The organism is Mycobacterium sp. SMC-21 (assembly GCF_045310825.1).
GTDB lineage: Bacteria > Actinomycetota > Actinomycetes > Mycobacteriales > Mycobacteriaceae > Mycobacterium.
The window spans coordinates 1-43,864 of the sequence record NZ_JBJIAO010000041.1; the positions used below are offsets into that span (position 1 = coordinate 1).

41 protein-coding genes are annotated in these 43,864 nt (G+C 66.0%); 22 read left to right on the forward strand and 19 right to left on the reverse strand.

Annotated features, from left to right (window positions below; all coding sequences use genetic code 11):
* The first annotated feature begins 470 nt into the window (after positions 1 to 470).
* The 4 genes from nrdH to ACJH6H_RS25415 all read left to right on the forward strand — a co-directional run bounded on the left by nrdH (position 471) and on the right by ACJH6H_RS25415 (position 4,593).
* Complete coding sequence (gene nrdH / locus ACJH6H_RS25400; RefSeq protein WP_020104016.1) at positions 471 to 710, forward strand: glutaredoxin-like protein NrdH; 240 nt, start codon at positions 471 to 473, stop codon at positions 708 to 710.
* 32 nt (positions 711 to 742) lie between these two features.
* Complete coding sequence (gene nrdI, locus ACJH6H_RS25405) at positions 743 to 1,186, forward strand: class Ib ribonucleoside-diphosphate reductase assembly flavoprotein NrdI (protein ID WP_061000407.1); 444 nt, start codon at positions 743 to 745, stop codon at positions 1,184 to 1,186.
* Complete coding sequence (gene nrdE / locus ACJH6H_RS25410) at positions 1,153 to 3,321, forward strand: class 1b ribonucleoside-diphosphate reductase subunit alpha (RefSeq protein ID WP_082762311.1); 2,169 nt, start codon at positions 1,153 to 1,155, stop codon at positions 3,319 to 3,321. The genes nrdI and nrdE overlap by 34 nt, the downstream gene beginning before the upstream one ends.
* 90 nt (positions 3,322 to 3,411) lie before the next feature.
* A complete protein-coding gene (locus ACJH6H_RS25415; protein ID WP_406776068.1) occupies positions 3,412 to 4,593 on the forward strand; it encodes a threonine synthase in 1,182 nt (393 codons plus the stop codon).
* Here the strand turns inward: ACJH6H_RS25415 and ACJH6H_RS25420 are convergent.
* From ACJH6H_RS25420 to ACJH6H_RS25445, 6 genes are all read right to left on the reverse strand, one after another.
* Complete coding sequence (locus ACJH6H_RS25420) at positions 4,532 to 5,206, reverse strand: response regulator (protein WP_064858005.1); 675 nt, start codon at positions 5,204 to 5,206, stop codon at positions 4,532 to 4,534. The two genes, ACJH6H_RS25415 and ACJH6H_RS25420, sit on opposite strands and share 62 nt — an antisense overlap.
* The gene (locus ACJH6H_RS25425; protein WP_234789576.1) at positions 5,196 to 5,546 is read right to left on the reverse strand and encodes a sensor histidine kinase; all 351 of its coding nucleotides are present in this window, start codon (positions 5,544 to 5,546) and stop codon (positions 5,196 to 5,198) included. The genes ACJH6H_RS25420 and ACJH6H_RS25425 overlap by 11 nt, the downstream gene beginning before the upstream one ends.
* Positions 5,440 to 6,840, reverse strand: a complete 1,401-nt coding sequence (locus tag ACJH6H_RS25430) for a hypothetical protein (RefSeq protein ID WP_244602420.1) — start codon at positions 6,838 to 6,840, stop codon at positions 5,440 to 5,442. Before ACJH6H_RS25430 ends, ACJH6H_RS25425 begins: the two co-directional genes overlap by 107 nt.
* Positions 6,841 to 6,890: 50 nt before the next feature.
* Positions 6,891 to 8,243: a CitMHS family transporter gene (locus ACJH6H_RS25435; RefSeq protein ID WP_406776069.1), complete on the reverse strand. Its 1,353-nt coding sequence runs from the start codon at positions 8,241 to 8,243 to the stop codon at positions 6,891 to 6,893.
* Positions 8,244 to 8,369: 126 nt separating this feature from the next.
* Entirely contained in the window at positions 8,370 to 9,434 is a 1,065-nt protein-coding gene (locus ACJH6H_RS25440; RefSeq protein WP_406776070.1) for an alpha/beta hydrolase, read from the reverse strand.
* A complete protein-coding gene (locus ACJH6H_RS25445) occupies positions 9,431 to 11,002 on the reverse strand; it encodes an NAD(P)/FAD-dependent oxidoreductase (protein ID WP_212813737.1) in 1,572 nt (523 codons plus the stop codon). Before ACJH6H_RS25445 ends, ACJH6H_RS25440 begins: the two co-directional genes overlap by 4 nt.
* A gap of 246 nt (positions 11,003 to 11,248) precedes the next feature.
* On the opposite strand from ACJH6H_RS25445, the gene ACJH6H_RS25450 reads away from it, so the two are divergent.
* Entirely contained in the window at positions 11,249 to 12,040 is a 792-nt protein-coding gene (locus tag ACJH6H_RS25450; RefSeq protein WP_212813740.1) for an SGNH/GDSL hydrolase family protein, read from the forward strand.
* 105 nt (positions 12,041 to 12,145) lie between these two features.
* On the opposite strand, the gene ACJH6H_RS25455 is transcribed toward ACJH6H_RS25450, so the two are convergent.
* From ACJH6H_RS25455 to ACJH6H_RS25480, 6 genes are all read right to left on the reverse strand, one after another.
* On the reverse strand, positions 12,146 to 13,534 hold the full coding sequence (locus tag ACJH6H_RS25455) for a flavin monoamine oxidase family protein (RefSeq protein ID WP_212814736.1): 1,389 nt from the start codon (positions 13,532 to 13,534) through the stop codon (positions 12,146 to 12,148).
* Between the two features lie 475 nt (positions 13,535 to 14,009).
* A complete protein-coding gene (locus tag ACJH6H_RS25460) occupies positions 14,010 to 14,390 on the reverse strand; it encodes a hypothetical protein (RefSeq protein ID WP_212813742.1) in 381 nt (126 codons plus the stop codon).
* Positions 14,391 to 14,600: 210 nt separating this feature from the next.
* Positions 14,601 to 15,167, reverse strand: coding sequence for an MspA family porin (locus ACJH6H_RS25465; RefSeq protein ID WP_234880711.1), 567 nt, complete (start codon positions 15,165 to 15,167; stop codon positions 14,601 to 14,603).
* A 101-nt stretch (positions 15,168 to 15,268) separates the two neighbouring features.
* Entirely contained in the window at positions 15,269 to 15,973 is a 705-nt protein-coding gene (locus ACJH6H_RS25470) for a transporter (RefSeq protein ID WP_212813744.1), read from the reverse strand.
* A 217-nt stretch (positions 15,974 to 16,190) separates the two neighbouring features.
* Positions 16,191 to 17,465, reverse strand: a complete 1,275-nt coding sequence (locus ACJH6H_RS25475) for an MFS transporter (protein WP_212814737.1) — start codon at positions 17,463 to 17,465, stop codon at positions 16,191 to 16,193.
* Between the two features lie 408 nt (positions 17,466 to 17,873).
* Positions 17,874 to 18,560: a TetR/AcrR family transcriptional regulator gene (locus ACJH6H_RS25480; RefSeq protein WP_212813746.1), complete on the reverse strand. Its 687-nt coding sequence runs from the start codon at positions 18,558 to 18,560 to the stop codon at positions 17,874 to 17,876.
* Positions 18,561 to 18,816: 256 nt separating this feature from the next.
* Here ACJH6H_RS25480 and ACJH6H_RS25485 point away from each other — a divergent pair, with 256 nt between their 5' ends.
* The 9 genes from ACJH6H_RS25485 to ACJH6H_RS25525 all read left to right on the forward strand — a co-directional run bounded on the left by ACJH6H_RS25485 (position 18,817) and on the right by ACJH6H_RS25525 (position 30,378).
* Positions 18,817 to 19,962 carry a saccharopine dehydrogenase family protein gene (locus tag ACJH6H_RS25485; RefSeq protein ID WP_212813748.1) on the forward strand — a complete coding sequence of 382 codons (1,146 nt, stop codon included), beginning with the start codon at positions 18,817 to 18,819 and terminating at the stop codon, positions 19,960 to 19,962.
* Positions 19,959 to 21,521 carry a class I adenylate-forming enzyme family protein gene (locus tag ACJH6H_RS25490; protein WP_212813750.1) on the forward strand — a complete coding sequence of 521 codons (1,563 nt, stop codon included), beginning with the start codon at positions 19,959 to 19,961 and terminating at the stop codon, positions 21,519 to 21,521. The genes ACJH6H_RS25485 and ACJH6H_RS25490 overlap by 4 nt, the downstream gene beginning before the upstream one ends.
* 2 nt (positions 21,522 to 21,523) lie before the next feature.
* Positions 21,524 to 22,873, forward strand: coding sequence for an NAD-dependent succinate-semialdehyde dehydrogenase (locus ACJH6H_RS25495; RefSeq protein ID WP_212814738.1), 1,350 nt, complete (start codon positions 21,524 to 21,526; stop codon positions 22,871 to 22,873).
* Positions 22,874 to 22,932: 59 nt separating this feature from the next.
* Positions 22,933 to 24,048, forward strand: a complete 1,116-nt coding sequence (locus ACJH6H_RS25500) for a Zn-dependent alcohol dehydrogenase (RefSeq protein ID WP_212813752.1) — start codon at positions 22,933 to 22,935, stop codon at positions 24,046 to 24,048.
* Positions 24,049 to 24,050: 2 nt separating this feature from the next.
* Positions 24,051 to 25,502 (forward strand): APC family permease, encoded by a 1,452-nt coding sequence (locus ACJH6H_RS25505; RefSeq protein ID WP_406776071.1) that lies wholly within the window; start codon positions 24,051 to 24,053, stop codon positions 25,500 to 25,502.
* Between the two features lie 42 nt (positions 25,503 to 25,544).
* Complete coding sequence (locus ACJH6H_RS25510) at positions 25,545 to 26,582, forward strand: dihydrodipicolinate reductase (protein ID WP_212813756.1); 1,038 nt, start codon at positions 25,545 to 25,547, stop codon at positions 26,580 to 26,582.
* Positions 26,579 to 28,126 (forward strand): AMP-binding protein, encoded by a 1,548-nt coding sequence (locus ACJH6H_RS25515; RefSeq protein ID WP_406776072.1) that lies wholly within the window; start codon positions 26,579 to 26,581, stop codon positions 28,124 to 28,126. Before ACJH6H_RS25510 ends, ACJH6H_RS25515 begins: the two co-directional genes overlap by 4 nt.
* 142 nt (positions 28,127 to 28,268) lie before the next feature.
* The gene (locus ACJH6H_RS25520) at positions 28,269 to 29,129 is read left to right on the forward strand and encodes a phytanoyl-CoA dioxygenase family protein (RefSeq protein WP_212813760.1); all 861 of its coding nucleotides are present in this window, start codon (positions 28,269 to 28,271) and stop codon (positions 29,127 to 29,129) included.
* A gap of 16 nt (positions 29,130 to 29,145) precedes the next feature.
* On the forward strand, positions 29,146 to 30,378 hold the full coding sequence (locus ACJH6H_RS25525; RefSeq protein WP_212813762.1) for a CdaR family transcriptional regulator: 1,233 nt from the start codon (positions 29,146 to 29,148) through the stop codon (positions 30,376 to 30,378).
* Positions 30,379 to 30,388: 10 nt separating this feature from the next.
* On the opposite strand, the gene ACJH6H_RS25530 is transcribed toward ACJH6H_RS25525, so the two are convergent.
* From ACJH6H_RS25530 to ACJH6H_RS25540, 3 genes are all read right to left on the reverse strand, one after another.
* Positions 30,389 to 30,808 (reverse strand): cupin domain-containing protein, encoded by a 420-nt coding sequence (locus ACJH6H_RS25530; protein WP_212813764.1) that lies wholly within the window; start codon positions 30,806 to 30,808, stop codon positions 30,389 to 30,391.
* A gap of 48 nt (positions 30,809 to 30,856) precedes the next feature.
* Positions 30,857 to 31,252 carry a VOC family protein gene (locus ACJH6H_RS25535; RefSeq protein ID WP_212813766.1) on the reverse strand — a complete coding sequence of 132 codons (396 nt, stop codon included), beginning with the start codon at positions 31,250 to 31,252 and terminating at the stop codon, positions 30,857 to 30,859.
* A gap of 89 nt (positions 31,253 to 31,341) precedes the next feature.
* A complete protein-coding gene (locus ACJH6H_RS25540; RefSeq protein WP_212813768.1) occupies positions 31,342 to 32,220 on the reverse strand; it encodes an exodeoxyribonuclease III in 879 nt (292 codons plus the stop codon).
* Positions 32,221 to 32,415: 195 nt separating this feature from the next.
* Here ACJH6H_RS25540 and ACJH6H_RS25545 point away from each other — a divergent pair, with 195 nt between their 5' ends.
* A complete protein-coding gene (locus tag ACJH6H_RS25545) occupies positions 32,416 to 32,874 on the forward strand; it encodes a hypothetical protein (RefSeq protein ID WP_212813770.1) in 459 nt (152 codons plus the stop codon).
* Between the two features lie 39 nt (positions 32,875 to 32,913).
* Here ACJH6H_RS25545 and ACJH6H_RS25550 read toward each other — a convergent pair whose 3' ends face one another.
* Positions 32,914 to 33,300 (reverse strand): DUF5997 family protein, encoded by a 387-nt coding sequence (locus ACJH6H_RS25550; RefSeq protein ID WP_138249832.1) that lies wholly within the window; start codon positions 33,298 to 33,300, stop codon positions 32,914 to 32,916.
* A 51-nt stretch (positions 33,301 to 33,351) separates the two neighbouring features.
* Here ACJH6H_RS25550 and ACJH6H_RS25555 point away from each other — a divergent pair, with 51 nt between their 5' ends.
* Complete coding sequence (locus tag ACJH6H_RS25555; RefSeq protein ID WP_212813772.1) at positions 33,352 to 34,197, forward strand: hypothetical protein; 846 nt, start codon at positions 33,352 to 33,354, stop codon at positions 34,195 to 34,197.
* On the opposite strand, the gene ACJH6H_RS25560 is transcribed toward ACJH6H_RS25555, so the two are convergent.
* Complete coding sequence (locus ACJH6H_RS25560; protein WP_318986114.1) at positions 34,170 to 34,892, reverse strand: hypothetical protein; 723 nt, start codon at positions 34,890 to 34,892, stop codon at positions 34,170 to 34,172. The two genes, ACJH6H_RS25555 and ACJH6H_RS25560, sit on opposite strands and share 28 nt — an antisense overlap.
* Before the next feature lie 51 nt (positions 34,893 to 34,943).
* Here ACJH6H_RS25560 and ACJH6H_RS25565 point away from each other — a divergent pair, with 51 nt between their 5' ends.
* The 3 genes from ACJH6H_RS25565 (at position 34,944) to ACJH6H_RS25575 (ending at position 38,292) form a co-directional block, all read left to right on the forward strand.
* Positions 34,944 to 35,690 (forward strand): LysR family substrate-binding domain-containing protein, encoded by a 747-nt coding sequence (locus ACJH6H_RS25565; RefSeq protein WP_318986181.1) that lies wholly within the window; start codon positions 34,944 to 34,946, stop codon positions 35,688 to 35,690.
* Positions 35,691 to 35,739: 49 nt separating this feature from the next.
* The gene (locus tag ACJH6H_RS25570) at positions 35,740 to 36,453 is read left to right on the forward strand and encodes a TetR/AcrR family transcriptional regulator (RefSeq protein ID WP_318986115.1); all 714 of its coding nucleotides are present in this window, start codon (positions 35,740 to 35,742) and stop codon (positions 36,451 to 36,453) included.
* A 183-nt stretch (positions 36,454 to 36,636) separates the two neighbouring features.
* A complete protein-coding gene (locus ACJH6H_RS25575; RefSeq protein WP_318986116.1) occupies positions 36,637 to 38,292 on the forward strand; it encodes a PE-PPE domain-containing protein in 1,656 nt (551 codons plus the stop codon).
* Here ACJH6H_RS25575 and ACJH6H_RS25580 read toward each other — a convergent pair whose 3' ends face one another.
* The gene (locus tag ACJH6H_RS25580) at positions 38,293 to 39,471 is read right to left on the reverse strand and encodes a geranylgeranyl reductase family protein (RefSeq protein ID WP_346416768.1); all 1,179 of its coding nucleotides are present in this window, start codon (positions 39,469 to 39,471) and stop codon (positions 38,293 to 38,295) included.
* A gap of 253 nt (positions 39,472 to 39,724) precedes the next feature.
* Here ACJH6H_RS25580 and ACJH6H_RS25585 point away from each other — a divergent pair, with 253 nt between their 5' ends.
* From ACJH6H_RS25585 to nrdF, 3 genes are all read left to right on the forward strand, one after another.
* Complete coding sequence (locus tag ACJH6H_RS25585) at positions 39,725 to 40,459, forward strand: TetR/AcrR family transcriptional regulator (RefSeq protein ID WP_212814740.1); 735 nt, start codon at positions 39,725 to 39,727, stop codon at positions 40,457 to 40,459.
* 95 nt (positions 40,460 to 40,554) lie between these two features.
* A complete protein-coding gene (locus ACJH6H_RS25590; RefSeq protein ID WP_212813782.1) occupies positions 40,555 to 42,075 on the forward strand; it encodes an NAD(P)/FAD-dependent oxidoreductase in 1,521 nt (506 codons plus the stop codon).
* 134 nt (positions 42,076 to 42,209) lie between these two features.
* On the forward strand, positions 42,210 to 43,172 hold the full coding sequence (gene nrdF / locus ACJH6H_RS25595) for a class 1b ribonucleoside-diphosphate reductase subunit beta (protein WP_036427309.1): 963 nt from the start codon (positions 42,210 to 42,212) through the stop codon (positions 43,170 to 43,172).
* Between the two features lie 90 nt (positions 43,173 to 43,262).
* Here nrdF and ACJH6H_RS25600 read toward each other — a convergent pair whose 3' ends face one another.
* Complete coding sequence (locus tag ACJH6H_RS25600) at positions 43,263 to 43,742, reverse strand: hypothetical protein (RefSeq protein ID WP_133427146.1); 480 nt, start codon at positions 43,740 to 43,742, stop codon at positions 43,263 to 43,265.
* Positions 43,743 to 43,864: the final 122 nt, after the last annotated feature.

The window sequence follows — 43,864 nt, forward strand, 5'->3', positions numbered from 1 at the left end:
GTGGGAGGGTCATCACCAGCGGCGAACGAGCAAGGTCATCCTCGCCCGAACGGGTTGAACACAATCAATGTCGGTGGCTGGTGATAAACCGGTAGTCGGAGCGCGACACGCCCCCGGGTGTGATGTGCGACACGCCGAGAGAGTGTCTCGGATTCGGCCTTACGACCTGGGAATTTCACGAATGTTGTTCAGAACATCTTGTATCTGTTCGGTTTGTCGCCCACTAGGTGTAGTGTTTGACGGACCGACAGGCCCCCACAATTTGAGGGTCGGCCGGGGCCGCAAAGTCGGTCGGACGGGGATTCCCGGACGTGCTGACAGCAGTGGCTCGGGACGACCGGAGATGCGGGAATTTCAGGGGTTGCCGGGCCGCTGATCCGGATGGGGATATCAGCGGAAAGCGCTACCCCGTCAGTTGCCAGCCATGTTCAGTTCAGCTTCCAGGCCTTTCGAAGAGGAGTCGTACCGAGATGACCGTCACCGTGTACACCAAGCCGGCATGTGTGCAGTGCAACGCCACCTACAAGGCGCTGGACAAGGCGGGCATCGCTTACGAGAAGGTCGACATCAGCATCGATGACGAAGCTCGCGAGTACGTGCTGGCGCTCGGTTACCTGCAGGCCCCGGTCGTCGTGACCGACAGCGAGCACTGGTCAGGCTTCCGTCCCGACCGGATCAAGGCGCTCAGCACCGTGGCGGTCACCGCCTAGAAGACAACCAACCGGGGGAGGAGAAGGAAACAGTGAGCAATCTCGTCTACTTCTCCAGCGTGTCGGAGAACACCCACCGCTTCGTCCAGAAGCTGGGTATCCCGGCCACTCGCATCCCCCTGCACGGCCGCATCGAGGTCGACGAGCCCTATGTGTTGGTGCTCCCGACCTATGGCGGCGGACGTGCCACCCCGGACATCAACGACGGTGGCTACGTGCCGAAGCAGGTCATCGCCTTTCTCAACAACGAACACAACCGGTCGTTGATCCGCGGCGTTATTGCCGCGGGCAACAACAACTTTGGTGCTGAATTCGCGTACGCGGGCAATGTGGTCTCTCGTAAGTGTGGTGTTCCGTACCTTTACCGCCTCGAACTCATGGGAACCCCGGACGACGTCATCGCCGTTCGTGAGGGTCTGGAAGATTTCTGGAAGGAACTCTCGTGCCACCAACCGTCACAGCTGCAGAACCGGTAGCCGCCACCACGCACGCGCTGCCCGGTGAGAGCGACTACCACGCTCTCAACGCGATGCTCAACCTGTACGACGCGGACGGCAAGATCCAGTTCGACAAGGATGTGCTCGCGGCGCGGGAGTACTTCCTGCAGCACGTGAACCAGAACACGGTGTTCTTCCACTCGCAGGACGAGAAGCTCGATTACCTGATCGAGAAGGAGTACTACGAGCGCGAGGTGCTCGACCAGTACAGCCGCAACTTCGTCAAGCAGCTGCTCGACCGGGCCTTCGCCAAGAAGTTCCGCTTCCCGACGTTCTTGGGCGCGTTCAAGTACTACACCAGCTACACGCTGAAGACGTTCGACGGCAAGCGCTACCTCGAGCGCTTCGAGGACCGCGTCGTGATGGTCGCCCTCACTCTGGCCGCCGGTGACACCGAGCTGGCCGAGAAGCTGGTCGACGAGATCATCGACGGCCGGTTCCAGCCGGCCACCCCGACGTTCCTCAACTCGGGCAAGAAGCAGCGCGGCGAGCCCGTGTCGTGCTTCCTGCTCCGCATCGAGGACAACATGGAGTCCATCGGCCGCTCCATCAACTCGGCGCTGCAGCTGTCCAAGCGCGGCGGCGGAGTTGCGTTGCTGCTCAGCAACATTCGTGAGCACGGCGCGCCGATCAAGAACATCGAGAACCAGTCCTCGGGCGTCATCCCGATCATGAAGCTGCTGGAGGACTCGTTCTCCTACGCCAACCAGCTCGGTGCCCGCCAGGGCGCGGGTGCGGTCTACCTGCACGCGCACCACCCCGACATCTACCGCTTCCTCGACACCAAGCGTGAGAACGCCGACGAGAAGATCCGGATCAAGACCCTCTCGCTGGGCGTCGTCATCCCGGACATCACGTTCGAGCTGGCGAAGAAGAACGAGGACATGTACCTCTTCTCGCCGTACGACGTCGAGAAGGTCTACGGACTGCCGTTCGCCGACGTCAACGTCACCGAGAAGTACTACGAGATGGTCGACAACGGCGCCATCCGCAAGACGAAGATCAAGGCGCGCGAGTTCTTCCAGACCCTCGCCGAGCTGCAGTTCGAATCGGGCTACCCCTACATCATGTTCGAGGACACGGTGAACCGGGCCAACCCGATCGACGGCAAGATCACGCATTCGAACCTGTGCTCGGAAATCCTGCAGGTGTCGACGCCGTCGCTGTTCAACGAGGACCTGTCCTACGCCAAGGTCGGCAAGGACATCTCGTGCAACCTGGGCTCGCTGAACATCGCCAAGGCCATGGACTCGCCGGACTTCGCGCAGACCATCGAGGTGTCGATCCGGGCCCTGACCGCCGTGTCGGACCAGACCCACATCTGGTCGGTCCCGTCGATCGAGCAGGGCAACAACGATTCTCACGCCATCGGCCTGGGGCAGATGAACCTGCACGGCTACCTGGCCCGCGAGCAGATTCACTACGGCTCCGAAGAAGGCATCGACTTCACCAACATCTACTTCTACACGGTGCTGTTCCACGCGCTGCGCGCCTCGAATCGCATTGCGATCGAACGCGGTACGAAGTTCGGTGGGTTCGAGAAGTCGAAGTATGCCTCGGGTGAGTTCTTCGACAAGTACACCGACCAGGAGTGGGCGCCGAAGACCGACAAGGTGCGCCAGATCTTCGCCGATGCCGGCATTCACATTCCGACGCAGGATGATTGGCGTTCGCTGAAGGAATCGGTGCAGGCGCACGGCATCTACAACCAGAACCTGCAGGCCGTTCCGCCGACGGGCTCCATCTCGTACATCAACCACTCGACCAGCTCGATCCACCCGGTCGCCTCGAAGATCGAGATCCGCAAGGAAGGCAAGATCGGTCGCGTTTACTACCCGGCGCCGTACCTCACCAACGACAACCTGGAGTACTACCAGGACGCGTACGAGATCGGCTACGAGAAGATCATCGACACGTACGCCGCCGCGACTCAGCATGTGGACCAAGGGCTTTCGCTGACGCTGTTCTTCAAGGACACGGCCACCACGCGTGACGTCAACAAGGCGCAGATCTACGCCTGGCGCAAGGGCATCAAGACGCTGTACTACATCCGGCTGCGCCAGATGGCTCTGGAGGGCACCGAGGTGGAGAATTGCGTCAGCTGCATGTTGTAGTGTTCTGACCGCGAGCAGACGTCAAATGTCCCCCAAAGCAACGGTTTTGGGGGACATTTGCGTGTGGTCTCGGGAATGGAAGGGGTCGCGGTGAGCGTGCCCGGACCGAGTCTCGTCGACCGAAGCGGGCGGCGATATCCCGCTGACCAACCCCGCTGGCGCGGTGACGACGGCAGCCCACTGGCCTTCGAACCGCTACCGGGCATCGGCCGCGAGCAGATCGCCACTGCGATCAACTCCCAGTGGCGTTACCGCTCGGCATTGCCAAATGATCCCTTGGCGCACATCGATCCGGTGACCCTCGGCGAGGGGCGGACGCCGTTGATCACCCGGACCTTCGACGGCGTCGACGTCGGCCTGAAGGTCGAGTCGATGAACCCCACCGGCAGTTTCAAGGATCGTGGCGTCGCGGTGATGGTGACTGCCTTGCGCCACCAGGGGATCGACCGAGTTCTCGAGGACTCCAGCGGCAACGGCGGATCCTCGGTCGCGGCGTACTGCGCGGCAGCGGGTATCGAAGCCCACATCCTGGTGCCGGCGGCTACGTCGCCGAACAAGATCGTGCAGAGCCGGCTGCACGGTGCCGACATCGAATTGGTCTCCGGCGCCCGACAGGACGTGGCCGACGAGGCGGTGCGCCGAGCCGACACAACGTTCTACGCCAGCCACAACTGGCATCCGTACTTCCTGCAAGGCATCAAACTGATCGCCTACGAGATTTGGGAAGACCTCGGATTCCGTGCCCCCACAGCGGTTCTTGTGCCCGCCGGTGCCGGCAGTCTGGTCCTCGGCTGCGCCATCGGATTCGGCGAACTGCATCGAGCCGGCGCGATAGAGCTGATGCCGCGAATCCTCGTCAGCCAGCCGCAGAATTGCTGTCCGCTCGTCACGGCCATCGAACAGGGGTGGGACGAGGTCGCCGAACACGAGTGGTCGACGACCGTCGCCGAGGGGACGGCCATCGCCAAACCCGTGCGGGATCGCGAAGTGCTGCAAGCGATCCGGGACACCGGTGGGACAGCCGTCGCGGTCCCGGAGGACGAGTTGGTTCCCGCCGTGGGCGAGCTTGCCAGGACCGGGCTGTTCGTCGAACCCACCAGCGCCCAGGTCGTGCCCGCGTTGCGCCGGCTGCATGCGGCTGGCGAGATCAGTGCCGCGGACACCGTCGTCGCCGTCCTCACCGGATCCGGGCTGAAGGCCAATCACCTTCTCACGCCAGGGCATAACGCTGGCGAGGGCGGCCTGCAGAGCCATACTGCAGGCCCATCGTGAGGGTGCCGGCCCGCACCAGATCCGCGAGGTAGCGCCGCGCGGTAGCCGGGGCGATGCCCACCAGTTGCGCTATCTCGTCTGCCAACAACGGTTCCCCTGCCTCGCGCAGCGCGTCCACGATCAGGCGCTCGGTCAGCGGGGCGCCGTCGTCCTTCTTGGCTGCCGGCCGCTCGGACCGCAGCGCCGAGACCGCCGAGTCCACCTGTTCCTGCGTCAGGTGTGGGCCGTCGAGAATCCGCCGATACGCCGTGTAGGCAGCCAGGCGCCGCGCCAACTCGGTGTTCGGGAACGGCTTGATGAGGTAGTGCAGGGCGCCTGCGGCCAACCCGGCCCGGATGCTCGCCGCATCGTCGGCGGCACCGAGAATGAATGCGTCGCAGCGCAGGTTGCGCACCAGGTCGATGCCGGAGCCGTCCGGCAGGTAGACGTCGACCAGCGCCAGATCCACCGGTGCCTGCGCGGCGTCGGCATCGGCCAACATCGTCCTGGCTTCCGTGATGGTTCGCGCCGAGCCGACCGTGACCAATCCGAGCATCGAGTCCACCACCGAGGCGTGCAGCGCGGCGACCCGAAAGTCGTCGTCCACCACCAGGATTCGCAGCTCACGCGTCATCGTCCAGAACACCTCCCGGAATCGTCGCCAGCACCGTCGTCGGCTCGCCGTCCGTGCCGCCGCGTGCGGCGATGGTGACGTCCCCACCATGTCCGCGTGCCACCTGCCGTGCGATGGCCAGGCCCATACCGCGCCCGCCCGGCACCGTCGGATCAGATCGCGTGGTCACGCCCTCCAAGAAGGGGTCGTCGACGGCGAACCCCGGCCCGGTATCGGTCACCACGATCACCAGATCATGTCCGTCGCGCAGCAGATCCAGCTCGACTGCCGGGACGTGCGCGTCCGGCGCTGAGTTCTCGGCCGCCGCGTCGATCGCGTTGTCGAGGAGATTCCCGACCACCGTCGTGGTGTCCACCGGGTGCGCGAGCGTACCGACCAGCGCCGTCTCGTCGCCCACTCGCAGCACGACGCCGCGCTCGTGTGCACGGGCCGCCTTCGCCCCGACGAATGCCCGTAGATGCGGCTCGTCGAGGCGTTCCAGACCCGGCACGGGGGCGACGCCGGCTCGCCCGGTGATCTCGTCCAGGTAGCTCAGCGCCTCGGCGGTCCGGTCGTCGCGGAGCAGGCCGGCCACCACGTGCAGACGGTTCGCCGACTCGTGGCGCTGTGCCCGCAACGCCGAGCTCATTGCCTGCACCGAGTCCAGTTCCCGGGGTGAGTGCCTCGATGTCGGTGCGGTCCACGGCCGTCAGCACCGTGCCCAGATCGGTGCCGTCGCGGTGTACCCGCCGGGACGACACCAACACCACGCGTTCGTTGACGGCCGCGGCCACCGGCACCGTCGTCGGCTCCGCCGCGACCGCGGCCACGCGGGGAGTCAGGCCCAGATCGCCGAGCGGTGTCCCTGGTTCGGCGGTGATGCCGAGCAACTCCCGCGCCCGCTCGTTGATCACCCGGGCGATGCCGTCCGCATCGATCGCGATGACGCCCTCGGCGCCCGAATGCAATACCGCGTCCTGCTCGCGGATCAGCTCGGCCATCTCCTCGGGCTCCAGGCTCAGGGTGAGGCGGCGCCACCGCCGGGTCAGCAGCGCCGAGCCAATGCCGCCCACCGTCAGTGCAATCGCCACCAACGTCACCATGAGGACCAGGGTGCGGTGGGTGGCCTGATTGACGGTGTCCATCGCCACGCCGACGCTGACCAGGCCGACGACGGTGCCGTCCGGACCGCGGATCGGTGCCTTCGCGCGGACCGAATCGCCGAGGGTGCCCTGCTGCACCGTCAGTTCGGACTTGCCACCGCGGACGGCGGACGGATCGGTGCTCAGCGGCCGGTCCAGCTGCGTCGCGTCGGGATGTGCGATGCGATAGCCGGCGTTGTCGGCGATCACGACGAACAACACCCCGGTGCGGGCGGTGATGGCCGCGGCCTGCCGCTGCAGCGGGGCGGCGGCCAGCTCCGCGGCGGAGGCCGGGTGGCCGGCCCGGCGCGCCGCCGATTGGGCGGCCGCGCCGGCCTGGACCTCCTGATCCGAGGCCACCGTCTCTGCGATGGCCTGGGCGCGGCGCGCGAATTCGGTTCGGGTCTGGGTGTCGGTGCGGTGGATGATGATGCCGAAACCGGCGGCCAGGCTGGCGGTCACGATCACCATCTGCAGGATCAGGATCTGCGTGCGTAATCGGATCCTCGGCATGATGGTCGAGGCTATCGCCGTCGACGACGGATCGGCCGCGGATCGGCGCGTCAGAGCGGTATCTGGCCGAGGACGACGCCCACCACCAGTATGGTCAGCGAGACCACCGCCGCGCGCCACAACACCTTCTTGTGATGATCGGCGAGGCCGACGCCGGCCAGCGCGACCAGCAGCAGGATCGCCGGGACCAGCGGGCTCTGCATGTGGAACGGCTGTCCGGTGATCGAGGCCCGCGCCATCTCGGCCGCGCTGATCCCGTAGTGGCCCGCGGTCTCCGAGAGCACCGGCAGGACGCCGAAGTAGAAGGCGTCGTTGGACATCAGGAACGTGAACGGGATGGACAGAATGCCGGCGATCACGCCGAGGTGCGGGCCCATCGACTCGGGGATGATGCCGGTGACCCAGGTGGCCACCGCCTCCACCATGCCGGTGCCCTTGAACACTCCGGTCAGCACCGCGGCAGCGAGCACCATGCCCACCACCGACACGATCGATGACGAGTGCCGAGTAATCGCGGCTTGCTGCTCGGCCACCTGGGGGAAGTTCACCATGAGGGCTACTGCAGCGGCGATCATGAAGAGCACCGGGATGGGCAGGATGTCCATGGTGAGCACCGCCAGCAGCGTGATGGTGACAAATGCGTTGAACCACAGCAGTTTTGGTCGGGCGACCTCACCGGAGATCGCGCCCGAGTTGTCGGCGGCACCTTCGAATGCGTCACCGCCGCCGAGGCCCGACGGTTCCGGCCCGCCTCCGACACCGGCCAGGACCCGCTCGCGAACCACGATCGAGCCGATCCGTTTGCGCTCCAGCACTCCCAGGTGCCACGCGAACGCCAGCACGATGAACATTCCGGCGATCAGCGACGGGATCATCGGGACGAACACCTCGGACGGCGAGATCTTCAGTGCGGCCGCCGCGCGCGCCGTCGGGCCGCCCCACGGCAGGATGTTCATGGTGCCGTTCGCCAACCCGGCGACCACGGTGAGCACCACCGGGCTGACACCCAGCTTCAGATACAGGGGTAGCAGCGCCGAGACGGTGACGATGAACGTCGTCGAACCGTCACCGTCGAGGGAGACAACCGCCGCGAGCACCGCGGTGCCGACCACCAGCCGCGCCGGATCGTGATCCACCATGCGGATCACGGTGCGGATGACCGGATCGAAAAGCCCGACATCGATCATGATTCCGAAGAACACGATCGCGAAGAACAGCATCGCGGCGGTGGGCGCCAGGTCCTTGATGCCGTCGGTGATCATCTTTCCGATCCCGCTGCCCGCCCCGGCCAGCAGGCCGAAGACCACGGGGACGGCGATCAACGCCACGATGGGCGTGGCGCGCTTGGTCATGATGACGACCATGAATGCGGCGACCATGGTGAGGCCGAGGGCTACCAACATCAGCTATCTCCTGAGGGGGTGACTGGAGCAATCTCAGAAGGGTCGCTGTAACCGGCATCACAACGCGAGCTTGTACGTATTAGTCGGGCTTTTGCGCGTTTCGCTCGGTGTTGTGTTGCCGGGTGACTAGCGCAGAGCGTGTCGGATCGCGGCGGCGACGCGGCTCACCGCATCGCGGGCTGCTGGGCTGATCTGGGTCATGGAGATGTACCCGTGCACCAGGCCGCTTTCTCGTAGCAGGCGGGTCGGGACGCCGAAGTCCTTGAGCCGCTGGGCGTATGCGATGCCCTCGTCCCGCAAGGTGTCGAAACCGGCGACGGTGACGAGCGTCGGCGGCACCCCGGAGAGGTCCTCCGCCAGAATCGGTGAGACCCGTGGGTCGGAGCCGTCATCGGCATCGGGGACGTACAGCTCGGACAGCCACGCGATCTGCTTGGCGGTCAGCGCGGGGTTGTCGGCGAACTCCGCACGCGAACGGTAACTGCCCACGGCATCGACGACCGGATACATCAGCACTTGCATCCGGGGCAGCAATGCGTCGCCCTGGAGTTGGTTCGACAGCACCGCACAGAGATTCGCGCCGGCGCTGTCACCAAGCAGGACGATCCGCGCCGGATCGATGCCCCAGTCGGTGCCGCGGGCGACGGCGAAATGCCATGCGTCCCAGGCATCGTCGACGGCCGCCGGAAACGGCGCCTCCGGAGCGAGCCGATACTCGACCGACAGGACATTGACGCCGGCGCCGGCCGCGATGAGGCGGGCGGGGGAGTCGTAATCCTGGCGACTGCCGAGGACGAAACCGCCGCCGTGCAGGAACAGCACGAGCCCGTTGGAGCGCACCTTCGGGCGATACAGGCTGGCCCGAATACCGCTGGGGAGAACGATATCGGGGTCCACGTCCACCGTCACGTTCTCGGATTTGTCCGCGAAGACCCGGCAGTCGTTCGCCATGATGGCGCGCGCCTCGGCCACGGTGCCGTCACTGAAATCAGGCTCCTCGGCGGCGAAGCGCATCAGCAGTGCGATCTCCGGCGCCATCACGTCGCCGTCGGCGTTGACGGTCGGCGGGACGAGCCGGCGGAGGACGGCCTGCGGAGCCCGGCCCAGAGCCGTGAACAGGCTCCGCTGCATCAGCTCGGCCGCGGTCAGTCGGCGGTCCGGCGTCGTGGGTCCGGCAAGGGTCGCCGTCATGACGCGACTCGTCCGGACGCTGCCCGGTTGATCTCGGCCCGGCGATCCTCGTTTTGCGTGCCGCCGACGGCGAGTTCACGTTCCAGCCGCGAGTTGAAGCGCAGATTGTCGTCGATGATCGATCCCCGGTACATCTTCCGGTCTTCCAGGAACACGTTCCGCATCTGCCAGGGCATTCCGTCGCCCTGGCGCGGTAGCGCACGCTTGGCGCGTTGCATGTACCCGGCGTCCAAGTCGAGGATCGACCGCGTGCCGACGCCCTCTGCCGCATACGGCGCGACGGTGTCGTACCCATGGGTGTCCATGTACCGGAGCAGCTCGATGAGGCTCTTGCCGAGCAGCGAAATCTTCAGTGTCCAGGACGATTTGGTGTAGCCGATCGCCATCATCCAGTTCGGGATACCGGACAGCAGGGCACCGCGGTACACCACCGCGTCGGAAAGCTCGACCGGTCGGCCGTCGACGGTCAGGTCGATGCCGCCGAACAGCCGCAGGTTCAGCCCGGTCGCCGTGACGATGAGGTCGGCCGGCAGGTGCTCACCGGACTCGAGTTCGATGCCGGTCTTGGTGAAGCGGCGGATCCGGTCGGTCACCACCGACGCGCTGCCGTCGCGGATCGAGGCGAAGAAGTCGCCGTCGGGCGCGAGGCACAGGCGCTGGTCCCACGGGTCATACGGCGGGTTGAAGTGCCGGTCCACGTCGAATCCCGCCGGCAGTTGCTTCTTGTTCAGGTGGCGGATGACGCGCCGTGCGGTCTTCGGGAACGTGGTCATCAGTTCGACGACCACCCAGTCGAGCAACACGTTCTTCCATCGGGTCGCGAGGTAGCCGCGCCGCTCGCCGAGGAGCCGGGTGAGCTTGAGGCTCAGCGTGTCGACTCGTGGCAGCGACATGATGTACGTCGGCGTGCGCTGCAGCATGGTGGCGTGGTCGGCAGCGCCCTCGCCCTTGAGGAGCGACGGGATGAGCGTGATTGCGGTTGCGCCGCTGCCGATTACGACGACCTTCTTGCCGGAGTGGTCGTAGTCCTCGGGCCAGAACTGTGGGTGGATGATGTCGCCCTCGAAGTCGTCGCGACCCTCGAACTCCGGGGTGTACCCCTCGTCGTACCGGTAGTAGCCCGTGCCGGCGTAGACCCACCCCGCCTTGATCACCTCGTTGTGCACCGCACCGGTGGCATCGGTCACCTCGACAGTCAGGACCCATTCCGCGTCGTCGCTCGACCATGCGGCGGCCACGACGTGGTGGCGGTACCTGATGATCTTGTCGAGGCCGTACTCCTCGACGGTCTCCTTGAGGTAGTCCAGGATCAGCGGTGCGTCCGCGATCGCCTTCTCATCGCGCCAGCTCTTGAACTCGTATGCGAAGGTGTGCAGGTCCGAGTCGGACCGAATGCCGGGGTACCGGAACAGATCCCACGTCCCGCCGATGGCGGCGCGCCCCTCGAGCAGTGCGATCTTCTTCGCCGGGAACTCTTTGGTTAGATACGCCGCCGCGCCGATTCCCGAGATGCCGCCGCCGATGATGACGACGTCGTAGTACTCCGGGTTGGGTACTGGGATGCTCATCTGTCGTTTCCTTCCTGCGCCGGCACTGGCGCCTTGCGATGTGCCTCAGACTGCCGGGGCCGACGTGGTGCGCACCACACCGAAATGCAACAACCTGTATCCGGTAGCGGTGTGATTCGCACCGCGCAGAATTAGGTGTGTCCTCGGCTGAACCGACTGCGGTGCCGGCATCGGCCAACCGACCCCGGGTTGGTGGGACGGGCCGTACCATCGCATGCGCGTCCGGACAGATAGAGGTGCACCGCCATGACCACGTACCGCAGGATCGCTGCACTCGGCAGCTCCTATGCCGCCGGCCCAGGCATCCAACCGGTCGTCAACCGCGCTGCGATGCGTTCGGGCAACAACTACGCGCACGTATTGGCGCGTGCCCTCGGCGCCGAACTCACCGATCTGACGGTTTCGGGCGCGACGACGTCAACCGTCCTGGATACGCCGCAGCGCGTCGGACTCGTGAAGTTCGCGCCGCAGATTCTCTCGCTGCCCGTTGACGCCGACCTGGTACTGATAACGGCCGCCGGCAACGATCTGGAGTACCTGGGTTCTGCGGTCAAGCTGGGCGTCCATTTCACGCTGAATCGCTACACGCGCGGACTCCTGCAGCGGTGGATTCCCGCCGACGTTCCCACGGCGACCGTGGAGCAGCAGAACAAGGCCGCCGCGGGACTGGCCCGCATCGTGACCGAAACACGTTCGCGCGCACCGGAAGCACGTGTCATTCTCGTCGACTATCTCCCGATGGTCGGTGACATGACCGTGCCTTTCATGGATGTTCCGTTCGACAAAGCTGTCGTCGACGCTCTCGCGGCAATTCACGATCAGCTGTCGCGCGTATTCACCGACGTCGCAGAACAAACCGGAACCGATCTCGCGCAGGCATCCCGGTTCGGCCGCGGGCACGAGCTCGGTAGCCCTTCCCCGTGGATCCAGCCCCTGCAGCCTGTTCATCGCATCGCGAGTTCGTTTCACCCGACCGCAGACGGGATGAAAGCCGTTGCCACCGAACTACTGCGCATAATTGGTGAGCCTTCGAGATGACGCCGCGAGGCCGCCCCAAGGCCGATTGGCATCGGCGCCCCTCGGGGGGTGAGTAGGGCCGACGGTGCTTGGCCCGTCTGCTCGTACCCGAGGGGCGCCCGACGGTTATGCCGAGACTTCTGCGGGGCGGCCCAGTCGTTGGGCGATCTGCTCGGCGGTGTGCAGACCGGTCAGGATGGCGCCGTTCATGGTCCCGGCCCACTCGCCCGCGGTTTCCGTGCCCGCCCAGTGGATGCGCCCGTGCGGCGTGGTGAGGGCCTCGCCGTAGTTCACCGATGCAAAAGGCGGCGCGGCCGGATGCGGGCCACCCGGGGCGAAAGGTTCTGTGCCCCAACAGTGATCGATGTAGTCGATGGGGCTGCCGGCCTGCTCGCCGTACAGTTCGACCAACTGGTCGAGCACCAGTTTCCGCCGAACGTCCGGACCGAAGCCGTCGTACACCCGAGCGGTGCAGAAGACCATCAGGATGCCCGGCCCGCCATCGCCGGGGGACACGTCGAAGGTGATGAACACCGGCGCGGTATCGGTCAATGCCTCACCCGAAAGCCCCTCGGACCGCCAGAAGGGCTTGTCGTAGGCGACGAATGCCTTGCTCAGGGCACCCATCGGGAAGCTCGTCGTGAGCCCCTCGGTCTTGGCGGGCAGGGCGGGGTGGTACTCGATGTACGCCCGATGCTCAGGGGCCGCGGTGACGATGGCGTACTTGGCGCTGATCTCTCCCGAGTCGGTAAAGACCGTGACGCCGTTGTCGTCTTGGGAGATCTCGCGGACCTGGGTGTTCAGCACAATTCGGTCGCCGATCTGCGCCGCGAGCCGCTTGGCGATCTCCTGCGTGGTTTCGGTGACGCGGAACTCCTGCTGTCCGCCTTCGACGGCGAGCATGTGATCGAGCCCGCCCACGGCCTGGATGTAGCGCAACACATGCAGCAGTGACACGTCGAGCGGGCTGCAGCCCCACTGCACCCTGGTGACGATGAACATCAGGGCACGTGTGCTGGTCGCGGCCTGCTGCCGGTCCAACCATTCGCCGAACGAGATCGCGTCGAGCTGACCGGCGTCGGGGGATTTCCAGGCGGCGTTGACGTCGATGGTGTCCAGCAATGTGGTCAGCTCCATCAGGATGCGGCCCAGGTCCTCGGCGTCCACCGGTCCGGTCGTCGGCAGGGTGCCGGTGTAGGTCTGGCGTTCCCCGGCCATCCAGAGAACGTTGAGCCCTTCATCGAACTGAGGGGTCAGCGAACATCCCAAGCGCTCCATCAGGTCACGGATTGCGTTGTGGCGCTGGGCAACCCAGGTTGCACCCAGGTCGACCTTGACACCGGCCACTTCCCCTGAGTACGAACGGCCACCGACCCGGTCACGGCCTTCTACGACGAGAACTGATACACCCTGACTGGAGAGCCGATCCGCGGCGCTCAGGCCGGCGAAGCCCGCACCGACAATCACGACGTCGACCGATGCGACTTCGGCGTCGCCCTCAGGTGATTTCGACAAGGTCTGCTCTTTCACGGTTTCCTCCATCGCACTCGCGGTTGAATGACGCGAGATGCAGCGGGCGGCAGTGTCGGTCAGCACCTGCGCAATGATGAACTGCCGCCCGCAGCGGATCACCCTGGCAATCTCCGCATCTCGCTACTGACAGGTTCAGTGTCGCCAGCGATGATTCGACGTGGCCACGACAACGGCCACCGACTTCCGTCGTGCAGGGGTGCACCGTGCACCCCTGATCATCGGCGAGAGGGCGATGTGACGGCTCTGTTGGGGTCGGTCGGTGGAGGTGGTGAGGTGAAGGGCGGAGCCTCCGGCGGTAACAGGCCTTTCTCTGTGGGTTGGACGGGGGAGGTGCTCGTGGGCGCCGTCGAGCTGGGCGCCCGTTGGTCTTCGTTGCCGCAGTCCGCGGTAAACAAGCCGATGACGAGAAGAACTGCCGCGGTCCGGATCGAGACCGAGTTGAGTACGGTGGCCATCGTTATTGCGCAGACTGCTGAGTGGGCGCGGGCTGGGCGGGCGGCTCAAGTTGCGGGTAGCTCGGCGGGGCCGCATTTGTCGCCTCGCCGGTGGGCACCCCCGTCTTCGGTGGTGTCCCGGTGGGACTTTCCAACAGGGGCTGCGGCCACGGCCCCGCATTGGAGACCATGCCCGGTAGCGTGCCGGTGTCGGACTGTAGGAGGGCCGAGGTGCTGTCGGGTGGCACGATGCCACCCTGCACTCCGTAGCGCATGTTGGTGTAGTTCAGGATGAACGACTGATTGGGCGCTGACGGACCGGGCTTGCTATTAGGCAGACTCACGCTGGTCTGCGTGGGATCCGCGGTGGGCCCGCTGGTTCGCACCCCGCGGGTGTCGGTCATGTGCGGGGGATAGGTGTATGCGCCCGTGCCGAATTCGTAGGTATATGCCCCGGGATAGGGGGCGGTAGGCGTTCCCGGGAGAAACGGCAGAATCGGGTCCGCGCTCGCGACAGCGCTGCAGACTGAACCCATCGTGAAAATCATCGCACTGCCCGCGACGAATCGACCGACTCGGAGTTGTGACACAGAGCTCTCCTTTCTCGTGGGACGTCAGATCTTGATCGGGTCGCCGTAGATGGCGTACGAGAAGTGGCTGGCCGCAGTCGAAATGCGCAAGTATGCGTATGAGCGGATGTTGACGTCGCCGCCACAGGCATCGGCTTTGATGTGCAGATTGTCAACGCCCAGAGACGCGGTGTTGCCCGGGCTCAGCGCCATGTTGGTCATCGGCAGATCGACGATGACGCCAGGCTGGACAATGGTTTCCAGGAAGCCCGCAGCGCCGATGGTGCCGCCGACGCCGGACGGTACGCCCGCTGAACCGGCAACGCCGCCGGTGCCGCCCATGACCAAACCTGCCGAAACGTCCGATTGGCAACCCAATTGATAGCCGAGGATGAAGAGGCTGTCCTGGATCGGATTTCCACCACCGGTCGCCGTTGCGGTCGCGGTGGCAGTGACAAATGCTTCACGCGAGTTGGCCGCCGCCGCGAGATTGGGAACAGAGTTCACGACCTCGTTCTTGATCTGCAGATTCAGATGCCAGCCGTCCGGGGACACCTTGTCGTAGACCTGCGGAGCCATGTCGACCGGCGCGGCATGTACTGCCGGTGCCATGCACAGGCTCGCCACCGACGCAGCCACTGCCGCAGCGGCAAGGACGGGAGAGGGTGCAACCTTCAATCTCATTGTTTTCCTTTCATTTTGGTGTGTCGTCTTCATCCGAGGCTGTGCCGGAGGTCTTTTCGATAACTCGAGGTTGTGCCCGCGTCCGCGGCGACGTTGTGGGCATACAGCGCGCGGTAGGCGCGAAGGTAGATGACCCCCTGGGCGCCCCACGTCGCCAGCGCAGCGGTGTAGAAGAACGTGCGGTTGTGGTCGTCGAAGGGGAGCGGGCAGAAGTCATAGGTGATCGCGATGGCCGTCGCGGCAGCAGTGACCAAACCTGTTGCGACTGCGATCTTTCGGGCGCCGGCGTCCCAGACCTTCTTGGCGAAGTAAGCCAGGAATGCTGTCGTCAGCAGATTGGCCACCAGGTAGAACGTTGCCGGTCCGACGTGGAGTGTCTCGTCGTGGAACTTCTTCAGGAACATCGCGGCGACGGCGGCCAGTCCGAAGACGCCGACCTCGACAGCGACTGTCGGCTTGTACCGATGGGTGACCGCCATCAGGCCCATGACGAGGATCAGCGTGAAACCGACCGACCGGGAGAACGCGTCGAGGAAGAAGGAGACGTCGAAGGCGATCCCGCCCTCCGCGGCGCCGAGCAGCGACCCGACGAGGAAGTTGGTGGCAGAAATTCCAACGATCAAGGATTCCAGGCCGAGAAGGTAGTTGCCGTAGTCGCGGATGAACTTCCATCCGATGTAGTAGCCGACGGCCGCCAGCCATACCGCGGCTGCCAGGAACACAAGGTCCGTCATGGTGGTGATTCCTCTCGAAGTGCGGTTGATGGCGGGACGCCGCCAAGTGGCGGGAGGGGTTTCCCGCCGTTGCTCGTCAGGTGGTGCACTACTGTCGCGGTCTGGTGAGCTGGGTCACAACGACGGTGCTCACCTCTTTTGGGGCGGGAGCGGTGCATGGTGCACATATCTGAATTCCCGCTGTGTGGCCCACTCTGGTTAGTGGCCGCCCAAGAGCTCAGGGGGCAGTTTCGTGGCGCTGTAGTCGGTCGAACCAGCGAAGTGCCGGCATCGCGATGAGGGTCGCCGCGGCCAGAGTGAGGAAAGCGGTCGCGGGATGCGTGACGAGCAATCCGACGGCGGTGGCGATGACGACGCCGCCCAGATTGCCGGCCATCCAGATGAGTCCCGCCGCGGTGCTCTCGGCATCGGGAGCGTGGCGCTCACTCAAGGCGAGCACGATGGGCAGCGCCGGCAGTAGCACGAAGCCCACCCCGATCAGGGTGAGGAAGGCCATCGTCGTACTGGGTGCCAGCGCCAGGTGTAGGCACGCCACCGCGGTGAAACCGATTCCGACGCCCATGATCTGGACTTCCCGGCGGTGCCGGTCGGCCCACACCGGTACGACGGCGCAGCCGATGACCCCGGCAATCATGGTGACGGCCAAAACGAGGCCGGCGGTCGATTCTGAGACACCCGAGGGCTCGAGCAGTGGCTGTACGAAGGTGGCGAGTGCGATGAACGTGCCCATCGGGATGGCGACGACCGCGCACAAGCGCCGCAGATAGCGGTTGCCGAATGCGGTGCGGAAGGCCCGAAGTCCTCCAGTCGTGCGAATGGACTCTGGACCGCCCAGTGGCTGTGCGAAGCGAAGCGCCGCCAGGAGACACAGCCCGGCGTCCAGGGCGAGCAGTGCAGTGATGACGGTCAAGGTGTGGATGTGGTTTTCGCCCGGGAGGCACGCGCCGAGCAGATATCCCACGACCATCCCACCGAACGTGGCGGAGGACGCGGCGGCGATGCCGGTGGCGCGGTCCTTTACGGCGAGGTAGCTGACGGCGAGGCCGGGGATCGCGTTGAGGACGAAGGGCTGACCCACCGCTGCGACCATTTGTCCGATCAGCGTCCAGGTGAAGTCACCGGCGACCAGCCGCAGGAACGCGCCGGCCGCGGTGAGTACCGCGCCTGCGATGAGGGCCGGGCGGAAGAACCGATCGAGTGCCAGGCCTGCGGGTATGGCGAGCAGCACGTAGATCAGCGGGAAAACCTGTGACAGCCAACCGATTGCGGCGATTGACACGCCGAAATGCCGGGCCGCGTCGCCGGTCACGGGCGCGTAGTTCACCACGAGTGCCTGCGTGGCGGCGGCCAGGAGCCCGTACGCGGCGAAGACCGACCACCGGCTCTTCACGTGCGCCTCGACGCGGGAGCTTTCGCGCGTGTCCTGGATGCCGTTGCGGCTCACCCGTTCTTCCGGGACACCCGTGGGCCATGCGGCATGAGCATGAAACATATTGCGCTGTTTGGTATTACGTCGAATCAAGACCCACGCGACGGCACCTGCGGCAGCGGCACGCGTGGCCGCCAACTCGGGCAGACTCATCTGCTGTCCTTTTGTTGATCAAATCCGGATTGCGCCCGACTACGTCGGCGGACTACGGGAGGTGTGACCGAACGAATATTCGTTCGTATGAGTGACGTAGGTTACTGCCGCGCGAAAGTCGTGTCAACGGTTGGTTGGTTTCGTCGTCCGCGGCTCTCCGAATCATTCACGAATAGCATTCGCGCCCTTGAGATTTAGGCGTGCAGTGATGATTCGCCACGCAGAGATGGCTGGCTGGCGGCCCGATGCTCGGACGGCGCAGTGGATGGGGACCGCCCCGGGTAGCAGACCGGGTGGCGAGACGGTGACCCGCCGCTGTTAGGAGTGGTTCGGTCCGAGCCCGACGAGCATGGCGCGTACCAGCTGCCAATGCAGGTCGGCCAGTTCTTCGGGGTCGCGCGCACCGTCTGCCGGGAACCAGTTCGCGACACGATCGCACATCGCGATGATCGCCATGGAGGCGACGGTGACCTTGGTTTCCGACACGTCGGGCGCGAAGGCTGTCACGCGATCGCGCACCAGATTCAGGTGGGCGCTCTGCAGGGCCAGCAATCTGTCGTAGTCGCCGGTCGACAAGAACTGGCCGGCGGAGGCGGTGTAGAGAACGAGATCCGCCACGCGGGCGATGTGCATGTTGTGCATTTGGTAAAGCACGTGCTGTCGTACCGTCTCGCGCAGGTCTGCTTCGGGATCGACACCGTCGACATGCGTTGAGTTTTCCAGGAAGTCGGCCAGCACCCGGGAGACCGCCTCGGTGAGGATTGCCTCCTTCGACGGAAAGTGGCTGTAGAGTCCGGGTGCTTTGATGCCGGCGACGGCCGCGACTTCCCGGACTGTGAACGCACCGAATCCGTGATCGGCGACGTTGGTGATGGCCGCTGCCAGGATGCGTTCGCGCATGACATCCAGATCGAAGACCCGGCCGAGGTTGGCAATGTCGGCTGAGCGGTCGAGTTCCGAAGCGCTCGAGGCGGGCCGAGCCGAGGTTCCTCGTGCGGCGGTCATCTTTCCTCCTGTTGGCAGCTGAGTCCAAGGTTACGGCGCTCGAGTGCGTACCCGGCTCAACGGTGTGCCCGGTGTCGCCGGTCTGTGTGCCGAGCGGATCTTCGCCTGCAGCTGCGGTTGTCGGGGTGTCGTGGCCGGGCTGTCGGCAATTGACTCTGCGTCACCTATTGACGGAAGCCACGGCCAACGCTAGCTTAACGAATGTTCGTTCGTGCAGGTACTGATGGTGAACCTGCGATATTGGAAGAGGTTCGACATGGTGTCAGTGGGTATTGCCGGACTGGGGCAGATGGGGAGCGCCGCGCTGCGGATCCTTCTCGAGCAACTCCCGGATGCGCAGTTCCTGGCGATGGATCGGGCGCCCGAAGCTGTCCAGCGTGCCGAGTCGCTGGATCCGGCGCGCGTCCGGGGGCGCGTCGTCGACGTCACCGCGGAGTCGGTGGACCTCAAAGGTGTCGACGTGGTGCTCAACCTTTCCGGACCGTTCTTCGCCGGATCCGACGGCCTCGCCCAGGCCGCGCTGCGGTCAGGCACGACCTATATCGATATCGGTGACGACCTCGAGGCGACCGAAACCGTCCTGGCCCTGGACGCCGAGGCCCAGCGCGCCGGCGTCGCGCTCATCAGCGGTGCCGGCTGGTCGCCCGGGGTGTCCAACTGGTGCGCTGCCCGCCTGCTCGACGAATTTCCCGACAGCGACGGCGTCCAGGTGGTGTGGGCAACACACGAGCGCGACCCCGGCGGACTGGCTCCGCTGCGCCACATGCTCCACATGGCGGTGACGCCGTGCCCGGTGTGGCGGGACGGACAGTGGGTGCAGTCGCCCGGCTTTGTTCCGGAAACCGCGGGTACCTTCACCTTTCCCGAGCCACTCGGTGTCATCGATGCCTTCGACACGGCGCACCCGGAACCGCGAACCCTCAGCAGATTCTTCCCGCAGTTGCGCAACGCGAGTTGTAAGGGATCGCTGCGGCCCGACTGGGCCAACGCGGCGTTTTCGACGTTGGGTCGCATCGGATTCGGTCACAATGACGTCCTGGTGGACATCGCCGGTCACGATGTCGAGCCGGCCGAGTTCCTCTGGAAGCTGATGTGGGCCCGCCACCAGGCCGCTTCCGCGCCGAAGGCCGGTAAAGCGTTGACGGCGTTGCTGATTCAAGTTCTCGACGGCGCTCGGGTCCAGGGGGCGCTCGCACTCGTCGACGACGCGCCGATGTCCCGTGGTACCGGCCTCGGCGCCGCTGTTGCCGCACTCGCCGCGCTGCGCGAATGCCCGCCGCCGGGGGCGTGGGGACCGGAGGTCCTCCCGTGGCAGTTCGCGCTCAGAGAGTTCGAGCGCATCGGACGATCGCTGGGCGGGTTCGGGCCGGGTATCCAGACTCTGACCGAAGTACGCCGATGATCCGCTCACCGCAGACCGGACACACCAGCCTGTCGGGCGCCGTTGCGCACTGGGCCGACACGCGGCCGAATGCCATCGCACTACGTTGCGGGGAAACGACTCTGACGTGGTCGGAACTCGATGACGCGATGACGCGCTTCGGCGTCCTACTCCTCGATCGCGGTGTGCGCATGGGTGATCGCGTTGTGCTGCTCGGCGAAAACTGCCTGGAATGGGTTGTCGCGTTTCTCGGATGTCAGCGCGCGCACGTGATCGTCGTCCCGATGAATACCCGTCTCGCGCAGAGTCAGGTCGTCGCGCAGATCGCGAAGGTCGATGCCAAGTTGGTGCTTCACGATGCCGGCCTCGGGGGAACCGATCTCGCCACCCGGACCGGTGCACAGTACCTGGAGCTGTCGGAGCTTCTGCGCGAGACAAGCCGCAGCAGTCTCGAATCGGTTGCCGCAAGCGACCATTCAGATGGGGGCGAGATCCCCGCCCTCATCAGCTTCACCTCAGGTACCACCGGGATTCCCAAGGGTGCGGTCATCAGCAGCGCCGCGATGGCCGAGCTGGCATACGCGTTCTCGGATTACTTCGAAACGGGACCGGACGACAGCACCTTGATCGTCGTACCCATCTTTCACAACACGGGCTTCGCGGATCAATTGGCGCACATGGTCGCATCCGGAGGGACGATCAGTCTCCTGCGGCGCTATCGGACCGGCGACGCGGCAACAGAACTGATGGCGCACCCGGTCACGTTCCTCGCAGCGGTGCCGAGCATGCTGAGAATGCTGATGCTGCACGACGAGGCCGACGCGATCTTCAGCGGCGTCCGCGCAATCATGTACGGCGGCAGCGCCATGCCCGAGGCCTGGGTGCAGGAGCTGCAGCAGCGGTGGCCGCATCTCAAGCTGGTGCACGCGTACGGGCTGAGCGAGTTCACGTCGGTGTGCACGTTCCTGCCCAGCGATCTGGCGGCGACGAAAGCCGAGTCCGTGGGACTGCCGTTGCCCGGCGTCCAATTACGCATCGTCGACGAGTCGGGCGATGACGTGGCGCCCGGCGGGTTGGGCGAAGTGTGGCTGAGTGGGCCGACGCGCATGCTCGGTTACTGGGACGAGCCGCGGCTGACGGCGGAGAAGATGACCGGGCAGTGGCTGCGCACTGGCGATGTCGGCCGGATCGACGGCGACGGCCTGCTGTGGCTGCACGGCCGGGCAGACGACGTCATCAACCGCGGCGGCGAGAAGATCATGCCGACATTCGTCGAGTCCCACATCGCTCGCCACGAAACCGTCGCGGCCGCATGCGCTTTCGGGTACGCCGACGACATTCTCCAGCAGCGTGTCGCGGTCGCCATCGAGACGCGCGCCGGCGCGGCGTTCGATGAGCAGGAACTCGTCGGGTTTCTGCGCACTTGCCTGCCCGACTATGCGATTCCCGACCGTTGGGTCGTGTACGACGCGCTTCCCCTCAACGCCTCCGGCAAGTTCGATCGCAAGGCCCTGCGTGCGGACTTCGAAGCAGCACTTCAACCGAAATCAATTGAGCACGAACAGGAGTCAGCGAAATGAACATGTCGTTGTATGTCGTGACCGACCCGGCGACCGGCGAACTGGTCCGGGAGTACCCCACGGCGACAGATGCGGCGGTGGCTGCCGCGCTCGGAGCGGCTGAGAACGCTTATCAGGGTTGGTCGAGGAAGGCATCCGTCAGTGAGCGCGCTGACCTACTGAGAAAAGTTGCCGCACTGCACAACTCGCGCAGCGGCGAACTTGCCGAAATCATCCGCCGCGAGATGGGCAAGTCCCTCGACCAGGCCATCGGTGAAGTCGAATTCAGCGCAGCCATCTACGAGTACTACGCGGACAACGCCGCCACATTCCTCGCGGACGAGCCGATCGAGCTCATCGAGGGAGAGGGAACGGCGTTCGTCCGCCGCCAGCCGATCGGCGTGTTGTTGGGCATCATGCCGTGGAACTACCCGTACTACCAGGTCGCCCGATTCGCCGCGCCGAATCTCGCTCTGGGCAACACGATCGTGCTCAAACACGCGCCGCAGTGCCCGGAATCAGCCGCCGCATTGCAGCAGATCTTCGTCGACGCCGGCTTTCCCGAAGGCTGCTACGTCAACACCTATGCGACCAATGAACAGGTCGCCGGCGCCATCGCCGACCCCAGGGTGCGAGGTGTCTCCTTCACCGGTTCTGAACGGGCCGGCGCAGCAGTCGCGGAAGTAGCGGGTCGGAACCTGAAGAAGGTGGTGCTCGAGTTGGGTGGCTCGGACCCGTTCATCGTGCTGTCATCGGATGACCTCGATGCCACCGTGCGGGCCGCGGTAGCCGCCCGATTCGAAAATGCGGGTCAGGCGTGTAACGCCGCAAAGCGGTTCATCGTTGCCGACGATCTGTACGAACCGTTCGTGGATGCGTTCACGGAACAGGTTCTGGCCCAGGCCGGCTCGCTTGCTCCGCTGTCCTCGGTTGCCGCCGCCGAGCGACTGGAAGAACAGGTCCGGCGCGCTGTCGCAGACGGCGCGACGCTGGTTCGCGATGGCGAGCGAGAGGGGGCGTACTTCCCGCCCGCCGTGCTGACCGACGTAGCGCCGACGTCGCCGTCGTCCACCGAGGAACTGTTCGGTCCGGTGGCCACCATCTATCGAGCCGGGTCCGAAGCCGAGGCTGTCGAGCTGGCGAACAACACGCCCTACGGACTGGGCTCATACGTCTTCACCACGGACCCCGGGCAGGCGATACGCGTCGCCGACCAGATCGAGGCAGGCATGGTGTTCGTCAACGGCGTCGGTCTCGACAGCATGGAACTGCCCTTCGGCGGCGTCAAGCGATCCGGCTTCGGGCGCGAACTCGGCCGGGCGGGGATCGAAGAGTTCGCCAACAAGAAGCTCATCCGCACTCTTCGCGGCTAGCCGCCGACCGTCGCCGCCGCATCTGATCCACCACATCCACCCTCAAGAGGACATCTGCCATGACCATCGAATTCGACGCCGCCGTCTTCAGGACGCCGAACGCGCCGCTGACCATCGAAACCGTTTCGCTCCCATCGACCCCGCCGCCCGGCGACGTACTCGTGCGGCTCAAGGCAAGTGGATTGTGTCACAGCGATTTTCACGTTCTTGCCGGTGAGTGGGACGTCCCCACGCCAATGATCCTCGGTCACGAAGGCGCGGGCGTCATCGAGAGTGTGGGTGAAGGGGTGACGACCCTGAAGAAGGGCGATCACGTCGTCCTGTCCTGGACGCCCTCATGTCGCCGGTGCCGCTACTGCATCAGTGGCAGGCCCGTCCTGTGCGACATGGTCGCTCAACATTCGGCCAACCACCTCTCGTTCGACGGCCGGTCGCGGATCACCGCGGCAGATGGTGCGGACGTCCTCAGCTTCGCCGGCCTCGGCACCTTCGGTCAGTACGTCATGGTGCCTGAATCGGGCGCGATCGCGATCCGCGATGACGCCCCCTTCGAACAGTCGGCGCTGATCGGCTGCGCCGTGACCACCGGTGTCGGCGCAGCGGTCAACACCGCCAAGGTGCGCCCGAGCGACACCGTGCTGGTCATTGGATGCGGCGGCGTCGGACTCAACGCGATTCAGGGTGCCCGCCTGGTCGGTGCCCGCCAGCTCATCGCCGCCGACATCTCCGACGAAAAGCTCAAGCAGGCACGGGTTTTCGGAGCTACCGACATTATCAACAGCGCCCAAGAGAATCTGGCGGACCGGATCGCGGAGCTCACCGATGGGCGTGGCGTCGAGGTGGCCATCGAGGCCATCGGTCTGCCGCAGACCATCGAAGCCGCCTATGCGGTCCTGGCTCGAGGTGGCACCGCCGTCGTCGCGGGGCAGGTGGCCGACGGCATGAAGGTCACGATCGACCCCTTCGTCATGTCCGATCAAGAGCTTTCCCTCATCGGCTCGAACTACGGCTCGAGCAAGCCCGCCACCGACTTCCCGCTGCTCGTCGAGCACTACATGCGGGGCCGCATCGATCTCGACTCGCTCGTGACCCGGGTCATCGACCTGGCAGAGATCAATGACGCGTTCGACGAGATGAAGCGCGGCGTCGGCATCCGCTCGGTGATCAGGTTCTGACGATGGACACGACAGCAAATGGGAGCACCGCTCCGGCTACCAGCGAGAACGCCGCTGAGCCCGGGACTACGCCCCGTCTGAGCGGCAAGCTCGGCGTCGGCTCGATCTCCCTCATGATCATCGCCGGGGCCGCCCCGCTCTGCGTGGTCGGCGGGCCGATGGTGCTGGGCCTGGCCTTGGGCAACGGCGCAGGCCTGCCCATCGGCTACGTGGCGACCCTCGTCGTCCTGCTGCTCTTCGTCACCGGTTTCACGACGATGACGCCGTTCGTCCGCTCGGCGGGGGCGTTCTACTCCTACGTGCATGCGGGTCTGGGCCGAGCTGCCGGGATCGGCACCGGCTATCTGGCCATGCTGTCGTATACGTGCATCTTCATCGGGCTCTTCATTCTGTTCGGGACCGGTGTGGACGCGCTGGTGAAGTCCTACGGCGGACCCGCGTCGCCATGGTGGCTGTGGGCCGGCGTGGGACTGGCGCTGACGTTGTTCCTGGGCTACCGGGACGTCGAGCTGTCCGGCAAGGTCCTGGGTGTCCTCCTGGTCGCCGAGGTGAGCATCGTTCTCGCACTGGACCTTTGGATCGTCGCGCGCGGCGGTGGACCGGAAGGTCTGTCCGGTGGGATGTTCTCGCTGAAGACGATATTCAGCGGCGCACCCGGGGTGGGCCTCATCTTCGCCGTACTCAGCTTCATCGGCATCGAGGCAGCTGCGGTGTTCCGGGACGAAGCGCGTGATCCTGCCCGGACGGTGCGCCGGGCGACGATCATCTCGGTGATCGTCGTGGGACTCTTCTACACCTTCACCTCGTGGGCGGTGATCAGCGGCGTCGGCGACAGTCGAGTCGTCCCTGCCGCGACAGCCGACCCCGAGGGCCTGTTCTCCGCAGTGGCGCTTCAGTACCTCGGGCGCATCGGTGCCGACCTCACCGTGGCGATGTTCGTCACCAGCACCTTCGCGGCCGCCTTGACGTGGCACAACATCCTCGCCCGCTACACGTTCTCGCTGGCGTCCCGGGGCCTGTTGCCGACCACCCTGTCGGCGAGCCACCCGACGCACGGCTCGCCGCACCGGGGAGCGGTGGCCGTCGCGATCGCCACCGGCGCTGTGCTGGCCGGCGGCACCATGATCGGGCTCGACCCGATGAGCGAAATCTACACGTGGACATCGGGTCTGGGGTCCATCGGATACGTCGTGCTGCTCATCCTCACCTGCGCGGCCGTGCTGGCGTTCTTCCGTCGCGAACCGCACGGGGCGCCGCTGACGCGGACACTGATCGCGCCACTGCTCGGCATGGCGGGGCTGCTGGCCATCCTGGCGATCATGCTGCTCAACCTCGATCTGCTCGCAGGAAACAGTCGCGTGGTCTCCGCCGTCATCGTCGTTTCCCTGATCGCCGCCTTCGCACTCGGACCCGTTGTCGGAATACTCCTGCCGTCCTCGGGCCGGCAGGAATAGCGAAACCACCGAACAACGAATCCCTCTGAAAGACAACGAATAATGGCACAACGAATCGTGATGGTGGGTCTCGGCGCCACCGGCCGCGCCATGGCGCAATCCCTGCTGCGACGCACCGACGTCCAGATCGTCGGTGCGGCCGACCGCAATCCCGCGGTCGTCGGCACGGATCTCGGCGTCCTCGTCGGCAGCGCGGCGACCGGCGTGACCGTCGTCGACGACCCCGCGGGTCTGCCCCCGGCGGACCTGGCGATCGTCGCGACGACGTCGGATCTGAATCACGTGGCCGACACCCTCGTGCCGCTTCTGCAACGTGCGTACAACGTGATGAGCATCTGCGAGGAACTGGCGTACCCGTGGTCGAGTCACCCGGAGATCTCGCGTCGCCTCGATGACACCGCGAAAACGCACGGCGTGACCGTCCTGGGCACCGGGGCCAACCCCGGCGTCCTCATGGACACCCTGCCTCTGCTGCTGACCGCCCTCACCCAACGTGTCGACCGCGTGATCATCCGCCGCCGCACCAACATGTCGCGGTACGGGGCGATCCTGTCGAAGTTCGGCCTGGGACTCACGCCTGCGCAGTTCGCCGCAGCGCAGGAATCTGGAGATGTGGTCGGCCACTACGGTTTCGAACAATCGATCGGTGCGCTGGCGAGCGGCCTCGGCTGGACCTTGGACGCTATCGCGGTCGACCGGGTGACACCCGCGACGGTCAGCGAGATCACTCGCGTCGGCGAGCACATCACCGTCGAACGTGGCCAGATCGCCGCCGTCACCCACGCCGCCCGCGGATTGCGCGGCGGCCGTGCGGTCATCGACTTGGAGATCATGTTCGGCTTCTTCGACCCGAGTGACTCGCTCACCGCGGGTGACGATTACCGCATCGAAGGCGCTGACCAGACGATCGAGCTGACATCACTGACCGGCTTCGAGTCCTTCGTGAGCACCATTGCCGCAGCGGTCAACACCGTGACGGCCGTGATCGACGCGCCCGCCGGATTTCTGTCCATGGGTGATCTCCCCGTCCGTGCCCTGGCATCGAAAGGTGCTCGGCTGCTTGAAGATGGATTGCTGTGACACATGCAGTGTCGGTGCTGAACCCGGTGCGTTTTCTCGATCGAGCCGCTGCGGTGCACGGGGACAAGGTCGCCGTCATCGACGGCGCACGCGTGCTGACGTACCGCGATCTGCATGAGCGCTGCCGGCACCTCGCGGGCGCGCTGGTTGGTGACGGACTGGGGCCGGGTGCCCGAGTCGCGGTGCTGGCGCACAACACCCTGGAAATGCTCGAGGCACACTACGGAGTGCCCTACGCGGGTGGGGTTCTGGTGCCGCTGAACTCTCGCCTGAGCGCAGGGGACATCGCATACATCCTCGAGCACAGCGGAGCCGAGGTGCTGATCGCAACGGACCCGCTGATCGCGGTCGCGCGGGAGGCGGCCGAGTTGGTCGGCGGCACTGTGAAGGTCATCGCCGGCAATGAGCAATACGAGCACTACGTGGCGTCGGCAGCGCCGATGGATGTTGCCTGTGATGACGAATTCGCCACGGTGGCAATCAATTACACGTCGGGTACCACGGGTAAGCCGAAGGGGGTGGTGTACACCCACCGCGGCGCCTACCTGCAGGCGCTGGCCATGGCCTTCCGCTCGGGCCTGGACCTCGACTCGGCGTACCTGTGGACGCTGCCGATGTTCCACTGCAACGGCTGGTGCTTCACCTGGGCGGTCACCGCGGCCGGCGCCACCCACGTGTGCCTGCCGAAGGTCGAGGCGAAGGCGATCTGGACGGCCGTCGAGGACCACGCGGTCACCCACATGTGCGCGGCGCCGACGGTCCTGTCGACCATGACCTCGCAGCCGCCCGCGAACCGCGCGGAACGAACCGTGTGGGTGGCCACCGGCGGAGCGCCGCCCGCACCCGCACTGCTTGCGCGGGCCCGTGCTTGCGGCCTCGCGGTCACCCATCTCTACGGCATGACCGAGACCTACGGCCCGGCCGTCATCAATGAGTGGAAGCAGGAATGGGATTCGGCGCCGGAAGACGAGCGTGACCGCCTGAACGCCCGCCAGGGCGTCGGCAACGTCGTTTCCGACCCGGTTCGGGTGGTGGACGAACAGGGCCGGGACGTGCCCGCAGACGGTGCAACGATCGGTGAGATCGCGTTGCGGGGAAACAACGTCACCCCCGCGTACTACCGAGATATGGCCGCCACTGCGGCAGCGGTGCCGGACGGCTGGTTCCGCACTGGCGATCTCGCGGTGCGTCACCCCGATGGCTACCTCGAAATCCGTGACCGCGCAAAGGATGTCATCATCTCCGGCGGCGAGAACATCAGCTCGGTCGAGATTGAGAGCGCCATCCTCGAGCACCCCGCCGTGCTGGAGGCCGCGGTTGTCGGCATGCCGCACGAGCATTGGGGTGAGCGGCCCGTGGCGTTCGTGTCGCTGCGCCCAGGTGCGGCTGTCACGAGTGCGGAACTGCGGGCCCACCTGCTCGACCGCGTCGCGAAATTCAAGGTCCCGGACCGCATCGAGTTCACCGCGCTCCCCAAGACTGCCACCGGCAAGATTCAGAAATTCGAACTCAAGCGACAGCTGGCCGGCGGCCTCAACCGATAGGTGCAATATGCACCGTCCGCCCGCTCGATTGGTTGAGAGGTGCCATGGCACACCACCGGGCCCGGCGGCAATAGTGAGATCAACGCCACACCAACAACTCGGCGTTCTCCCCAAACTTCAACTCGCAGAAAGAGATCACGCGATGACAACCGCTGTTTCGAACCTCCGGAAGCTTCCTCACACCGCGGACGTCGCGGATATCCGTGCCATCGTCGCCGAGGACGGCGGGGTGATCATCGAGGGTCTGCTGACCCCGGAGCAGGTCACCCGGTTCAACGCCGAGATCGAGGGCCCCCTCGCCGCGCTGACTCCCGGCGGCAAGCACGAGCTCGAGATCGTCAACGAGTTCCACGGCGCCAACACCAAGCGCCTGACGAACCTGGTCACCCACAGCCCGGTCTTCCGGAACGAGATCATCAACCACGACCTGGTGCACGCCCTGTGTGATGCGACCTTCCTCGAGGAATCGGGCACGTACTGGATGACCACCGCCCAGGTGATCGAGATCGGCCCCGGCAACCGCGCGCAGTTCCTGCACCGCGACCTCGAGAACTGGTACCCCTTCGTCGGCATGGGCCCCGCCGGCCCGGAGATCACCCTCAACTTCCTCATCGCCCTCACGGACTTCACCGAGGAGAACGGCGCCACCCGCGTCATCCCGGGCAGCCACAAGTGGCCCGATTTCCAGGACCGCGGGACGCCCGAGCAGACGTTCCCCGCGATCATGAACGCCGGCGATGCCCTCTTCTTCAGCGGCAAGACCGCGCACGGCGGTGGCGCCAACGTCACCACCGATGAGTACCGGCGCGCGGTGTCCTTCGCGTTCAACCCGGGGTTCCTGGTCGGGGAGGAGGCCTACCCGTTCCTGGTCGATCGCGACGTGGTGAAGACCCTGCCGGAGCGCGTCCAGCGCATCCTCGGCTTCCGCTCGCAGTACCCGACCGGCTCGCCCGGCCTGTGGATGGTCGACTACCGCGAACTCGCCGATCACCTCGGTCTGTAAGCGGCAGACTGTTGCCATGACACCGGATCAGCTGTGGCCCGATGCATCCGATCCGGTCCGCCGGCTGATCCGGGAACTCGCTGAGTCGATGCTGGCGAGGTCCGCAGACGTCATCGACGATCTGACTGCAGCGTCGCTGCAGGACCCGAAGTACCGGGCGATCGCCGATGACCCGGTGCTCGCGGATGCCGATGCCCAGATGGTGGTCTCGCACCTCAAGCACTGGCTGACGTCCAACATCGCCGAGCCCGGTCGCCGGGTCAGTCCCGCCACGGGAAGCGTCATGCGCACGTATGCCCGCGATGTGGTGCTGCGCGGCCTCACGACTGACGATGTCCTGGGGTGGCGATCCGCACAACGCGTTGCCTGGAGTTGGTGGCTGGCGGCGTGTTTCAAGACGACGGACGATGCGGATCAGCTTCGCGAACTGATCGAGATCTCCGGGAATTCGCTCACGACGTTCGTCGACGACTCGATCGCTGAGCTCGCTGAGCACATCCGCCGGGTCCGCGAGGAGTTCGCCGGTGGCTCGCAGCTGCAGCGGTACGCCACCGTCGAGCTCCTGCTCCAGGGCGCGGACATCGCACCGTCGCGTGCCGAAGCGCAGCTGGGCTACGCGCTGACCGGTTCGCACATCGGCGCCGTCGTCTGGGTGAATTCCGAGAAGGACGTCGCCGAACTCGAACGCGCCAGTGAGCAGGTGATGCGGGCCTGCGGCGCGGACCGGCGGCTGACTGTGGTCGCCGGTACCGCTGCGGTGTGGCTGTGGATACCGGCGAAGACGACGCCGACGGTCGCCGAACTCGCCGAACGCCTGGGGCGACGGTGCGGTGCGCGCGTGGCACTCGGCCGTGCGGCTCCTGGGGTCAGCGGCTTCCGGCGGACGCACATGGACGCCGCTGCAGCGCAAAGGCTTCTGGCTCGCCTGGACTCCGGGCTGTCCATCGTGCGCTATGAGGACGTCCACCTCGTAGACCTGTTGTCCACGGATCCCTCGTCGGCCGACCAGTTCGTCGCGGACGTGCTCGGTGAACTGAAGGACGCCAGCCCGGTGCTGCATCAGACGGTGCTGACCTATGTGGACGAGGGTCTCAACCGCACGAGCACCGCCGAACGGTTGTACACCCACCGCAACACCATCGACCGGCGTCTCGCCCGCATCGACGAACTGCTGCCGAAACCCTTCGCGCGCAACCCGATCGAGGTGGCTGCTGCCCTCACGCTGCTCAGCGTGCGTGGGGGACACTGACTCCGACGAACTACCCGCGACTCGGGATCGTGGACGCCAGGCGACGTCCGACCCGCGTCGCGACGCGCCCGACCCGGATCAGCAGCGTCGGGAGTGGGGTGCGCAGCGTGGCGTGCTTGCGGACGTAGTCGGGCACGTACCACCGGTGGGTGGTGCCGGCGGCGAACACTGCGGAATCGCCTGGCCGGAGCCAAGTTCCGGTCTGCGGATCACCGATTCGGACCTCGCCCGCGACGATGTGCACCGTCTCCTCTACGACGAAGGTCCAGTCGAATGTGCCGGCCGAGCAGTCCCAGATATAGAACTCGACCGCCGAGTCACCACTGGTGTGCCAGCGCCGCGACCGTGCCCGTGGCTTGCCGTCGACGACCCATGACGGATCGATCGGGCTGTCTGCCAGGTCGTGATCCTGTGCGAATGCTGACTGCATGCTGGGAAATCGTAGCGGTGTGCAGGCTTGGCCGGGGTCAGTTTTGGGCTACGTGGCCGTGGGGTCCACCCAGAAGATCTGCCAGGAGTGGCCGTCGAGGTCGTGGTAGCTGCGGCCGTACATGAAGTCCTCGTCATCGGTGTCGCCCGGCGTGGCGCCCGCAGCGATGGCGCCGTCCACGAGGGTGTCCACGCACTCGCGGCGGTCGACACCCAAGCAGACGACGCACTCCTTCGTCTTCGACGCATCGGCGGTCTCGGCCGTGTGCAGGGAATCGAAGACATCGCGCTGCGTCAGCATCGCGAACTGGTTCTCGCCCAGCACCAGTGTCACTGCGTTGTCATTGCTGAACGTCTCGTTGACCGCATAGCCGAGCCCGGAGAAGAACTTCCGCGAGCGCGCGACGTCGGCGACGGGCAGGTGAACGAAGATCATGGCGTGCATCGGGCTGCTCCTGTGGTCCGCGGCGCCCGGAAGCGGGTGCCGTCACAGGGGTAGACAGCCGACCCGCGCACAACTCATCGCGCGGCGGTTCAGGGGAAGGCGTAGTGCACAACCACAGGCGCGTGGTCGGACAGCCGCGCGCTGGGCGCGGCTTCCTTGTCGACCGTCACCGACATAGCGGTCCGCGCGAGCCGCGGCGTGGCCAGGTGGTGATCGATGCGCCAGCCCACGTCTTTGACGAACGACTCGCCGGCCCAACTCCACCAGGACAGCGGCCCGGGCCGGTCACCATGCAGCGTCCGCACCACGTCGACGAGTGTGCGCGGCCCGATCTGTGCGTCCAGCCAGGCGCGTTCCTCGGGGAGGAAGCCCTCCATCTTCTGTGCGGGCCGCCAATTCGTCACGTCGTGCGGAAGGTGCGCCAGGTTCAGATCGCCGAGCAGCAGGAACTCGCGGCCCGCCGCGAGCGCCGCCCGCCGGTTGCGGCTCAGCTCGCGCGCGAACGCCCCGAGGAAGCGCATCTTCCTGTCGTACTTGGCGCCGCCGTCGGGCAGATCGCGCATGTTGCCGGGCCGCTGCAGGTGCGCCGGCAGGCCGCCTTTCGGCAGATAGAGGCACGCCACTGTGAGGGGAGCGTGCGCGAGGTCGACCTCGAGGTACCGCCCCTCGTTCGCGAATGTCCCGAGCCCCCGGGTGCGCGGGGGATGCGAGACCCAGGTCCGCACGGCCGTCGGCGCGTCGCGCGTCAGGATGGCGACGCCGTTGCGGCCCGGGATCGAGCCGGAATCCATCGCCGCGTGATAGCCGTCGAATTCGCCGACCTGGTCGGGCGGGCAGCGCAACTCCTGCAGGGCCACCACGTCGAGTCCGCGCCCGGCGAGCCAGGCGTCGAAGCCGCGACGGCGTGCCGCCCGGATCCCGTTGACGTTGAACGTGGCAATGCCCAGCGGCGCGTTTGGTGTAGCCATCGCCTCTACCAAAGCAGATCGGCATGGCGGCTGTTCAGCGGCCTCGGTCTGTCCGCCGATCGGGGGAGAACGGTTCCACCGGCGAATCCGCTGTTCGGGGGAATCCGGAAAGTGGCCGCTCGCGAAATAGTTGTCGGTGTCAAGAGACGGCCCAAACCCCTTCTCGGATCACAACATTCACGTACAGGAGGCCCCATGAACATCACGACGGCTCGGATCGCCGCAGCAGGAACGGGGATCGCCGCCGCGCTGTCCTTCGCCGCGGTCGCCCACGCGGGAACCATGCCGGTCACTCATCCCGGCGAGCCGACCATCGCCATGACGATCACCAACCACACCGACAAGGTGCAGTTCCTGCTCGATGACGGGACGAGCCCCAACGGCAAATGGGTCGACGGTCCTCAGCGGCTACTGGCACCCGGCGCCACCGAAACCGTGACAGCCGTTGCGCCACAGGGCGACTCGCTCGACATGCACGTCGCCTACCGGGTTGGTGTCGGCGGCCCGACCGCCACCTACGAGGTCAACGACTCGAAGACCAACACGAATGTCGCGAACACCAGTGTCACCGGTTTTCTCGCCAAGAACTACTGGATCAATCACAGCTTCAGCAGCCATTACCCCAACACCAACGTGGGCTTCGATCTCTGGTGAGTGCTGCTGTGACGACCGGTGGTAGGTGGCGACCGGTCGTCAGGCTTCGCGCGCCTGATCCGCGTGCAGTGCCTTGATCCGCCGCTGCTCGCGCAGTACCTGCTGGTAGCTCTCGCGTTCGATGATCAGCCAGTCCGGCTTCTCCTCGAGCAGGGCGTCGATCTGCTCGGTGGTCAGCGCCTTCTCGACGCCGCCGCGTGCGAGGCCGGCGATCGAGATACCCAGCTTGGCGGCCACCAGGTTCTTGGGGTGCGGCCCGTTCTTGCGAAGGTCCTTGAGCCACTGTGGCGGATCGGCCTGCAGCGCCGCCAGGTCGGCGCGGGTGATCGCGTTCTCCTGGAACTCGGCAGGTGTCGCGGGCAAGTACACGTCCAGCTTCTTCGCCGCGGTGGCGGGTTTCATGGACTGCGCGTTGGGCCTGCTCATGGGCATCAGCCTATCGGTAGGTCGCTGCGATGACCCCGTACGATCCGCGACGTGGAGTTTTCGACTCTGGATCTCGCGACCCGCAAGTTCTGGCGGGCCACCGGCAGAGGCGTCGACCTCGACGGCGTCGATGCCTGGCTGCAGGCGCCACTCGGGTCCCGGGGCGGCGGGAACAACTGGCTGCGTGATGAAGCGGCCCGCCGCGGTGGCGCGCTGCGCGACGACGACCCCGACGCCGGTTTGCAGCCCGATCTCGAGGGACTGTCCGGGCCCGGATTCGATGCCGCGGCCGTCCACCCGATGATTCACGACTTCTACACCCACACGGCGCGCTGGCGGATGGAGGTGTGGAGCAGCTGGTCACCGTTGTTCTGGCCGGGCGGCGAATTGATATCGCGCATGTTCGGTAAGCGGGTACAGCAACTGGCGCTACCGATGCGTCCCCTTGACGTGGCACGCGGCATCGATGGTCGGGTCTCGGTGATCACCGACGGCACCGGCGCGCAGGTCGCGGCCGGCTGGATCCGGACCTTGCGCGGCAACGGCGACACCGTGTTCAGCGGATGCTATTCGCGCAGAACGCTTCCCGGTGCCGACCGGGCCAGCGTGCACGTGACGTTCCCGTTGGAAGAGGGCAACGTCCAGGTCTTCCTGCGGCCGCAGCACCTGCCGGACGGCGGTCTGCGGTTGTCTTCCCCGGCCGGCCCGTGGGGCGCTGACGGGGCGTACGTCCTGGTGCGCGACCGCGGGCGCTACTTCGCGCGGCGGGTACCCGTGCATGAGACGTTCGACCTCTACGTCGACCGTGAGCAGGTACTTCGCACCGACCATGTGCTGCGGATGTGGAACCTGCCGGCCGTCCGCCTGCACTACAAGCTGGAACGCCGCGGGACGTAACCGGTACGCCCGTCCCAGTAGCCGTGTTCGGACAGCGGCCGGAACCGGTAGGTCGCGAACTCGCGGTGGAAGTCGCGGCGCCGGCGCTCGGCCATCGCATCGGCATGTCGAGCCGGGTCGGCGACCTCGGTCACACCACCCCGGCCGTGCACCATCCCAGTCATCGCCCGCACCGAGGTCCAGATCGAGAAGGTCGAGATCGAACGGGGCGGACGCATCGCGGCCAACGCCAGGGTGGCGTCCGGATGGTCGCGCACCAATCGCTCGACCGGCTTGCCCCACGTGAGGAAGCGCGGGACTTCGGGCAGTCGCATCCGGGCCAGGGTGACGGCGACGACGGGCTCGTCATCGTCGGAAGCCTCGGCCTCCTGCGGTAGATCGGGGAGCGCCACGAGCGTGGACCAGCGCCGTAGAAACGTCATCCGGACATGCCAGCCCGTGGCGAACCGCGCGCCCGGACCGGCCAGGAATGCGTCGATCGCGGCCTCGTCCTCCCACCGGGCGAACATCGCCAGCCGCCGCAACTGCAGCCGGTCGGGGGAGATGGTCGGGGCGCCGAGCCGCATCAGGGACAGACATTCGGCGTAGCGCAGCCCGGCCATCCGGTCGGGCTGCGGTGGTCGCCGCAGCAGCGGCACCGTCGCCGTGACAGGCAGCTCGACGAGATGGAACGTGAAGACGCCGAGCTCGGTCATGCCTCAATTATCGGCGCTGACCACGAACCGCCCGACGCGCGTTTGGGTAGCGTGATCGCCGTGACACCGTCCTCGTCGGCCTCATTGACTCTCGGGTACGTCCCCGGTGGGACGCCCGCGAAGTGGGCGCGGATCTGGGCCGAGCGTCATCCCGAGGCGGCGCTGATTCTGCATCCGGTCTCGGCGGCCGATGCGGCCGACACGCTGCGGGCCGGCGGCGTCGACGTGGCGCTGCTCCGGCTGCCGGCGAACACGACGGGGCTGGCCGTCATCTCGCTGTATGAGGAGACGACGGTGGCTGTCGTGTCGACTGATCATGTGCTCACCGCGGCCGACGAGATCACCGCCACGGACCTCGACGGCGAGCCGATCGTCGTGCCGCTCGACGACGTCGTCGGCTGGGCGGATGCACCGGGAAACGCGGTCGAGTACCGGCCCGAAACCACCGAGGGTGCAATAGAACTCGTCGCGACGGGCATGGGTGCCCTCATCGTGCCGCAGTCGCTCGCGCGGCTGTATCACCGCAAGGATCTCACGTACCGGCCGATCACCGACGCGCCCACCTGCCCCGTCGCACTGGCCTTTCCGGAAGGGGAACAGTCGGAACTGGTCGAGGAGTTCATCGGCATCGTGCGGGGCCGAAAGGCCAGTTCGTCGCGGGGCCAGGCCGAGCCGGCGCCGAAACGCAGCGCGCGCGAGAAGACCCTTGCCAAGCAGGCGGCCCGGGCGGCTGCCGGGAAGGGCGCCGTGGGCAAATCGGCCCGAAAGTCAGGCCAGGCCAAGCGCGGTCGGCGCTGACGCCGTTGTAGCCCGTGGCGTTTGCTCAGCGCTACTACACTCCCAGGCCATGAGCAGACCGTCGGCGGGCGCAGGTAAACGCACCACCGCGCCACGATCCGCGACATCACGAGCTCCGCGTACGATCCGTGGTCTCGACGCCGAGCAGCGTCGAGTTCACCGCCGGGAACAACTGCTGGCGTCCGCGTTCGAGTTGATCGCCCGCGACGGTTATGCCAACACGTCCATCGAGCAGATCTGCCAGAACGCGTTCGTGGGGAACAAGGCGTTCTACGAGACATTCGACAGCAAGGAAGACTGCTACATCGAGTTGCTCCGGCAGATCGCCGAGCGAATCGAACGCCAGGTCGTCGAGATCCTCGAGGACACCACCGCTGACAACGACGATATGGTCGAGCGGCTGCTGTCGGCGTTTGCCCACGCCCTGGTCGACGACCCCAGGATCGCGGTGGTGGCGTTCGGGGAATGCGCAGGCATCTCGCCACGGGTCGAGCGGCAGCGCCGCGAGAATCGGCGTTGGACCGCAACGTTTGTCGAAGAGTTGTGGCGGCGTCGCGAGTTCCCCGAGATCGCGGCCGACACCACGCTCGACTTCCATGCGCTGGCGGTCCTGACCGTCGGCGGTCTGTTCGAGGCAGTTGCCGACTGGCTGCACGACTACGAGCCCGACGCTGAACAACGGCCGAGCATCGACACTCTCATCGGCAATCTGACCAGCTTCATGGCAGTGGTCCGGGCCGGCATCACCGCCTCATTGCGCTGATCGCAATCCGCGCCATACCCCGGTGCATCCGACTGCGGGCCGCTTTGACAAGAGTTCTTGTTTTTAAAAAGAGGTCTTGTTCAAAACCGGCTGTTGCTATAGCGTCCTGCGGCTATGGGGGTCAACTCAACACAATTGCAATCGCCGCGATGGACGGCCACGGTCCTGGCGAGGGGTGTCGCGGTGGGTATCGCCGCGGCGACTGTGGTCGGCGTGTCGGCGCCTGGCGCTCCGATCGTGTCGCAGGCCGCGGTACAACTCGTCAACACCACCATCGGCGTCGGAGGATCGTTCGACCCGTTGGGGCTGAGCATCCCGCTGTTCTTCTACGGAACGACTGTCCCGCAAGGGGATTCATTCCACGTAGTGCCATACCCGGGGCAGATCAACGTCGAATGGCCGATCATCTCCGCACTGCCGGGGTTGTCCGGCGTCCCGTACTGGCCGCACTCGCTGAAGCAGTCCGAACGCATCGGTGCCGGATATCTCGAGCAGGACATCGCCAAACAGGCACCCGGTCAGAAGATCACCATCCTCGGCATGTCCCAGGGTGCACAGGTCGCCGAGATCGCGCGCGCCGACATGGCCAAGGACCCCGCGTACGTCGCCCACGCCGGCGACTACACGTTCACCCTCATCGGCGATCCGTACCAGCCGAACGGCGGCATCCTGTCGCGCTTCACATCGTGGAGTCGTATGCCGATCCTGGGTGATCTCTTTCCGCTCGGACGACCGGGGCCGTCCGACAGCCCATTCCAAACCACGATCTACCAGAACCAGTACGACGGATTCGCCGATTTCCCGGCCTATTTCAACCCGCTGGCCGTTGTCAATGCCTTGCTGGGCATCATGTTCGAACATGTCCTTCCCGGCTATGCGTTGGAGCCCAAGACCAGTTCCAACACGGTGAGCACCACCGTCGGCAACACCACGTACGTGACCTTCCCGCAGCGCCTGCCGCTGCTGGCGCCGCTGCGTCTGGCCGCGTCGCTGATCGGGGCGCAGCGGCTCGTCGACGCCATGGACCCAGTCCTGCGCGTCATCATCGAAAGCGCCTATGACCGCACCGCGGATCCCAGCCAGGTCAAGCAATTCAGCTGGACCACGCCGCAGGCCAAGATCTCTGCCGCCCTCAAAGAGCTGCCCGGAGCGTTCGCACAGTCAATGCAGATTCTCCGCACCGGCAGCTACACGCCGACGCTGCCGCAACCGGTCGTGGATGCCACCGAACCGGCCACACCCACAACCGAGCATCCTGCGAAGTCGGTGGACAACTCGCCGCTGGCCAAGGCGATCCGTCAGTCGGTGGTGAATCTGACTGCGGCGCTGACGAATATCACGCGCCCGGTCGCCAAGCTGTTGCAGGTGGTCGGCGGCCAGAAACCGACGGCGGCAACGCCGCCGAGTACCGCACCCAAGTCCGTCGCCGCGGCACCGACACCTCAGGCGGTGCCGACAACTGGAAGCCGCCTCTCCGTGACGGCACCGCGGACGGCGACGTCGGGGGACCCGGATTCGACCGCGGCCTCGGCGAGCACTATGGCCCCGTCGTCATCGGCCGTCTCGAAGGGGAAACCGGCCAAGCGCGCACGCTCGCTGCGGCCGACACCAGACGCCGTCGCGCCGGTGCGGCAGACCCGCGATCGGCGGCCACAACCCGTGGACACCGGTCATGTGGACGCCGGTCATACGGACGCCGGTACCGACGCGACCACACCGTCCGTCAAAGCCGGCGATCGGCGGCGCGAATCCACCAGGAGCACAACCAAATCCGACGCGCCCGCCGGCGCGAAGGCCGATCACACGCCGTCAGGCAAGGGCGCGCGGCCGGCCGCGTAGTCAGGTGTGTGCCGGCCCCTCGGCCTTCTTGTACAGCGACTTGAGCAGCACATCACGAAAGACGCGGCTGTCGACCGCGCGGCGGCCGGCCTCGGCCACCCACGGGATGCCGGCCAGCTTATGAAAGAACCGGCCACGCCGGTACTCGCGTCCCCACGCCGCCTCGATGCGCTGCTGGTAGTTGGTGAAGTCGTCGGGACCGCCGTTGGTCAACGCGGCGACGGCGCATTCGCCTGCGGCCAAACCGGATTCGAGTGCTTTCGAGATGCCCGCACCGGAGGCCGGCTTGCCGGCGCCCAGCGCATCACCGGCGAACAGGACGCCGGGCTGCCACGGCGGCCATGCGGTGAACCCCATGGGCAGGCGCCAGGCCCGCACGCTCCGGTTCTTCTTCAACTCGTCGATCGACGGCAGCGCCCAGTCGCGCGGCAGCGTGTGCAGGAAGTCGCCGAGGAACCGCGTTGCGTTGATGGCCTGCCAGTTGCGGTAGCTGTTGACGTAGCCGAGGCCTATGTTGAAGGTGCCGTTGCCCATCGGGAACACCCAGCCGTAGCCGGGCAGCTGGTCACCGTCGAACAGCAGCTTGAGGTAGATCTCCAGCGCGTCGGAGTCGGGACGGTCGGCCGGCATCTCGGCGCGAATGGCGATCGCCGAATAGCCGTGATAACTCGAGTCGACATGCAGCGCTCGTTTGATCGGGGAGTAGGCGCCGTCGGCTGCGATCACGGCGTCCGCGTGCACCGTCTCGCCATCCTTCAGCACCACACCGGTGACCCGGCCGTCGTCGTTGCGCTCGACACCCGCCACCTCGCCACCCTGGCGCACCTCCGCGCCCGCGGCCGCGGCATGGCCGAGCAACAGCGCATCCAGGTGGGTACGGCTGACGGTGCAGCCGTGGTCGGGCATGCCGGGGCGGCGCGGGAACGACAGCTCCCATTGGTGCGGGCTGAACACCGTGACCCGATTGATCCGGTGGAACCGGGCGACCTCGTCCGCCAGGCCCATCTTCTGCAGGTAGCTGACCCCGCGGGCCGTCAGGCCGTCGCCGCACGGCTTGTCGCGCGGGAAGGTGGCCTTGTCGATGACGAGCACGCTGGCGCCGGTTTGCGCGGCCTGCCACGCAGCCGCCGATCCGGCGGGACCTCCGCCGGCGACGATGACGTCGTACCGCTGCACCATGTGATCAATTCCTTGTCGGGCCGGTACTTTCGGGCGAGGCCTGACGCCGATGCTACGCGTGCAGCCTGTTGATCCGCTGGCTGTGACGAGGCGTCCGAAGGTGTGACATGCGCCGCGCCGGGCAGTCTGAGCAGGTCAGATTTGGCCCGCCCGGTACAGTGGCGGGGTGCGCAGGCCATCTCTTCCACGCACCGGCATCCAGGCCGGGGTGAAAGTTCCTGGTGTGCCGGGCGTGAACGTTCCGTCGGTCACCGTGCAGGTGAAGGTCACTCCGCCCAAGGGTGCGCCCGAGAAGGTCGACGCCCGTAGCGAGCGCTGGCGCGAACACCGGCTCAAGGTCCGCGAGGAGATCGTCGACGCCGCTTTCCGCGCGATCGACCGGCTCGGCCCGAACGTCAGTGTGCGGGAGATCGCCGAAGAGGCCGGCACCGCCAAGCCCAAGATCTACCGGCACTTCGCCGACAAATCCGACATGTTCTCGCAGATCGGCGAGCGGATGCGCGACATGTTGTGGGCGGCCGTCATTCCGTCCATCGACATCGAGCACGATTCGACCGGGCAGATCATCGGCCGCGCCGTCGAACACTACGTCGACCTGGTGGACCAGCACCCCAACGTGGTGCGCTTCCTGCTGCAGGGCAGGTTCGCCGACCAGTCCGCCGCCGCGATGACGACCGTCAACCGCGGCCGCGACATCACCCTGGCGATCGCCGCCATGATCAGCGGCGAACTCAAGGACATGGATCTGGATTCGGCCATCTTCGAGCTGGCGGCGTTCACGCTGTTCGGCGCGGCCGCATCGGCGACCGACTGGTGGCTCGGCGGTAGTGATGAAACTCCGCGCCGGCTGCCCCGCGACCAGTTCGTCGCGCACATGACCACCATCATGATCGGTGCCATCAACGGCACCGCCAGGTTGCTCGGCATCCGGTTCGACCTGGACCTGCCGGTGCACGACGCGGTGCGCCGCGAAGAGTCCGTCGGCTGACGATTCCGTTCCTGACGTGGTGCGTTGACACCTCGCGGGTCGGACCGGAGACTGTGCAGTATCCGGTACCGCCGTTCCCAGGAAAGAGCAGGTTCATGACGGTCGAGCAGTCAACTGGAGCGCAGTCCGTCGGCAACGAGGCCGCCGAGCCCATCGTGACGCGCGCGGTGATCATCGGGTCCGGTTTCTCCGGTCTGGGCATGGGCATCGCGCTGCGCAAGCAGGGCTTCGGCGAGCGCGACTTCCTGATCCTGGAGAAGGCCGACGAGGTCGGCGGCACCTGGCGCGACAACACCTACCCGGGCTGCGCGTGCGACATCCCGTCACACATGTACTCGTTCTCCTTCGAGCCGAAGGCCGACTGGACGCACATGTGGTCGTTCCAGCCCGAGATCTTCGACTACCTCAAGGGCGTCACCGACAAGCACAACCTCCGCCGCAACATCCGGTTCAACACCCATGTCGACCGCGCGCACTGGGACGAAGACGAGCGGCGCTGGCACGTCTACGACACCGACGGCCAGGAGTACATCGCGCAGTTCCTCATCTCCGGTGCGGGCGGCCTGCACATCCCGGCGGTTCCCGAAATTGAAGGCAGCGACGAATTTGCCGGTGCCGCTTTCCATTCCGCACAGTGGGACCACAGCGTCGACATCACCGGCAAGCGCGTCGCGGTGATCGGGACCGGCGCCAGCGCCATCCAGATCGTGCCCGCGATCGTCGACCAGGTGTCCGAGTTGCACCTGTACCAGCGCACCCCGGCGTGGGTCATGCCGCGGCCCAACAACGCTTTTCCGGAATGGATGAAGAACACCTTCCGCCGGGTGCCGGGTACGCGCGCGCTCATGCGGGATGCCATCTACTGGATCCACGAAGGCGTCGGCTTCGCGATGACCAAGCAGCCTCGGCTCCTCAAAATCGGTGAGCTGCTGGGCAAATGGAACATCAACCGCAGCATCAAAGACCCCGAGCTGCGCCGCAAGCTGACGCCGAACTACGTGGCCGGCTGTAAGCGAATCCTGAACTCCGACACCTACTATCGCGGGATCGCCAACCCGAAGACACAGGTCTTCACCGAGGGCATCGAGCGGATGACCGCGGCCGGCATCGTCACCCGCGACGGCGTCGAGCACCCCGTCGACGTGGTGGTGTGGTGCACCGGTTTCCACGTCACCGACTCGTACACCTACGTCGACATCAAGGGCCTCGGGGGAGAGGACCTGGTCGACCGGTGGAACCGCGAGGGGATGGCGGCGCACCGCGGCATCACCGTGGCGAACATGCCGAACCTGTTCTTCCTGCTCGGCCCGAACACCGCGCTCGGCCACAACTCGGTGGTGTTCATGATCGAGTCGCAGATCCGCTACGCCGCGCAGGCCATCGCCGCGGCCGACAAGGCGGGCGCCGCCGCACTGATGCCGAGCCGCCGCGCCCAGGATGAGTACAACGCCGAACTGCAGCAGAACCTGGCCGGCACGGTGTGGAGCACCGGTGGTTGCCACAGCTGGTACATGGACGAGCACGGCGTGAACCGCACGCTGTGGAGCGGCATGACCTGGCAGTACTGGCTGGAAACCCGGAAATTCAAGTCGACCGAGTATGAGTTCATCCGCTGAATCGGCTCCGCGGGCGCGACACGCGAACACAACTTTTAGCGGTGTTCGGCGATGGCAGACACCAGGGGTAGTGTCTGTGGTGCCGATCCGGCAAACACAGTTCCAGGCGAAATGGGGTCACGGTGTCTGAAGGTATGAAGCTGATCGACCGGGCCTCCGCGATCAACTGGAACCGCGTGCAGGACGACAAGGACGCGGAGGTCTGGGACCGTCTCACGGGCAACTTCTGGTTGCCGGAGAAGGTGCCGGTGTCCAACGACATCCCGTCCTGGGGCACCCTGACCGACAGCGAAAAGCAGCTCACCATGCGGGTTTTCACCGGCCTGACACTGCTGGACACCATCCAGGGCACGGTCGGCGCCGTCAGCCTCATCCCGGACGCGCTGACCCCGCACGAGCAGGCCGTCTACACCAACATCGCCTTCATGGAGTCGGTGCACGCCAAGAGCTACAGCAACATCTTCTCGACGCTGTGCTCGACCGTCGAGATCGACGAGGCGTTCCGCTGGTCGGAGGAGAACCCGAACCTGCAGCGCAAGGCCGAGATCGTCATGAAGTACTACCGGGGTGACGAGCCGCTCAAGCGCAAGGTGGCCTCGACGCTGCTCGAGAGCTTCCTGTTCTACTCCGGCTTCTACCTGCCGATGTACTGGTCCTCGCGCGCCAAGCTCACCAACACCGCCGACATGATCCGCCTGATCATCCGTGACGAAGCGGTGCACGGCTACTACATCGGCTACAAGTACCAGCGCGGATTGGCAGCGGTCGACGAGGCCAAGCGGACCGAGCTCAAGGACTACACCTACGAGCTGCTGTTCGAGCTGTACGACAACGAGGTGGAGTACACCCAGGACCTGTACGACGGCGTCGGCCTCACCGAGGACGTCAAGAAGTTCCTGCGCTACAACGCCAACAAGGCGCTGATGAACCTCGGCTACGAAGCGCTGTTCCCGCGCGACGAGACCGACGTGAACCCGGCGATCCTGTCGGCGCTGTCGCCCAACGCCGACGAGAACCACGACTTCTTCTCGGGCTCGGGTTCGTCGTATGTCATCGGCAAGGCCGTCAACACCGAAGACTCGGACTGGGACTTCTAGAAACGCAGTCACGTGCTGTGATGGCGGGGCGCACTCGGGCAACCGGCTGCGCCCCGCAATCAATTGACCGGTGTTCTGGGGCAGGGGCCGTCAGGCCAGCGGCGGCACCGGGTTGATGGTGAACCCGAACTTCGTCAGCGGCTCAAGGGATTTGCGTGCCTCGGGGCTGGCCACCGCGAAGGTGATGATCGCCGTCTGATCGCTGACGGCCGATGCGAACAGCGCCATGAAATTGCGCTGCAGCGCCGAGGTCATGTCGCTGTTGGCGGTCCACTGCGTGATCCACAGGCCGTTGGTCAGGCCGGGATTCACCGCGCTCGCGCAGGTGCCCGCTCGCACCGCGCCGGGCCAGTCACGGGCGGCGATCGCCGGATCGTCCTGGTTGAAACTGCCTGGCGCACAGACGGATTTCTGCCAGTCGTTGAGGACGCCGGTGACGCCGGCGGACACGGGAGCCGGTGCCGGTGCCGGCTCGGGATCGGCCTGCGCGACGCCCGTCGGCAGCAGGGCGATGGCCACGCCGGCAAGGGCCAGCTGGGGCAGCGGAGCACGGCGGCGAGCGGACGTCATGCTCCAAGTATTAATGCGTGACAGTAAATTCCGTCAACAGGGGCAGAGCAATGATCAATACCTGTGGATGAGGCCCGAGGAGGCGGCCTGAAAGTGGGCGCACCTTCCCGAGGATGATCATC

Coding starts and splice junctions, on each gene's coding strand:
- nrdH (WP_020104016.1), top strand. CDS start 471: ATGACCGTCACCGTGTACACCAAGCCGGCATGTGTGCAGTGCAACGCC.
- ACJH6H_RS25525 (WP_212813762.1), top strand. CDS start 29,146: ATGACACCGGATCAGCTGTGGCCCGATGCATCCGATCCGGTCCGCCGG.
- ACJH6H_RS25440 (WP_406776070.1), bottom strand. CDS start 9,434: ATGACGGCGACCCTTGCCGGACCCACGACGCCGGACCGCCGACTGACC.
- ACJH6H_RS25500 (WP_212813752.1), top strand. CDS start 22,933: ATGACCATCGAATTCGACGCCGCCGTCTTCAGGACGCCGAACGCGCCG.
- ACJH6H_RS25485 (WP_212813748.1), top strand. CDS start 18,817: ATGGTGTCAGTGGGTATTGCCGGACTGGGGCAGATGGGGAGCGCCGCG.
- ACJH6H_RS25495 (WP_212814738.1), top strand. CDS start 21,524: ATGTCGTTGTATGTCGTGACCGACCCGGCGACCGGCGAACTGGTCCGG.
- ACJH6H_RS25520 (WP_212813760.1), top strand. CDS start 28,269: ATGACAACCGCTGTTTCGAACCTCCGGAAGCTTCCTCACACCGCGGAC.
- ACJH6H_RS25480 (WP_212813746.1), bottom strand. CDS start 18,560: ATGACCGCCGCACGAGGAACCTCGGCTCGGCCCGCCTCGAGCGCTTCG.
- ACJH6H_RS25450 (WP_212813740.1), top strand. CDS start 11,249: ATGACCACGTACCGCAGGATCGCTGCACTCGGCAGCTCCTATGCCGCC.
- ACJH6H_RS25430 (WP_244602420.1), bottom strand. CDS start 6,840: ATGCCGAGGATCCGATTACGCACGCAGATCCTGATCCTGCAGATGGTG.
- ACJH6H_RS25505 (WP_406776071.1), top strand. CDS start 24,051: ATGGACACGACAGCAAATGGGAGCACCGCTCCGGCTACCAGCGAGAAC.
- ACJH6H_RS25530 (WP_212813764.1), bottom strand. CDS start 30,808: ATGCAGTCAGCATTCGCACAGGATCACGACCTGGCAGACAGCCCGATC.
- nrdF (WP_036427309.1), top strand. CDS start 42,210: ATGAAGCTGATCGACCGGGCCTCCGCGATCAACTGGAACCGCGTGCAG.
- ACJH6H_RS25435 (WP_406776069.1), bottom strand. CDS start 8,243: ATGTTGGTAGCCCTCGGCCTCACCATGGTCGCCGCATTCATGGTCGTC.
- ACJH6H_RS25460 (WP_212813742.1), bottom strand. CDS start 14,390: ATGACCGACACCCGCGGGGTGCGAACCAGCGGGCCCACCGCGGATCCC.
- ACJH6H_RS25570 (WP_318986115.1), top strand. CDS start 35,740: ATGAGCAGACCGTCGGCGGGCGCAGGTAAACGCACCACCGCGCCACGA.
- ACJH6H_RS25475 (WP_212814737.1), bottom strand. CDS start 17,465: ATGTTTCATGCTCATGCCGCATGGCCCACGGGTGTCCCGGAAGAACGG.
- ACJH6H_RS25445 (WP_212813737.1), bottom strand. CDS start 11,002: ATGAGCATCCCAGTACCCAACCCGGAGTACTACGACGTCGTCATCATC.
- ACJH6H_RS25540 (WP_212813768.1), bottom strand. CDS start 32,220: ATGGCTACACCAAACGCGCCGCTGGGCATTGCCACGTTCAACGTCAAC.
- ACJH6H_RS25510 (WP_212813756.1), top strand. CDS start 25,545: ATGGCACAACGAATCGTGATGGTGGGTCTCGGCGCCACCGGCCGCGCC.
- ACJH6H_RS25590 (WP_212813782.1), top strand. CDS start 40,555: ATGACGGTCGAGCAGTCAACTGGAGCGCAGTCCGTCGGCAACGAGGCC.
- ACJH6H_RS25550 (WP_138249832.1), bottom strand. CDS start 33,300: ATGAGCAGGCCCAACGCGCAGTCCATGAAACCCGCCACCGCGGCGAAG.
- ACJH6H_RS25580 (WP_346416768.1), bottom strand. CDS start 39,471: ATGGTGCAGCGGTACGACGTCATCGTCGCCGGCGGAGGTCCCGCCGGA.
- ACJH6H_RS25535 (WP_212813766.1), bottom strand. CDS start 31,252: ATGCACGCCATGATCTTCGTTCACCTGCCCGTCGCCGACGTCGCGCGC.
- ACJH6H_RS25560 (WP_318986114.1), bottom strand. CDS start 34,892: ATGACCGAGCTCGGCGTCTTCACGTTCCATCTCGTCGAGCTGCCTGTC.
- ACJH6H_RS25465 (WP_234880711.1), bottom strand. CDS start 15,167: ATGGCACCGGCAGTACATGCCGCGCCGGTCGACATGGCTCCGCAGGTC.
- ACJH6H_RS25470 (WP_212813744.1), bottom strand. CDS start 15,973: ATGACGGACCTTGTGTTCCTGGCAGCCGCGGTATGGCTGGCGGCCGTC.
- ACJH6H_RS25420 (WP_064858005.1), bottom strand. CDS start 5,206: ATGACGCGTGAGCTGCGAATCCTGGTGGTGGACGACGACTTTCGGGTC.
- ACJH6H_RS25490 (WP_212813750.1), top strand. CDS start 19,959: ATGATCCGCTCACCGCAGACCGGACACACCAGCCTGTCGGGCGCCGTT.
- ACJH6H_RS25545 (WP_212813770.1), top strand. CDS start 32,416: ATGAACATCACGACGGCTCGGATCGCCGCAGCAGGAACGGGGATCGCC.
- ACJH6H_RS25600 (WP_133427146.1), bottom strand. CDS start 43,742: ATGACGTCCGCTCGCCGCCGTGCTCCGCTGCCCCAGCTGGCCCTTGCC.